We start from the raw sequence: 42,223 nt of genomic DNA, 5'->3' as shown, positions 1-42,223 counted from the left end.
CGTCAACTTTCGAAGACTTTCTTCACCGCCAACAATCAACGCCCCAGAGAAGCACCAACTGCATCGAACACCAGAGGCATTCATCAGCGAAGCCCACGAGTATATGACAGTTTCGGGCCTCCACAAGGCCGACCAAAAGAAACTTGAAAAGAGCCTCTTCGAGCTCCTTCCATACAGAGTCCATCCCCCTGCCGAAAGGCCCCGTCATTGGCTCCTCCGATAATCCGCGCCACATGGCACTCATCACACTCCTCGACGCTCAACTGGCGTTCGGTCACGTCCCGCTGCTGGATCATGCGGACTTTTCTCTTCTTGAATCAGAGCGCATTGGCCTGATCGGCCGCAACGGTGCTGGCAAGTCTTCCCTGCTCAAGATACTGGGCGGCCTAGAAAAGACCGACGATGGCACTCTCCAGTTGCAGCAGAACCTCCGCGTGGCCTACGTCGCCCAGGAACCCCTGCTGGACATGGACGCGGACGTATTCACCGCAGCCAGCCAGGGCCTGGCCCCCGTCATTGCCATCCGCGATCTCTATCTCTCCGGTGCGGACGGCCTCGACCTCGACGCCCTCCAGTCCCAGATCGAAGCCTTCGACGCCTGGAACTGGGAGCAGCGCGTGGAAGAAACGCTGCACCGCCTGCACCTCGATCGCGACGCTCGCGTCGGCTCTCTCTCCGGCGGCACCCGCAAGCGCGTCGCTCTGGCACAGGCTCTGGTGGCCGCGCCAGACGTCCTCCTGCTCGACGAGCCCACCAACCACCTGGACCTCGACTCCATCGAATGGCTCGAACAGCTGCTGATCGACTTCAAGGGCAGCGTCGTTACCGTCACCCATGACCGCAGCTTCCTGAACCGCGTCGCCACCCGCATCGTTGAGTTGGACCGCGGCAAGCTGGGTTCCTACCCCGGCAACTTCGAGCAATACCTGCTGCAGAAGGAAGAGCAGCTCGCCCAGGAGGCTGTGATCAGCGCCAAGGCCGACAAGCTTCTGGCCCAGGAAGAAATCTGGATCCGCAAGGGCGTGGAAGCCCGCCGCACCCGCAGCCAGAGCCGCATCACCCGCCTGCAGGAACTGCGCGCCAGCCGCGTCGCCCGCCGGGAGGTGCAAGGCAGCGTCAACATGGACGTGGCCTCCGGCCAGTCCAGCGGCAAGATCGTCGCCGAGCTCACCGAGGCCACCAAGTCCTTCGGTGAAAAAACCGTCATCCGCAAGTTCAGCGGCACCATCCTGCGCGGCGACAAGGTCGGCCTGCTCGGCCCCAACGGCGCGGGCAAGACGACCCTGCTGAAGCTGATCCTGGGCGAGCTCGAACCCGACAGCGGCAAGATCCGCCGCGGCACCAACCTGCAGGTGGCGTATTTCGACCAGATGCGCGACAAGCTCGACCTCGACGCCACGCTGGAAGACTTCATCAGCCCCGGCAGCGAGTGGATCGAGATCGGCTCCCAGAAGAAGCACGTCAAGAGCTACCTCTCGGACTTCCTCTTCTCCCCCGCGCGCGCCAACTCCCCCGTGCGCTCGCTCAGCGGCGGCGAGCGCAACCGCCTGCTGCTGGCCCGCCTGTTCGCGCGCCCGGCCAACGTGCTGGTGCTCGACGAGCCGACCAATGACCTCGACATCGACACCCTGGAACTGCTCGAGAACCTGCTGCAGGATTACGACGGCACCGTGTTCCTCGTGAGCCACGACCGGACCTTCCTCGACAACGTGGTCACCAGCACCATTGCCTACGAAGGCGACGGCAGCTGGCGCGAGTACGAAGGCAGCGTGCAGGACTGGCTGATCCAGTCCAAGCGCGCCCGCGAGATCGCCGAGCAGCGCGCGGCCACGGCCCCCGCCCCGACGCCAGCACCCGCATCCGCTCCGACCGCGGAAGCCCCCGCCCCCAAGGCAGCAGGCGCCCGCAAGAAGCTCTCCTATAAAGAGCAGCGCGAGCTCGACACCCTCCCCACCCAGATCGAAGCCCTCGAAGCCGAGCAGACGCGCATCACCGAAATGCTCGAACTCGACGGCGGCGCCATCTACGCCACCGACGCGTCGCGCGCCACCGAACTGGCCGAGCGCCACGCCAGGATCGACGACGAACTGCTCGCCGCCCTGGAGCGCCAGGAAGAACTCACCACCGGACGCTGACACCCACCGGCTCCGGTCGTCCGCCCGTCCGACGCCGGGCGGGCGCCGACTAGGCTATATATGCGGCTCACCCCTCCAAGCCCCGGGAAAGCCGCATGCCTTCTTCCTTCCAGACGTTCTTGCGCCGATCCACCGCGCTCCTGGCGCTGCTGATCCTCGGAGCCTGCGCACAGCTGCCTCAGAACGTCGACCGGCCCGTCTCCAACGCGCTCGCTTCGCCAGCCACCGGCACTGCTCTCGCCGACCTGGTGCAGCAGCGCCGGCAGGCCGACAAGGCCCGCTACGAATCCGGCTTCCTGCTCCTGGGCGGTCCGCAGGCCGCCTACGGCAGCCGGCTCGCGCTGATCGAGGGCGCCCAGAAGACGCTGGACCTGCAGTACTACGCCATTCACGCCGATGCCAGCACCGGCCGCCTGTTGCGCGGCCTGCGCTCGGCCGCCGAGCGCGGCGTGCGGGTGCGCGTGCTGCTCGACGACTTCCACACCACCGGCCGCGACGCGCTGGTGCTGGGCCTGGCCTTCATCCCGAACATCGAGATGCGCCTGTTCAACCCGCTGGCCGGCTCGCGCAACTCCACCTTCAGCCGCCTGCTCAATTCGATCGACGACGCCTCGCGCATCCAGCAGCGCATGCACAACAAGCTGTTCCTGGCCGACAACGTGGTCGGCGTCACGGGCGGGCGCAACCTCGGCGATGCGTATTTCGGCAACGCGACCAACGGCAACTTCGTCGATGTCGACGTGCTGGCGGCCGGCCCGATCGTGCAAGACCTCTCGCGCAGCTTCGACAGCTACTGGAACAACGAGCGCGCCTACCCGGTGCAGTCGCTGGTCACGCGCGAGGAACTGCAGGCCATGCGCGACCGCGCCCGAAAAGCCGACCAAGAGTTGACCGAAGAGTCGGCCCGCGAACAGAAAGATGCGGACAACGCGCCTCCCACCGCCGCCCAGCGCGCCCGCGCGTGGGACGAGAAGCCGCTGGATCTGCGCACCGCCACCTTCGTCTGGGCGCCGGCCGCGATGCTGGCCGACAAGCCCGGCAAGATCCCCGCCGACTCGGGCCCCGAAAGCGCGAAGGCGCCAGGCCTCGTGGTCAGCCAGCCCAACGACAAGGCCGGCACCTCGCCCGGTGCGGCCTCGCTGACAGCCGCGTCCGACCTGGCCGCCGGCGGCGACACCGTGGTCGAAGGCCTTCTGCAGCTGATCGGCCAGGCGCGCGCCGACCTGGTCGTCATCTCGCCCTACTTCGTGCCCGGAAAGGACATGCTGCAGGCCTTTTCCACAGCCCGCACCCGAGGCGTGCGCATCCGCGTGCTGACCAACTCGCTGGCCTCGAACGACGCGCCGGTGGCGCACGTGGGCTATGCGCGCCACCGCAAGGAGCTGCTCAGGATGGGCATCGAGCTCTACGAGCTGCGCAGCGAGCAGACGAGCTTCGGCAATGTCTTCGGCTCCTCGGGCGGCAGCAGCGCCACCGGAGAATCGCGCGCCATGCTGCACTCCAAGGTGCTGGTGATGGACGGCCGGCTGCTGGTGGTCGGCTCGATGAACCTCGACCTGCGCTCGCAACTGCAGAACACCGAAATCGCACTGCTGATCCGCAGCAACGAGCTCTCGCGCGCCGCTTCCGAGCAGATCGAGCGCGGCATGCGCGAGCGCTCGTGGCATGTCGAGCTGGTCGACGGCTCGCTGGTATGGCGCGCGCCCGAAGGCAGCGGCCTGAAAGACGCCACCACGGAGCCCGATACCAGCGCCACGCTGCGGCTGCTGCTCAAGCTCTTCGGGCCGCTGGCGCCCGACCAGCTTCTGTAGACGCCGTCAGTGCTTGTGCTGGTGCGCCGCTCCGGCAGCATCGGCACCTTCGGGCGCACCCACCGGCAGCGTCACGTCCAGCGCGGTCTTCACGCCCTTGGCGTCCTCGAACTTCAGCGTCATCGGCACAGTCGCGCCTTTGGCCAGCGCGCCCTTCAGGTCCATCATCATCACGTGGTAGCCGCCGGGCTTGAGCTCGACGGTCTGGCCCGCGGGCAGGTCGAGGCCGCCGGCCAGTTCGCGCATCTTCATGGTGTCGCCTTCCATCTTCATCTCGTGCACTTCGGCAATGCCGGCAGCCGGGGTGGAGATGCTCACCAGCTTCGTGCCGGTGGGCGCGGTGAGCTTCATGAAGGCGCCGGTGCCGCTCTGGCCCGGCACCGACTGGCGCACCCAGCCGTCGCGCACGTCGACCGTGGCCACGCCCTGCGCCACCACGTTGAGCTTCGCGGCCGGGCTCTTCAGGCCGGCGGTCGAGCTGCCCGAGGCCGGCACCTCGGCCCAGTCGGCCACACCGGTGTCGCAGGTCTGCAGCACCTTGAACCACAGCGTGCCGGGCGTGGCAGGCACCTTGCCGCGCAGCACGAACTCGGCGCGCTCGCTGCCGGGCAGCGCGTTCTCGGGCTTCTCTGCCGTCCAGCGCACTTCGCCATCACCGCCCTTTGCGCTCTTCTGCACGTCGAGCTTCCAGCCCTTGCGCTCCTGCGCGTCGCTCAGCACGAAGCCCTTGGGCAGGCGCACGGCGAGGCCAGTGGTGGCCTTGGCGCCTTCGCAGGCATGGCCCACACGGAAGGCGGCGTTGTAGTCGCTGCCCACGGTGGCGCCGCCCGGCGGCAGGGTGACGTGCGCCACGGCGGCGCCCGCGCCCGCCAGCATGGCGCAGGCAGCCGCAGTCTTGAGGGTGGCCATCGAAGTCTTGTTCATGTCGTGTCCTTGCAGTTGGAGTGAAAGAGTCAAAGGTCGAACTTGAGTTCGGCCACGTAGGTGCGTTGCGGGTATGGGTGGAAGGCCCAGTACTTGTTGTTGTTCAGGTTGTCGATGCCGAAGGAGGCGCTCCATTGCTTGTCGATCCGGTAGCGAATGCGCGCGTCGACCACGAAGAACTTCGAGAAGCCCATGTACGCGGCGCCGTTGGGGTCGCTGTTGTCGAGCGTGCCGTACTGCTTGCCGCTGTAGCGCGCGCCGACGGTGTAGCTCCAGTTGGCATCCGGCCGGTAGGTGGCGAGCAGCGTGGCGCGCACCTTCGGCACGCGCGGCTGGTCGTGGCCCACGCTGGCGGGAAAGCCGCTGTTGGCGGTGATCTTCGAGCGGGTCAGCGTGAGGCTGCCGCCGAGATCGAGCCCCCGCACACCCACGTCGACCGCGTTCATCGCCACTTCAAGCCCGCGCGTACGGATGGCATCGACGTTCTGCACCGTGCTCACGAGATTGGTGAGGGCCTGCGTGTAGAGCGCGTCCTTCGTGTTCTCGAAGAACAGCGTGGTGCGCAGCACGCCGTCGAGCCCCCAGCCCTTCAGGTCGCGCTCAGCGCTGAGCTCGGTGGTCCACGAGCGCTCGGGGCGCAGGTTCGGGTTGGTGTTGATGATCTGGTTGCCGCTGATCGAGCCCTGGTAGAGCTCGCTTACCGTCGGCATGCGCACCGCGCGGCCGGTCGAGGCCTTGAGGAGCCAGTCGGACGTGGCCTGCCAGGCGATGGCGGCCTTGGGCGAGTCGTAGCTGTTCTTGCGCGGCGCAAAGTTCAGCAGCGTGGCCGCGTTGCCGAGCTGGCCGCCATAGGCTTCCCAGCGTTCGTGGCGCAGGCCGAGCGTCGTCTTCCAGTCTTTTGCAAAGCGCCAGGTGTCCTGCACGTAGAGCGACTGCAGCCGGGTGTTGCCGTTGAAGGCCGAGAACGGCGTGACGGGCGATCCGTTGATCCAGTCGAGCGTGTTGCCGACGCTGGTGCGCAGGCGCGCCGTGTCCTGCTGGAAGCCGAAGTCGACCACGTGCGCGCCCACCCCTTCGGCCGAGCCGGTGGGCCGCCAGGTGCCTGCCGCCTTGAATGTGTTCCAGCCGGAGCCGCCCATGTCGGTGGTGCGACCCGGGCCGCCGCTGAAGGCGCCAGGCAGCGGCGTGGTGGGCGTGCGCGAGGTATCGCTCGAATAGTCGAACAGGCTCGCCGCCACCTCCCAGTCGAACACGCCGCCGGTGTGGCTCTTCACCGAGAGGCCGTGCATGTAGTGCGTGAGCGCGGTCTCGGTCGGTGCGAGCGCGGCGCTCGGCGAATCGAGGTTGTAGGTGCGTCCGCCGATGTTCACGCGCCCGCCGTACACCGGCCGCCCAAGGGCATCGCGCAAGTAGGTGTCGACGCTGCCGTGCGTGGTGTTGTTCCACGCGCCCAGCGTGTAGGTGGCGCGCACAGTGGGCGAGAAGTCGTACGCCACCTTGAGCTTGGCCTGCTCCTGCGTGGTGTCGTAGATGGTGGAGCCGCCCACCAACCACCAGGGCTGGTTCGACGGGTTCAGCCCCGGCACCGCGCCAGTCACGGGCGTGCCAGCGCTGCCGACCGTGCCCGCGCTCACCAGCCGGTTGCCGAACACCAGCGCCTGTCCCTTGCTGTGGGTGCGCGAGGCGCTGAGCCACCACGACCAGTCGCCGCTGCGGCTACCCAGCGACAGGTCGAGCTGCTGGCCGGCCGGGGAGGAATGGCTGTTGTAAAGATCGAAATTCGACACGAAGCCGCTGAGCTTGACGTGCGCCTCCAGCTGCGTGGGCATGCGCGTCACGTAATCGACCACCGCGCCCACCGAGTTGCCCGGGTACGCAGCCGAAAACGGCCCGTAGAGCACGTCGACCCGCTCGATTTCTTCCGGCGACACCATGCCCCAGCGCGGCGCGTAGGTGGCGCCGTTGCCCAGCGGGTTCGACAGCATGATGCCGTCGGCATAGACCATCGAGCGCGCGCTGTTGCCCGTGCCCGAGGCGCGGGTGGCGAGCACGGCATGGTTGAAGTCGCCGATGTAGCGCTTGCGCACGACCAGGCTGGGCAGGTACTTGAGCGCGTCTTCGCTGTCGGTGGCGTTGACGGTTTCGACGATCTGGTCGTGCGTCACGCCTTCGATGGTGGTGGGGATCTGCGCCGGCAGCGAGGTCGGCCGGCCGCCGCTCACGGTGACGGTGCTGAGCGAACGGCCGCTGGTGCCGCTTTCAGGCGCATCGGCGGGCTGCTGCTGCGCCAGCGCAGGCGCACCAAGGGGGAATGCCATGGCGATCGCCAGGGCGCGGGAATGCTTTTTCAAGAGGAACCTTCTCCACGAAACTTCAAGCCAGACAGGCCGAAACGCACGTCGGTCGTGCGTATGCGGCTATGGTTTTGAGAGCGTCAGGAGAAAGTCGGGGGCCCTCGCGCCGGTAGCGGCGCCGCGGTGGCCGCGGCCAGGCGCGCGGCGGGAATGGACTGGACCACGCGGCCCAGCGGCAAGGGAAGATCGAAAACCGGAACAGCCATGGCCGGCGGCGGCGCGCCGGTCAGCACGCACAGCGGGCAGTCCATGTGCGAGGCGCCCATTTCCTGCGCGCCGTCTTCGGTGTGCACCACCACCTTGATCGAGCCGGCGCTGGAGCACACCAGCTCCATCGGCTGTGGGTTCACCAGCGGCGACGCCACCGCCACGCCCAGCGACATCACGAACCACAGCAACACCCAGCGGCCGACGAGGCCGATGAAGCGGGTGTGGGTTCGCAGCGCGTGCATGGCGGGCGATTATCTGCGCACTTTGCCCTTGGCGGCAGGGGCCGCGGCCTTGGCTGGCGCTTTGGCGGGGGCCTTGGCGCCCCTGGCGGCGGGTGCCGCCTTCGTCGATTTACCGCCCTTCTGCACCGCCTGCCCGCGTTGGCCCTTCACGGCCTTGCCGCCGCGCACGGCCCTCGGCGCCGGCGAAGGCGCCGCGAGCGCGGGCATCGGCTGTGCCGTCTGCGCCTGCGCGTTGGTCAGCACCGGCGTCACGGTGAAGCCGCGCGCCGCCATCAGCGTGGGCAGCCCCTGCGGGCCGATCATGTGCAGCGCGCCCACCGCCGCGAACACGCCCTTGCCGCCGGCATGCAGGCGCTCGATGCCGTCGGCCAGGTTCGGGTTGCGGTCGTCGAGCAGGCGCTTCATCAGTCGCTGCTCGGCGGGCGTCTTGAGGCAGTCGCACCACTCGGGATAGCGGGCGAGCCGGGCCGCGTCGCTGCGCGCCCAGACGTCGGCCAGTTCCTTGAGTTGGCCGCGCAGCTTGCCGGACTCCAGCTCGTCGAGCGCTGCATCGACCTGCTCGGTCTCTTCGGCTTCGGATTCGCCAGTCAACACCTTCAGCTGGTCAGCCGCGTTTTCGAGCGCGACGATCGGCTTGCTGCTGTTGCGGGCGGAGACCGCCAGCGTTTCGTCCACGCCGAATTCCGGGTACAGCCCGTCGGCTCGCCCCGCCAGCCCGGCCAGCGCCGTGACCTGCAGGATCGGCTGCAGCTTCGACAGCGAACCCGGCGGCACGCAGGCTTCAGAGTTCTGGCGCTCCAGCCGGCGGGCGCGCTCGCCGCTGAGCATTCGCGCCAGCAGCTCCGGGTCGGCCGGCCGGGCCATGGCGCGGGCGGTGGCCTCGTCGCGCAGGTCGAGCTCCAGCGCGAGGGTGTCGCTCTGCGTCAGCGCCTTCTGGATGGTCGGGCCGGGCCGCACCCAGTCGCCGCGGCCGACGTGGATGGTGCCGTAGAGCCACGAGGTGCGCCCGTCGCGCTCGATGCGCCAGAGCACTCCGCGGTCGACGCCGTTGCGCAGGCCGATGCCGGGCTTTTCGAGGCTGGCGATGGCCGATGGCGGGCAGGCGGCATGCGCCGCAGCGAAGCTGAACGCACAGCACGCGCCAACCAGGATGCGGCGCGGCATGCGCCGGAAATCCGGCGCGGAAGGAAGAACAGAGAGGATGTCGCGCATCCGCGCAACGAGACTCCGGAGTATCCGCAAGGCTTGCTCCACGATGAAAGAAAGTCCGGCATTCTCACAGCACCGCTGCCCATAATCCGAAACCATGCAGAGCATCTTCCACCTTGCCTTCAATGTTCGCGACCTCGACGGCGCCCGCCGCTTCTATGGCGACGTGCTCGGCTGCGCCGAAGGCCGCAGCACCGACACCTGGGTCGACTTCGACTTCTTCGGCCACCAGATTTCCCTCCACCTCGGCGAACCCTTCGCCACTGCCCGCACCGGCCGCGTCGGCGACGTGATGGTGCCAATGCCGCACTTCGGCCTCGCGCTGGCCCTGCCCGACTGGCAGGCAATGGCCGCGCGGCTCGAAGCCGCCGGCACCGAGTTCGTGCTGAAGCCGCAGGTGCGCTTCGAGGGCCAGCCGGGCGAGCAATGGACGATGTTCTTCTTCGACCCGTTCGGCAACCCGATCGAGATCAAGGGCTTCCGCTCCCTCGAAACGCTGTACGACAAGTGAAATGACCCCGCGCCGGATCGCCCCTCGCGGCGCCGCCGCACTCTTCGCACTCCTCTGTGCCACGGCGGCGCATGCCCAGCTCGACTGCGAGCTCAACGGCCGCAGCGTGAACCCCGCCAACGGCAGCAGCACCGCCGGCAAGACCGGCCTGCTGCGCTGCAAGGACCACGCAACCGGCGAGTTGCAGCGCGAAGAGCAGATCCAGAACGGCGTGTCGATGGGCCTGGTGCGCATCTACGAGAAGGGCAAGCTCGCCAAGGAGCACAGCCTCAACGCCAAGGGCAACCTGCACGGCCGCGCCCGCGAGTTCTCGCCCACGGGCCGCGTGCTGCGCGACGCCACCTACGACGACGGCCAGGAGCGCGGGCTGGTGCGCAACTTCTACCCCGACGGCAAGCTGCGGCGCGCCATCTTCTATCCCGACACCGGCAGTGGCAGCGAACGCGCGTCGGTCGAATTCACCGAGAGCGGCCAGCTCTCGGCCCTGCGCTGCGCCGACGCCCCCACGCTGGCGCCGGTGGTGGACGACGCCAAGCTCTGCGGCTTCACGGGCACCGGCCCGTCGCAGGTCGAGCTGTTCGACGCGCGCGGCAACCTGCGCTCGCGGCTTTCGTTCGTGTCCGGCAAGCGGGTGCGTTCGCAGAGCTTCTACGATAACGGCAAGACCTCCGCGCTCGACGAAACCGTGGGCAACCAGCGCACCGAGCAAAGCTACTCATCGGAAGGCGTCAAGCGCCGCGAGACGGTGTTCCTGCTGGTGGAGCGCGCGAGCGTGCGCATACGCGAGCAGGCCTTCTCCGAAAAAGGCACGCTGGTGCGCGACCAGCGCTGGAACAGCGCGGGCGAGCCGATCGTCGACGACAGCTACTACCTCAACGGCCAGCCGCGCAGCAAGTCGACCTACAGCGGCAGCGGCGACGCACGCGCGGTCGAGATCACAGAGTTCTACGACAGCGGCCAGCGCGCCGCGCTGGGTCGCTACGAGATCGCGGGCCGCAACCGGCAGATTCCGGTCGGCACCCACCAGCGCTTCAGCGAGAAGGGCACGCTGCTGGCCGAGTCGAGCTTCGACGCCAAGGGCCGCGTGACGCGCGAGCGCACCTGGGACGAAAACGGCGAACTGCAGCGCGACGACGAAGTCTTCGAAGACGGCTCCCGGAAAGCGTTTACCCGCTAGGGCAAACGCCCGCTGCGGGCATCAGTCCAGCTTGATGCCAGCCTGCTTGATGATGGGGCCCCAGCGCTTCGACTCCGCGCGCGAAAGCGCCGCGAACTGCGCCGGCGAGCCCGGCATCGCTTCCATGCCGAAGTCTTCGAAGCGCTTCTGCACGGCCGGCGTGCCGAAGGCCTTGTTCAGGTCGCCGTTGAGCCTGTTCACCACCGCGGGCGGCAGGCCGGCCGGGCCAAGGATGCCCTGGAACGCGAACACCTCCGTGTTGGGCACGCCCACTTCGGCCAGCGTCGGCACGTTGGGCAGCAGCTTGCTGCGCGCGCCCGAGCCGATGGCCAGCACGCGCACCTTGTTGCTCTGCATGATCGACAGGCCCGAGGCTAGGTCGAGGAACATGCAGGGCACCTGCCCGCCCATCACGTCGGCCATGGCCGGTGCCGCGCCGCGGTAGGGAATGTGGGTGATGAAGGTGCCGGTGCGCACCTTGAACATTTCCATCGCCAGGTGGTGCGGCGAGCCGTTGCCGGGCGAGGCGTAGTTGACCTTGCCGGGGTTGGCCTTCACGTAGGCCAGGAACTCCTTGAAGTTCTTCGCCGGGAAGTCCGGGTGCACCACCAGCGCGAGCGGAAACTTGCCGATGGCGCCGATGTAGGTGAAGTCTTTTTCGGGGTTGAACGGCAGCTTGCTGAACAGGTGCTCGTTGAAGGCCAGCACTGCGTTGTCGGCCGAGAGGATCGTGTAGCCGTCGGGCTTGCTCTTGGCGACGAGGTCAGCGCCGATGTTGGTCGAGGCGCCCGGACGGTTGTCGACCACGATCTGCTGGCCCAGCGTCTGGCGCATCGATTCGGCCAGCACGCGCGCGATCACGTCGGTGCCGCCGCCCGCCGGATAGGGCACGACCCACTTGATGAGCTGCGCGGGGTACTCCTGCGCATGGGCGAAAGGCGTGGCAGCCACGGCGGCGCCGGAAGCGAACGTGGCGAGAAGGGTGCGGCGATCCATGGATCAGTCTCCAGTCGTTTGTAGTTGGTTCGGAAATCAGGAAGCGGACAGCGATGGTACGGGCAGCGCGTGCAACGCATCGGCCAGCGCGGCGCGGCAGCGCGCCTCGTCGCCGACCTGCTCGAACAGCAGCAGCGCGAGCCGCGCCAGGAACAGCGATTCGCGCTCGGCGCCCGCCTCGGTGATGGCGCGCGCGCACTCGGCATAGAGGCGGTCGCGGGCGTCGGGGTTCAGCGGTGTCGTGGTCATGCGGGGAACTCCTGGGCCGCGCGGGCCAGTGCAGGTTGCAGGGCGCCGGGCGGCACGCGATGCCAGCGCGCGGCCACGTGCCCGTCGGGGCGCAGCAGGTAGACCGCGCCGTCCTGTGCGCCGAGCGCTTCGAAGACAGCGGGCGATGCATGCGCGTCTGCGCCGTCGATGCCCGGGCTCGCGATGCTGCGCACGACGAAGGGCAACGCGCCCTGCCGTGCCTGCGCGATGTCGGCTGCAGGCAGCGGGGCCACGTCGGGCCGCAGCACCAGCAGCGTGAAGGTCGGCGTGATCCAGTCGGTGAGGTGGCCTTGCGCGAGTTGATGCTCGGGCATCACCTCGCCCGGCAGCGGGCCGGCCGGCAGCGCATCGCCTTCGCTCGACAGCGGCGAATCGGCATAGCGCACGGCCTGCGTCTGGCGTGGATTGATGAGCTGCGCAATGCCGCGATGCGCTTCCGACAGCGACAGCGCCGCCTCGCGCAGCAGGTCGAAGCCGCGCGACGGCGGCGACATGAACTCGGTGCTGCGCATCGCGTTCTCGGCGTTCACGTGGAAGGCCGCAATGCGCTCCTGCGAGTACGAGTCGAGCAGCGCCGCATCTGAAAAACCCTTGGCGACGAACGCCAGCTTCCACGCGAGGTTGTCCGCATCGTCGAAGCCCGAGTTGAGCCCGCGCACGCCAAAGATCGGCATCGCATGCGCCGCGTTGCCCGCGAACACGACGCGGCCGTGGCGGTAGCTGTCGAGCGTCATCGCGCCGGCGCGGTAGACCGAGGTCCACACCGTCTTCCACGGCAGGTGGCCTTCGCCGATGGCGTCGAGGTGGCGCTGCACGAACTCGGCCACGGCCGGCGGCTGCAGCGCTTCTTCGGTGCTCTGGCCGGGGCGCAGTTGGTAGTCGATGCGCCAGATGTCGTCGGGCTGGCGGTGCATCAGCACGGTCGAGCCGGGGTTCCACGGCGGGTCGAACCAGGCGCGGCGTTCGGTCGGGTGGCCGCTGTGCAGCTCGATGTCGATGATCACGTAGCGGCCTTCGTAGCCCGTGCCTTCGAGCGCGAGCCCCATCGCCTTGCGCACGAAGCTCTGGCCGCCGTCGCAGGCCGCGAGCCACTGGCCGTGCAGCCGGTAGCTGCCTTCGGCGTTGCGCACGTCGAGCGTCACGCCCTCATCGCCTTGCGCAAGGCCGGTGAGCTCGGTGCCCCAGCGGATGTCGATGAGCCCCGGCGTCTGCTCGTTGCGGCGGAAGATTTCTTCCAGCAGGTAGTGCTCGGCGTAGTACTGCTCGAGGTTGATCATCGGCGGCAGTTTTTGCTGCGCGTCGTGCGGCATCTCGAAGCGGAACACCTCGGCCGTCTTGTAGAAGCTGCGCCCGCCGGTCCACGGCAGGCCCTTGGCCATGAAACCGGGCAGCACGCCAAGCCGCTCCATGATTTCAAGGCTGCGCCGCGAGATGCAGGCCGCGCGGCTGCCCACGCACACCGTGTCGTCGGCTTCGAGGATCACGCAGCGCACGCCGTGGTTCGCGAGCCCCAGCGCGAGCGCCATGCCGACCGGGCCGCCGCCTGCGATCACCACCGGATGGCGGCCGGGCTCGATGCCGCCTTCTTCGAGCGGCGGCGTCCAGGGCTTGTAGCGCGTGTAGTGGAAGGCGCCGACCGACGGCGGCAGTTCGGTGGCGCTGGCCGGTGGAGGCACGGGGCCGCTGGCGGCATCGGGAGAGTTCGTCATTCGACGGGATTGTCCCGATGCGCGCGGCGCGGCAATGTCATAACTTCGTACGAGGTACTTACCCGAACCGCTCTTCTTTTTCCTCACGCATGAGACGCTGGCGCATCCACCCCACCGACACCGCGCTGGCCGCAGCCGTCGTCGGCGACGTGCTCTCCGGCGTGGGCACGCCGCATCTGGCGACCAGCTATCTCAAGGCGATGCAACGCGTGATGCCGGTGACTTTCTGCACCGTGTTCGTGGTCGACGCCACCGGCCGCATCGAGGCGGTGTCGGCGGCCAGCAGCTACGGCAGCACGGCCGAGCGCACCACCGAACGCTATGTGGCGCAGCGCTTCGACCTGCTCGACCCGAACATGGCCTGGCTCGCGGCGCGCAAGCTGCCCAAGCGCGCGCAGCTATGGCTGGGCCACCAGCACGCCGACGAAGTGGCCGACCCGGCCTACCGCGCCGCCTGCTATGGCGATGTCGGCATCCGCGAGCGCGCGTCGGTGCTGTTGCTGCTGCCCACGGGGCAGCGCGTGGCGGTGAGCTTCTACCGCAGCCTCGCGCAGCCGGAGTTCGGTGTGGAGGACTTCGCGCGCATCGAGGCGCACGCCACGCTGCTGGCCGAAGCCACCGCCGCGCACGGCCGCAGCGCCGTGGCCGTGCGGGAAGCGGTGGAGCCTGCGCTGGCCTCGCGGCTGCTGAGGCTGAGCCTGCGCGAGCGCGAGGTCATCGGGCACCTGATGGCTGGGAAGACGGCGAAGGAGGCGGCACGCGAGATCGGCGTGGAGCTGACGACGGTGCGCACGCATCAGTACCGGGCGTTCCGGCGGCTGGGGATACGGTCGCAGAAAGAACTGCTGCGGGGCGCCGGTCCGGGCTGAAACGCGGCTTCAGTCTTCCGCGGTCTCTTCTTGTGCCTCAGCAGGCTTCACCAGCGACACCGGCGCCTCCTTCGGCCGCCCGGCCGTCGACACGATTTCCTGGTCGATCGCGCCGAACAGCGAGCGCCCGTCCAGCCCCTTCATCTCGATGCGGATGGTGTCGCCGAACTTCATGAAATCGGTATACGGCTGGCCGGTCTGGATGGTTTCGATGCAGCGCTTCTCGGCGATGCACGAGTAGCCCTTGGGCCAGTCCATGTGGCCGTTCTTCTCCACGCCCTTGTTGCTCACGGTGCCGCTGCCCACGATGCTGCCGGCGCGCACGTTGCGCGTCTTGGCGATGTGGGCGATGAGCTGGCCGAAGTGGAAGGTCATCTCCGGGCCGGCATCGCACATGCCGACCTTGCGGCCGTTCCAGCTGCTTTGCAGCGCGAGGTGCACGCGGCCGTCCTGCCAGGCCTCGCCGATCTCGTCGAGCGTCACGGCCACGGGGCTGAAGGCGGTGGCGGGCTTGCTCTGGAAGAAGCCGAAGCCCTTGGCCAGCTCGGCCGGGATCAGGTTGCGCAAGCTCACGTCGTTGGCCAGCATCACGAGGCGGATGCCGTCGAGTGCCTGGTCGGGCGTGGCGCCCATGCGCACGTCGCCGGTGATGACGACGATCTCGGCCTCGAAGTCGATGCCCATGGCTTCGCTGGGCACGATCACGTCGTCGGTCGGGCCGAGGAAGTCGTCGCTGCCGCCCTGGTACATCAGCGGGTCGGTGTAGAAGCTCTCGGGCACTTCGGCGTTGCGCGCCTTGCGCACCAGCTCGACGTGGTTGATGTAGGCCGAGCCGTCGGCCCACTGGTAGGCGCGCGGCAGCGGGGCCATGCACATCGACGGATCGAAGGGAAAGGCGTGGCGCGCGCGGCCGGTGTTGAGGGTGTCGTACAGGTCCTGCAGCTGCGGGCTCATGAAGCCCCAGTCGTCCAGCACCTGCTGCAGCCGGCTCGCGATGCCGGTGGCGTAGTGGGCGAGCGTGAGGTCGCGCGAGACAACGACGAGCTGGCCGTCGCGCGAGCCGTCCTTCAGGGTGGCGAGTTTCATGATGCGGTGCGTGCGTGATGACGCGGGAGACGGCGCGTGCACGAGGCCGGGCGCCGCTCCCACTTAAACTGGTTGAACGGGCGGCAGTGTACCGAGGTGGTCTTGGTGAACCTCTGGGCCGGCGCCTCACTCCACACACTGATGTCGACGCTCGTCGCCCCCTCTTCTTCTCTGCTGCCTCCCGGCCTGCCCGGGCGTCCGTCGTGGCGGGTGCTGATCGGGCTGACGCTGCTGGTGGCGCTGATCCACCTGCTGGTGCTCGGGCTGGCGCCGGCGGCCATCGGGCCGGAACCCTCGCCGCTGGCGAGCAAGTTCAGCACGCGGACGATCGTGATTGCGCCACCGGCTTCTGAAAAGCCCGCGGCGCCGGCTGCCGCCCCGGCGGAAGCCAAGCCAGCGCCACCGCCCAAGCCGCGACGCCCCCGCGAGCCGTCGGTGCCCCGGCCGAAGCTGGCTCCTGCGGCCGTTACGCCAGCGCCGGAGCCAGACGCTTCCGCGCCCCCTGCTCCGGAAACACCCGATCTGACGGCCCAGGCTGCTCCCGATTCAGGAGCAGCACCGCCCGAGGCAGCCGCCAGCGCCCCGGCCGGTGCGTCTTCCCCTGCCGGCGGCACGGGCAGCGGCACCAAGGCGGCCGGCGGCAGCGAAGCCTCGGGCACCATCGCCGGCACGCAGGCGCTGAGGATCCCCGGTTCGGTCACGCTCGATTTCGAAGCCACCGGCCAAGTGGGAGCCTCCCCGCAGCGGGGCGTGTTCGGTGAACTGGTCTGGCTGCAGGATGGCAGCCGCTACGACGGGCGGCTGACGCTCAAGGCGGTGTTCTTCACCCTGCTCAACTGGCACAGCACCGGCCGCATCGGTCCCTCCGGCCTCGAGCCCGAGCGGTACTCCGAAAGCCGCAAGGCCGAGGTGGCGTCGCATTTCGTGCGCGATCAGGGGCAGATCGTGTTCAGCAACAACACGCCTCCCGTGCCCCTGCTGGCCGGCGCGCAGGACCGCATGAGCGTCATGATGCAGCTCGGCGGCCTGCTGGCGGCCAGCCCGGACCGCTATCCGGCAGGCACCCGGATTTCGGTCCAGACCGTGGGGCCGCGCGATGCCGACGTCTGGGTCTTCGTGGTCGGCGACGAGGAAAAGATTGCCCTCCCGGCCGGCGAATTCACCGCGCGCAAGCTCACCCGCAACCCGCGCCGGGATTTCGATAGAAAACTGGAACTCTGGCTTGCGCCAGCGTACGGCTATCTGCCCGTGCGCATCAGGCAGACGGAGGCAAACGGCGACTTCGCTGACGCCCAATTGCGCAAACCCCTACCCGCGGGACCCTCAAATTGAGGAGAAAGTCACACTATCGAAGCAAAAGGTCCTGGAGATATGCCGATTAGCCTGTTGGTTTTACAAATAGACAACCTATCTTGAAACTGGCGCGTTGATTGCTATCTAAACCTCATGAACGCCATCGACATACTCACAGGGCCCGCCATGAACATGCTTTATGACTCGGAGTCTTTCGTCGTAGTCCACGTGCAGCCCAATGAAGGCGACGAGCCCGCGCAGCCGAATGTGCCGGTTCTGGAGCGCCACGGCTTCGAGATCGTGGACAAGCGTTCGGGCAAGGAGGTGTACCTCGACGGCTCCTGGGCCGAACTGTTCCAGCAGCAGATTGCCGCCTGGCAACTCAACACCCCCACCCAGGAAGAAGTCGAAGACACGCTCGAAGGCTACGCCGAGCTGGCCCACACGCCCGTGTTGGTGCACTGAGCCGAAAACCCCGGAAACAACAACTAGTAGGTCACGGTCACCGTGATGGTGTCGGTATAGCTGCCTGGCGCAGCCGTGTATTGGCCGGCAGGCAGGCGGCCGTAGACCGTGTGGGTGGTGGTTACCGTCTTGCTTGAAAACGTGATCGCGGCAGACGCGCTGCCCGACACCGTGTTGGTCGCCCAGACCGTCCCGTAGGTTGAACTGGTGTAGAGGTTGTAGTTCAACGTATAGCTGCCATAGCTCATGTAGCGACTTGTGGTCGTTCCCGAATTCCCCGCACTCAGGCTGACCGTATAGCCCAAGGTGTCGGTTCCGAAGACGCCCCCCGAAAGCGTGGACGTCACCGTGATGGTGCCGGTCGTCGTGGTGGCACTCGTCGTGGCAGCGCTGTAGCTTCCGAAGCTCAGGGCCGTCGCGCTGACGGTGGCCGAGCAGGTCGGCGTCCCGAACCCCGTTCCCGTGCATGACGCATGTGCCGACATGGTCGCCAGCGCGCCGATCATCAGTCCGGCAGCCCAGATCAGCGCGCTGTGGGTGGAAGCATCGTTTCGCATGTGTAGGGCCCGATTTGTGGCAGCGTGCCGGTGGTCGGAATGGGGCCGACCGTGAAACTGCAATGGCCAGTGCGCCAATTCGCCTCGAAGCGTTCGCCCGCACGGGGGCGATCGAGTTGCAGCGTGCCGCCGTAGCCTGTGATCAACGGAGACGGACGGCTCTCGCCTGTGACGTCGATGCCAGCCGGCAGCGGCGAGCCGTCGGGCAGCAATATCTGCATGGTGGCGCTCATGTCGCGCGAAATGTCGAAGGTGGCCGCCGCAACGCCCTTGTACGACGGCACGACCTGCAGCACATCGGAGCGCACCTGCGCCGAGATCGGCAGATCGCCGTTGTCCACGCTGATCTTGTTCAGCTCATAGGCACGCAGGCCGGTCACGAGGGCATGCCCCTCGCCGTCGGTCGTCGTCGCCAGGTTGTTCTCCCGGTAGATCTTGATGCCGGCCGCGCCAGGCACCGTCACCAGCGCGAACCCGTCGCTGGACGATTGCGCCGCGAAGAACATGCCCGACGTATAGCCCAGGGAGCCCTCGGCAAGCACTCTGGCGCTGGTTTCCTTGTTGAGGTCGACGACCTGCGCGTTGAAGCTCGCATAGGGGGTCCGCCAGGTTGCCTCGGCCTGGGCGCGTTTTGTCTCGCCATTCGAGGCAACGACGCGCCAGCCCAGCCCCTCATCGCTCGGAGTCGCCTGGCTGACATCGACCGTGGTGGTGCTCTTTCCGTTCTGCCGGCTGGTCGTGGCCGATGCGGTCTGCCGGTCGCCCAGCGGAAGGGTCAGCATCAAGCCGACCGAAGCAACGCGCTGGCGATTCGCCGTGGTGCCCGAATCAGTACGCGCCACATAGGTGTTCAGGAACACGGCCCCGAGCTGAATGGAATGGTTGAGCGACAGCACTTTGGCCTCGTCGCCACCGCTGTAGCGCAATGCCGTGTAGGCCAGGCCCAGGCTGCCATAGCTGCGGCCAAGGGATCGCCCCAGGAACAGCTGCGTCTGCCCGGTCGTGTGCGTCTGGCTGTCCAGCCAGGCGACCTGCATGAAGCCTGCGCTGGCGGATTGCCGGCTTGCCGAGAAGCTCCACTCGGGAGCGATGTGTGCGAACGAAACACGCCCGAGCCTTCCGCTGCCCGCGTCCTGCGAGCGACTGGCCGCGCCGTGCAGCCCAAACTCTCCCAGCGGCGCCCACACCCAGGTCAGGCCGGCGCCGGCGACCTGAACCTGCGCGCCGGCCTCGCCATGCAGTTCCAGGGTGGCTGTCTCGCTGAGTCCGCGGCGCCAGTTGCCGGCTGCAAACGGGCTGCCATAGTCGTTGCTCTGAAGGCCATAGTTGAGGCGGCTCCACCCCACATTGACCGAGTAGTCCGACAAGCCCGCGCGCAGCAGATTCGTGCTCACGTAGTAAGGCGTCGTGACGGTGCGCCGCACGCCCAATGCATCGGACACCGCGAAGCTCATCTCGCCGGCCCCCGTAAGCACCGGCACGTTGCTCAGCGAGAACGGGCCCGAATCAACCTGCCCCTGATAGTGCAGCGTGTTGTTCACATAGGCTTCGAGCGTCGACGCGACGGCCGATCCGCCCGTGAGCGACGGCACCGGATAGCTGATGTACCCGGGGCTCAGGCCGAACTGGGTGCCGAACTGCACCCCAGCGAAGCGCGACGGCGTGGACCACGCGGCGTTCTGCGTGATGGCGTCGCCGACCGTCAGCCGTGTCAGACGATCCGGATCGTCGTAGCGGTAGTAGCTGTCGAGCCGGACCATCTTGCTCAGCGACGAAAGGCCCGTCGCGTTCTGATAGGCCGATTGCCCAACGAGCACGCTGTTCGCCAGCAACCCCCAATTGCCGGAAACCGTGCTGTCGAGCAGCCCCGATGCAGCAGTGCCGTTGCTGTCGTGCTGCAGCGCCATGCTGTAGTTGACGAAAGCGGCATTGACGGAAGGCGTCGGTGACGGCCGGTTCGCGGCCTTGCCGGTGAGCGCGTTGGCCACGAATGCCGTCACGGGCAAGCGCACTTGCGCCGTCTGCGTGCTTTCTTCCAGCGCCACGCTGCCATTGGGCAACGCAGCGGGGTCGTAGTAATCGGCCCCCTCGACCACGGCCGTCGCCTGGGCGGGAACGATGACGCGCCACGCCTGCAAGTCGGCGCGGCTGAAAAGCAGCTTGCCCCCGTGCCGGAGCGCAGAGCGTGCAGGCCCCTCTGCCGTGCCATTGACTTCGACGTCGATGATCACCGGGGTGAACGCCCGGTCGTCTGCGATCACTTGGGCTTGCGCCATGTGTGCCACCGGCAGCCAGCAAGCGAAAGTGACCAGGCTACTGAGCTGCTGCAGCCGTCGCACCGGGGACTTGCAGGAAGACGGGGGGCAGCGGCACTTCGGAGTCCGCCTGCGCCTCGAACTGGAGTTTGGCGCCCGTCGGCAGCGAAGGCAGCACGACCGGCAGCCGGGCGCTTTGCTGCGGCAGCACGTAAACCGACATCCGCTGGCGCAAGAGCTCCCTGCCATCCGCATGGCGCACGGTGACTTGCGTGATCTGAATGTGCTCGCGCCCCAGGTTGTCGATAGTCAGCGCCGACGCGCTCAGATGCCACGCGACCGAAGGCGCTCCCGCAGGGGACGAAGGAGGCACGAAGATCGGCAAGACCAGTTGCAGCAGCGTCTGCAATTCGGCGCCTGCCCCATCGGTCCCTGTCGGCAGCGCCTTGTCGCGCGGCAGCTGCCTTAGAAAGATGCGGTAGCTGCGCTCGTCGGCCAGCGCAGGCACCTGCAGGCCGAGGCGCACGATCTGCCGGCCATTGGCTGGAATCCGGAAGATCGCCGGATTGACCAGCACCTCGCGTGTAGGCGCATAGACATCCTGCTGATCCTTCTGCGCCCAGCTCATGACTTCGGCCTGCATCGAGATTTCGCTGGCGCCGTCGTTGGTCACGACCAGCGAAGCGACCGGCCGGCCGGGCTGCAGCACAACGCGGACCGGAGCGATCTGGATGCTCGCGGCCCGAACGTCGACAGGAACGGCCGAGACGGCCATCGCCGCCGCCGAACCGAGGATGATCGCCGCGCGCGCCAGGAGCTGGCGCATAGCCCAATCGACGGACATGGACCGCGAACGCTCAGTAGGTGAGCGTCAGGGTGATCGTGTCGGTGTAGTCCGTCGCGGGCGCCACTGCGTACTGGGCGGCCGGGACCTTGCCGTAGACCGTATGGGTCACGGCCGAACCTGTGCCGGTGTAGTCCGACCCCGTCGTGCTGTTGCTCCAGTTGGTCGCATACGAGGAGTCTTTGTAGAGACCGTACGACAGGCTGTTGTAGCCGCTCGTCGCCGTGGCGCTCGTCATGGTCCGGGCCGTCACCGAGCCGCTGGTGCCTGCGCTCATGCCCAGCGAGTAGGTGGTGCCGTAGGTGCACTGCACGGTGAACGAAGTCGAGCCGGTGATGGCGGTGCCCGGCGTGAAGCTTCCGAACGCGAGCGTGTCGGGCGTGGCCATGGCGCAAGAACTCAGCACCGTGGCCGTCACCTTGAAGGTCGTGGTGGCCGTCGTGGCGTGTGCGGACTGGAGCGGCAGCACGGCAAGCGCCACCAGGGCTGTGGCAATGGCGCCACCGAGTCTCAAGTTATTCATATCTACCCCGTAAGTGTCGGAAATTGAACTCCCGGATAGATGGATATCCGGCCCGTATCGCGAGTCACATGTGGTCTTTGGTATGACTTGTTCGCGACGGGCCGAGTAAACCCAAAGAACTAGTAAAAAATTAGCAGACTGTCAGTTAAAAGTTTCAGAGGTGTTCAGCGGTAAATCCACCGGAACTTCGGCGGAAAGCGGGAGAGCACGGACGACAGGGACAGAGGCAAATGGACGGCACTGCGCGCGCATGCCGAGGGCATAGGATGGCGTGATGCCTCCTCCAAACTGGCCCGCCCGGGCCTCCCGATTCCTGTTGTTCCCCCTGCTCGCCGCCACCGCGTTCACGGGCTGTTCGTCGGCGCTGTCTTCTTCCAAAGCCGATGCGCCCGACGCGCCCATTGCGCGCCGCGTCGCGGCGCTGCAGCCGATCGATGCCCTGCTGCTCGGCGAGCAGCACGATGCGCCCGAGCACCACGTCATCGAGCGCGAAACCGTCGAGGCGCTGGTCGCGCGCGGCAATCTCGCCGCGCTGGCGCTGGAGATGGCCGAGGAAGGCCGCAGCACCGCGCGCGTCGCCCCCACCGCCAGCGAAGCACAGGTGCAGGCCGCCCTCGACTGGAGCGACAAGGCTTGGCCCTGGGCCAGCTACGGCCCCGCCGTGATGGCCGCCGTGCGCGCGGGCGTGCCCGTGGTCGGCGCCAACCTGCCGCGCGCCCGCATGAAAGACGCCATGGCCGACGTCTCTCTCGACGTGCAGCTCAACGGCGAGGCCTACACCGCGCAGCAGGACGCCGTGCGCGATGGCCACTGCAGGATGCTCCCCGAGTCGCAGATCGTCCCGATGACGCGCATCCAGGTCGGCCGCGACCGCGCGATGGCGCAGGCCATCGTCAAGGCGAAGAAGCCGGGCCAGACGGTGCTGCTGATCGCCGGTGCCGGCCACGTCGTGCGCACGCTCGGCGTGCCGCAGCACCTGCCCGACGACATCAAGGTCGCCACGGTGCGGCTGATGGCCGCGCCGGCGGCTCCCTCGCCTGAGACGGTGGCGGGCGACTACGACCGCACATGGCAGACGCCACCTCTGCCCGAAAAAGACTACTGCGCAGAGTTCAAGCGGCAGGCAAGACCGCAACCGAAAGCCTGAGCGCCCCATCGACAAAAGAAAAGCCGCGAGCCCGAAGGCCCGCGGCTTTTTCTTTCAGTACGCAGCAGCTCAGCGCGAGGTAATCGCCGACACCGCCGAGTTGCCCGTCGCCGATGCCGTGATCTGGTTGCCCGTGGTGCGCAGCGTGCTGTTGCCCACCGCGCCCGACACGCCGACCCCGAAGTTCACGCTCGTCACCGTGGCCGTCACCGCGCCGGTGTTGACCTGGTAGTTGCCGATGGCCGCGCTCGGCGCGCCGGTGTTCAGCGCCGTCTGCGTCAAGCGGTTGGTCGCGCTGTTGCCGACGGCCTGCGCCGCCAGTGCGTTGCCCGTGACACCGACCGTGCCGTTCGACACGCCAGCGCCGGTGCTGTTGAGCGCCACCTGGTAGCTCGTGCCCACACTCGTGGCCAACACCGGACCCGAATTGCTCTGGCTGTTGAGGATGGCTGCGCTCGCACCGACGTTGAGCGCCAGCGGCGTGCCGACCAGGCTCGACGAACCCGCCGTGGCCGCGCCGCCGTAGCTGCTGCCGCCGCTGGACTCGAGCACGTTGGTCGCCGCATTGCCGCGCGCCAGGGCGGCGGTGGTGTTGCCGTCCAGCGAGATGCTGCTGCCGTTGAGCGGCACCACGCCCGTCAACGTCGCATTCGCCACCGTGCTGGCCGTCGCCGTCACGCCGGCCGTGCTGCCCTGCACGTTCACGATGCCAACGCTGGCCCCCTGCGCCGCGCTGCTCGCCACCGTGGCGGTGTTGGTCGCGCGGTTGGCCGAAGCCTCTGCCAAGGTGCTGTTGCCCGAGATGGTGAGCGCGCCGTTGATCAGCCCCGGCGTGGGTGCGGCGTTGTCGTCGTTGTGGATCGACGTGCTGGCCGTGCTGCCGACCGTCGAGGCAGCCAACTGGCGGTTCGACAGCACGTGGTCGCCGGTGGCCACCACATTGTCGGCGCCGCCGGTCTCGTTCAGCGTGGCCGAACCCGTCGCGCCCGGCGGCAGGGTGTTGACCGCGCTCACGCTCAGCGTGTTGGTCGCGTCGTTCATCACGCCCAGCGCCGTGTTGCTGTTGCCCGAGAGGCGCACCGTCGATGCGGTGGATGCGGCCGGCGCGAACAGCTCCTGCGTGGACGTTGCCGTCACCGCGGCGGTGCCCGACTGCGTCGACTGCAGCGCCGAGCGCGCTCCCACGTTCGAGCCCGCGAGCGTCACGCTGTTGAGCGCCGTGTTGGCCACGGCCTTCGCGCTCTGGCTGTTGTTCGTCACGCCCAGCGTCGAGGTGCCGACGATGGATGCCGGTGCCGTGTCGATGCCCACGATGCCCGTCGCGGTGGCCGACACGGGCCCGGTACCCATCTGCACGTTGGCCAGTGCGTGATCGGCCGTCACGGCCACCAACAGTGCCGGGCCGGCCGCGGCCACGGCCGGCAGCGGCGTGCTGCCGGCGATGGTGCTGCTCTTCACCTCGATGCTGTTGGTCGCGGCGCTGCCGGTGGCGGTCGCGCTGGTGCTGTTGCCGTCCAGCGTGGCGCTGCTGCCGGTAAGTGCGTTGGGGCCGGTCAGCGTGAGCTTGGTCACGTTGTTGGCGCTGGCGGCCACGGTCGCGTTGCTGTCCTGCGCATTCAGCACTGCGGTCTTGGCCGACTGCGATGCGCCACCGGTCAGCGAGGCCGCGTTGGTCGCGCGGTTGGCCGCCGCTTCCGAATACGTCGTGTTGCCCGAGGCGGTGAAGCTGCTGTTGGTCAGGCCCGCGTTGGCGAGCGCCGCGCGGTCTTCGTTGTAGATCGCGGTATCGGCGGTGCTGGTGGCCGAGGTTCCGGCCGACTGGCGGTTCACCAGCACCTGGTCGCCCAGCGCCGCGGTGTTGCCGGGCAGCGCGCCCTGGAGAATGATCGCGGGAACGATGAACGCACCGGACGTACCGCCCGCAACGGCGACCTTGTTGTCCACATCGTTGATCACGCTCAGCGCCGAGTTGCTGTTGTTCGAGAGCTTCACCGACGAGCCCGTCACCGAGGCCGGCGCAAAGGCCTGCATGAACGAGCGCGACTCCACCGCCGCCGTGCTGCCCTGTGCAGACAGCAGCGCGGAGCGGGCCGACACATCGGTGGCCGCGAGCGCGATGGCGTTGCTGCCCGTGTTGGCCACGGCCTTCGCGCTCTGCGTGTTGCCCGAAGCGCTCAGCGTCGAGCCGGAGATCACCGCGCCGACCGCCGTGTCGATACCGAATGCGGCCGCCACCTTGGAAGAGATCGTCGGGCTCGTTACCAGCTGGATGTTCGACAGCGCATGGTCCCCGACCGCGCCCGCCAGGCCCGCGAGGCTGGTCGCGCCGGCAACCGGCAGGCCGTCGCCCACGGCGATGGTGTTGCCCTTCACGTCGATGCGATTGACGGCAGCGTTGCCCGTGGCCGAGCCGCCGGCGGCGTTGCCGTCCACGGTGACTTGCGAGTTCTGGATGCTCGCGCCGCCCAGCACCACCTGCACGCCGTCCTTGTTGTTGAGCAGCGCGCCCTCCTGCCCGGTCAGCGAACTGACCGCTGCGCTGGTGAGCTGAAGGTTCTGCACCGCCGTGGTGGTCGAGACGCCGACCGCATCCACGCTCACGCCGTTGACGGCGCTGTTGCTGGTTGCACCTGCCAGCGTGGTGTTGCCGCTGGCGTTCACCTTCGAGTTGCTGATGGCGCCGGTGACGGTGGTCTGCACTTCAGGCCCGCCGCTGCGCTGTGCCGACACCGTGCCCTGGCCCGACTGCGCGTTCTGCACGCTGAAGGCGGCGGTGGTGGCGAGCACGTTGCCCGTCAGCGTCGCACCCCCCAGCGAGAGGCCCGAGGTGTCGATGTTGTTGCCCGTCACCTTCACCGTGTTGCCGCTGGCGCGGCTGCCGTAGGCCAGCGCCTGCGCCGCGTTGCCCGAGCTGGACACCGAGCCGTCGGTCAATGTGCCCGTGACCGTGGTGCGCGCCACGATGCCGCCTGCCGCCGTGGCGTCGATGACCGTGCCTGCGCCCGCCACCGCCTGCGTGTTGGTGACGTTGGCGATCGAGGCGTTCGAGCCGCTCACGTTGTTCAGGCCCAGCGTCACGCCGCTGGCCGCGTCGTTGCCGTAGGTGGCTGCAACGAAGGCGTTGTCGCTGTTCGCCACGCTGGCGGCCAAGACATTGCCGTTGACGTTCGCCGCAAAGGTGTTGGGTCCGGTCGCCGAGCTGCCGATGTTCCCCTGCACCGACTGGTCGTTCAGCACGCCGTAGGCCGCGCGCACCGTGGGCAGGGCACCGGCCGAGTTGCTGAATGGCAGCCCGCTGAGCACATCGACCGTGACGGTCGAGGCCGGCGTGCCCAGGAACGGACCCGCCGCCGCGGCCAGGTTGCCCGCGCTCACGCCCAGCGTGTTCGTCGCCGAGTTGCCGTAGGCAATGGCGCGCTGCAGGTTGTCGGTGAGCGCGACCGAGCCGCCCGCGAGGTTGCCGTTTACCGTGATGCGCGCTTCGGGATTGAACAGCGTCGCACCGGCGCCGGAAGTCGCATCCGACATCTGCACGCTCGCGATGCCCGCGCCCGTGCCGACCGAGTTGCCGGTGAGCGTGAGCGTGTTGGTGGCCCCGCTGCCGAGCGCCACGGCTTCCTGCCGGTTGTCGGTCAGCGCCAGCGTGTTGTTCGCGACCGGTGCGCCGCCGCCGCCGGCGGTCAGCAGGATCTGCGAGCCGAAGTTGAGCGCAGCGGGGCCGCTGCCGTTGTAGTTGCCCTGCAGGTTGGTGAGCGTCACCGCGCCGCTGGCGGACACGCGCCCGTCGGAGTTGGTGCCGCCCGTGAGCACGGCGTTGCCGTTGCCCAGTGCCACCGTGGCCGCCTGGATTGCCAGGCTCTGCGTGATCTGGTTGCCCTGCGCGGTGGCCGCCGATGTGTTGTCCGAAACGGTGACCGAGCTGCCGCTGGTCTGGCCGGTGCCGGGCGACTCGCCCGTCTGCGCCGAGATGACCGATGGGAACAGGAACGCCGTCACCGCCCCCGCGGAATTGGCCTGCTGGTTCGACACCGCGGCGGTGCCGGTGAACGAGGCCGCGTTCTTGCCACTGGCGATCGCGCTCGACGCCGTGTTGCCGGTGGCGTCCGCCGTGATGCTGTTGTCCGCCAGCGTGACCTGACTGTTCTTGCTCGACTGCACGCCGGCGCGGATCTCCGCGCCCGAGGTCTGGGCGTATGTGGTCACGCCGATGTTGCCCTGGCTGTTGACGATGGCCAGGTCGCTGTTGACGTTGCTGGTCACGCCCACGCCGTTGTGGATACTGTTGTTGGCGGCCGTGAGGGCCGTGCCGCTGCCCGCGATGGTCACGTCGTCGATCAGGATGCGGTTGCCCGCCACGCCTGCCGTGGCGCCCAGCGCTTCGTTGCCCGTGGCCGCGCTGGAGATCGCATTGCCCTGCACCGACAGCGAGCCCTGCAGCACGTTTGAGCCGCCCGCGGGCACGCCGCTCACGAGGCCCGTGATCACCGAGTTCGTATTCATTGCGCTGTGCGTGGCGGCGAGGATGCCGTTGCCGTTCGCCTGCAGGTTCGCGACCACCGCCGAGCCCGCGAAGGCCGGCGCGCCGCCCGACTGGATCTCGGCCGTGCTGGTGGCGCTGTTGGCCTTGAGCACCGCCGAGATCGAGTTGCGTTCGAGCACCGCCGCCGTCGTCAGCGTGATGCCCGGGCTCGCCGTCAGCATCAGGTCGACCGTGTTGCCCAGCACCTGCGCGCTGGAGCTCGCGCCCGTGGCCGATTGCAGCGACGTCACCACGATGTTGCCCTTGGCATCGAACAGCGGTGCGCCGGCCGGATAGGTGAGCACCGAGGTGCCGGACTGCGGCAGCGCGCCGACCGCGGCGGCGCCCGACACCACCGAGCTGCCGCTGTTGAGCGTGGTGGTGGCCGAGATCGTGTTGTCGGCATTGACCACGCTGCCTGTCTGCAGCGTGCTCGATTCCACAGCCAGCTTGCTGCTGGACACCGCGCTGTTGATCACGCCAGTGTTGGTCGCCACGCCCAGCGTCGCGGCGTTGTTCACCGGCGTGCCGGGCGCCGGCTGGATGCTGTTGGCAAAGCTGTTGCCGGTGGCGGTTGCGCCGACCAGGTTGCCGCTGGTACTCATCGCCACCGGGTTCGGGTTCAACGGCGTGCCGGTGGAGGTCGTGCCCACGGTGGCGCCGGTGATGGTGGCGTTGACGTTGCCGGTGTTGTTGATGTCCGAGTTCACCGTCGGCGTGCCGGTGGCGGTGCCGTTGTAGGCAGCGTCGACCGAGGTCTCCGCGGCTTGTGCGCCGGAGGCTGCTGCAATCAGCGCCATCGCGACGGCCGTGCCGATGCTGCTGCGGCTGAACATGGGCGCCCGTGCGGCCCGGCTCTGGATCTTGCGTGCTTTCATGGCGTGACTCCTCGGATATTGTGGAAGCGGTCTGGGTCGGAAAGTGGATGCGCGGTGTGCGCGGAACAGCAGGTCAGTCGCCCTTGACTGCGCCGTCGGAAGAAGAGGCTGGCGCCGCGCCGCCGACCACCGCGCTGCCGATGCGCAGCTTGGCGATCTCCTGCAGGCCCGGGCCATCGCGGTGGATCGATGTGTCGGCGGCATCGGGCCGCCATGTGAGGCTGATGGCGCCCGGCGCCACGCCGCGGTTGGCGAGTGCCGAGGTAACGGCGGCGATGCGCTGGTCGGTGAGCTCGTCGCGCTTGCGGGCGTCCCAGTTCTCGGTGTCGCGCGCCACCAGCACGATGTCGGTCGCGCCCTTCTTGGCCAGGCCCGCGATCTGGTCGATCAGCGCAAGCGAGCTGCCACCGAGCGTGGTCGCACCGAAGTCGAAGGACACCTGCGTTGCCGTGCCAGTGAGGCGCGCGCCGCCCTGCCCTGCGGCGTTGACGGCCACGCCGCCCTGCACCACGGGCGAGGTCACGGCCGCGCCACCCACGGCGGCGGCGCCCGGGTTGTCGACCTTGCGCAGGTCGGCGGCAGGCACGAGCGGAATCTGCTCGCCGCCACCCGGGCGCATCGTCATGCAGGGCCGGTGGTCGACCTGCGTGACGGCCGCCATGAGCCGCACCACGCCCTCTTCGAGCGCGGCGCGAACGCCCATCTGCACCGGCTCCTGGCCCTTGGCGCCGATGTCCACGTCGTACAGCTTGCTGCCGAAGAAGCGGAACACATTCAGGCCCACTTCGTAGCCATTGAACTGCTTGGTGAGACTCACCGTGCGCACCACCATCAGCGACTTGGTGTCGACGATGCGCAGGTCCACGCTCACCGACTGGCTGAAGGTGCGCGCCTTCACGCCCACCTGGTTCACCGCGAACTCCGCGCCGCCCGAGTTGATGTTGTAGTTGAGCTCGGTGATGCCGCCGACGATGAAGTAGTCAGACTTGTTGATCGTGCCGCCGAAGTACGGCAGCCACGGCACCGCCTGCCCGCCGTTGGGTCCGCCGACCTGGTGCGTGCGGCCGTCGCCAAGCTGGCGGCGGTCGGCGTACGCGAGCTCGCGCTCAGCGATCACCGGGTCGAAGCGCTCGGCGATGCTCACCGCGCCGCCGAGCTTGCCGAGTGCCGAATACACCATCAGCGCGCCGCCCTGCGTGATGGCGTTGCCTTCGTTGATGCTGTACTTGCCGGTGTAGTCCTTCACGTCGCCCACGCCGATGACGATGGGCGGGCGCCGCGTGGCTGCGATGTGGTCGGCGTAGCAGGCGAGCACCGCCTCCATCGGCGTGATGTTGTCGCGCACCGAGGGGCCGAGCACCACGGGCGCCTCGTTGGGCGCAAAGCGTTGCTGGGGAGCGGAGACACAACCGGCGAGCGCCACCGTGGCGATGGCTGCGAGCGCGAAGGTGCGGGTGATGGGGTATTGCATGTCGCGTGCCCCGTTCAATTGAGCACGCCGAACGCGCACGCCGAGCTGCCGCCGACGCTCGCGGTCTGCGCACCCGAGTTGCTCTGATTCGAGTTCAGCGCCTGGTTGGCCGCGCCCTGCACCTGCGTGCTGGTGCCGCCGACGATGGCCGAGCCGACCGCGCCGGAGTTCGCTTGCGTAGTGCCCACCGTCGCGCCGCCGAGCGTGCCCACCGAAGTGCTGCTGTCATTGCCCGAAGCATTCGAAGTCGCGCCCGAAGTAGACGGCGAATTCGCGACCGTGCTGTTGTTGCCGTCGTTGCCCGTCGAGGTCGCGGAGACATTGCAGTTGTACTGGCGACCGATGTTGTTGGTCGTGTTGTAGACCGGCGCCGAGTAGTAGCCGCTCTTCTGCTTGCGGATCATGTCCTGGATGGCCGCCTGGTTCACCTTGTCGGTGCTGGTCTGGAACTGCCATGCGGCGTTCTCGCCGACGTTGTTGGCGAGTGCAGCCAAAGGCGCACACACCAATGCCATAAGAAATACGCGTTGCATGACGGTCCTCTCTGGAAGATGCACTCGTTGAATTCACAAGTGCTACGTTTCGCGAGAGGGATGCTAGGGATCGGCTGCAACGGTCGGTATCCCGGGAACCGGTAGTAGGTATCCCGGGAACCGGTAGAAATGAAAAGGGCCGACCCGGGCCCTGGGTCGATCCCGACGGCGCGCGGCGCCGTGGCTCAGAACGCGAGTTGCATCGTCTCGGGCACCACGGTTTCGCCTCGGGGCTTCGCGTCGGAAGCTGGCAGCGCGCCTTCGTGCTGCAGCAGATGCTGCTTGCGAAAGACACCGCCAGCGTAGCCCTTGAGGTCACCGTTCTTGCCGATCACACGGTGGCATGGCACGACGATGCTGATGGGGTTCGAGCCATTGGCGGCACCCACATCGATGGCCGCGCGCGGATCGTCGAAACCGAGTTGCCGCGCCAGCTCGCCATAGGTGGTCGTGCGGCCTGCGGGAATGCGGCGAAGCGCCTGCCAGACCTTCTGCTGCAGTGCGTCGCCCAGGCTTGCGACTTGCAGTGCCTCGATGGCTTTGAGATCGCCGTTGAAGTAGCGACCGATGGCTTCGGCCACCGTTTGCGGCGCAGCGCCTTCGGTCAACTCCACCTCGTCGTGAAGTTCCCGCAGAAGGCGATGCAGGCGCGCGCGATGGTCCGCGAAATCCAGCGCATGAATCGCGCCGGTGGCGTCAGTCACCAGGAGAAGTTCGCCCATCGGCGAAGCCAGATGGCTCAGTTGCAGCTTCATGATCGTGTCCTCACAAGAGAGAAGGCGGCGGGAGCCGCGCACATTCACATGCTGCGCGTTCCCCGCCGCCTTCACTCGCCGTATTCGGACATCGATCTCCGGCTCACGCCGGCGCTGCCTTCCCGCTCAGGCGTGTGCCTTGATCGAATCCGCCAGCGTGTTCACCAGCGTGTCGATGTGCGACTTCTCCACGATGTACGGCGGCGCGATCACCAGCACGTCGCCCGCGGGCCGCACCAGCGCGCCCTTGTGGAAGCAGTCCAGGAAGACGTCATAGGCGCGCTTGCCGGGCGTGCCCGCGATGGGCGCAAGCTCCACCGCCGCGGCAAGACCGAGGCTGCGGATGCTGATGACGTTGGGCAGGCCCTTGAAGGTGCTGTGGAAGGCATCGCCCAGCACCTTGCCCATTTCGCCGGCGCGAGCGAACAGGTTCTCTTCCTTGAAGAGATCGAGCGTGGCGATGGCCGCGGCGCAGGCCACCGGGTGGCCCGAGTAGGTGTAGCCGTGGAAGAACTCGACCACGTGCTCGGGCGCGTCGGTCTTCATCATCGCGTCGTAGAGCTTGTCGCGGCAGATCACGCCGCCCAGCGGAATGACGCCGTTCGTCACGCACTTGGCGAAGTTCAGCATGTCGGGCACCACGCCGAAATAGTCGGACGCGAAGTTGGTTCCCATGCGGCCGAAGCCCGTGATGACCTCGTCGAAGATCAGCAGGATGCCGTGCTTGTCGCAGATCTCGCGCAGGCGCTTCAGGTAGCCCTTGGGCGGCAGGTACCAGCCGGCCGAACCGGCCACCGGCTCCACGATGATCGCGGCGATGTTGCTCGGGTCGTGCAGCGGCAGGATGCGGGTTTCAAGCTCGACCAGCGGGTCTTCAGCCCACACCGGCTCCTCGTTGTGGATGTAGGCGTGGTTCACCGGGTCATGGATGAAACGCATGTGGTCCACGCGCGGCAAAAAGGCCGAGCCGAACACCTTGCGGTTGCCCGGAATGCCGCCCACCGACATGCCGCCGAAGCCCACGCCGTGGTAGCCCTTCTCGCGGCCGATGAACACGTTGCGGTGGCCTTCGCCGCGCGCGCGGTGATAGGCCAGCGCCACCTTCATCGAGGTATCGGCAGCCTCGGAACCCGAGTTGCAGAACAGCACCTTGTTGAGGTCGCCGGGCGCAAGCGAGGCGATCATCTCGGCCGCCTTGAACGCCTTGTCGTTGCTGACCTGGAAGGCGGTGGCGTAGTCGAGCGTATCGAGCTGCTTCTTGATCGCCTCGTTGATGGGCTTGCGGTTGTGGCCCGCGCCCACGCACCATAGCGACGAGATGCCGTCGATCACCTTCTTGCCGTCGTGCGTGGTGAACTCCATGCCGTCGGCCGCGACGAACACGCGCGGGTCTTTCTTGAAGTGACGGTTGGGGGTGAAGGGCAACCACTGGTTGTCCATGTTGAAGTCCTGGTAGGCCATGCGTGTCTCCTGCGGTTATCTGCGGTAATAGGGCGGGGGAAAATCGCGATTCTGGCACCCCTGCCACAATTACGCCCCTGATGACGACCTCTACGCCTACCTCGCCCGCCTACATCCTGAACCTCTCCTGCCCCGACCGGACGGGCATCGTGCACGCCGTGTCGGGCTTCCTGCTCGAACGCGGCGCCAACATCGAAGAGGCCGCCCAGTACAACGACCACGACACGGGTCTTTTCTTCATGCGGGTGCGCTTCGCCTGCGGCGACCACAGCGAGGCCGCGCTGCGCGAAGAGCTGAAGACCTTCGCCGCCGGTTTCGGCATGACGCTGCAGCTGCACGCCGCCGCCGAGCCGATGAAAACCGTGATCCTGGTCAGCAAGGAAGGCCACTGCCTCAACGACCTGCTGTTCCGCTGGAAGAGCGGCCTGCTTGCCATCGACGTGCGCGCCATCATCTCGAACCACCGCGACTTCTACCAGCTGGCCGCCAGCTACAACGTGCCCTTCCACCACATCCCGATGACGGCCGCGACCAAGGCGCAGGCCGAGGCGAAGCAGCTGGAAATCATCGAGGCCGAAGGCGCCGAACTCGTGGTGCTCGCGCGCTACATGCAGATCCTGAGCGACAACCTGTGCCGCAACCTGGCCGGCCGCGCAATCAACATCCACCACTCGTTCCTGCCCAGCTTCAAGGGCGCCAAGCCCTACTACCAGGCCCACGACCGCGGCGTGAAGCTGATTGGCGCCACCGCCCACTACGTGACGGCCGACCTCGACGAAGGCCCGATCATCGAGCAGGACGTGGCCCGCGCCGACCACACCGACACCGTGGAAGACCTCACAGCCCGCGGCCGCGACACCGAGAGCCAAGTGCTGGCGCGCGCGGTGAAGTGGCACAGCGAGCACCGGGTGCTGCTGAACGGGCACCGCACGGTGGTGTTCCGCTAGTCCTTTGAAAGAGCATGCCTCCGCTTGGGAGGCATGCATCCCCGCTCAGCGTCAGTTGCGATTCGGGTTGTTCGGCCGGCGGTCATAGCGGTTCGGCACGCCATCGCCGTCACGGTCCCAGCGGCCCGAGCTGTACTGCCAGCGTCCGCCTTCCTGGCGCCACTCCGGCGCGCGGTAGGCATAGCCCGGACGGGCGCGCACCCAGACGCCGCGGGTCCATACATGGCGCCCACCGCGCCACTCATAGTGCCCCGGCGCCCACACATAGCCGCGGCGCGGCGGGGGCACGCGTTCGGAGCGCGGAGGGGGCGGCGCCACCTGTATGACCACGGGTTGCGCCTGCGCGGCCGTGGGAACGGTCAAAGCACCCACCGACAGAAGCGATGCAGCGCCGACGGAAAGAGCCAATGCGAGTTTTTTCATGAAGGACTCCTCATGAGTTGTTGGAGGAGCCTTCATGCTGCCCAGTCCATGTGAACCGCCTGTAAGCAATGCACGAAGTCTTGTGTAAAGCTGTGACTCGCCTTTGAGCACCTTCAAGCGCCCCGGCGAGCGCTCACTCCTGCAATTCGCGCAGATCGATGGCCGTGGCCATGGCAGCATGGCCGGCCTTGTTGGGGTGCAGGTGGTCGCCCGAATCGAACAGCGGATTCAGCGCCTTCGGGTCCGCGGGATCGCGCAATGCCGCATCGAAATCGACGACGCCGTCGATGTCCTGCTGGCCGCGGATCCAGCGGTTGACGCCTTCGCGCATGGCCTCGTTGGAATCGCTCCAGTAAGGCGTGTTCCTGAACGGCGGCACGGTGCCGAGCAGCACCTTCACGCCCTTGGCGCGAGCCTGCTTGACCAGCTGCTGCAGCCCATCGGTGATGCGATCGACCGTCGGCATGTCGCGCGGCTTCAGCTCGGCGCCCGGCACCTTGGCGAACAGGGTGCGGCCGATGTCGTTGGTGCCCATCAGGATGATCGCGTGCGTCACGCTGCTCTGCCGCAGTGCATCGAGCTCGAACCGGGAGAGGCCGCTGGGCCCCAAGCCGTTGGTCAGCAGGCGATTGCCGCCAATGCCGGCATTGAGCACCGCAACGTCTTGCCCGTCGCGCGGCGTATCACGCAAGCGAGTGGCCAGCATGTCGGGGTAGGCCCCGAAGTTGCCCTCCGCGGTGCCCATCGTGATCGAGTCGCCGAAGGCCACGACGGTGCGCACGGACTTGGTGGTGAGCACGTCGAGCCCGGTCACGATCTGGTTCAGCACCAGTGGCGTGGGGCTCTTCAGCTTCGGCGCCATCACCGCGTTGCCGGGCGCCACCCAAGTCGTACCAGGCTCCAGCATGGAGACCGTGGCAAAAGGCGTAGCGCGGTCGAAGAAGGCGCTCACAACCACCGTTTGCCCCGCTTGCACTGGCAGGTCGACGCCGTCGCTCCAGACGTCCGCGCCGGGCGCAACGGTGATGGTGGCGCGACCGCCGAAACGCAGCACGTGCAGCGTGGTCGGCGAGAACGCATCGGCCCCGGTGCCGTGTGCCGCGCTCGCGGCGGCAATGCGTAGCGGCGTCTTGCCGAAGCGGTTCGAGAAGCGGATGCGGATGCGCTCGCCATCCAGCGACAGTTCAACCTTCTGGCGCAGTGTCTGCCCGCGCAGGTCATTGCCGGCGGGCGACGAATAGTTCGCACCGCCGGGGGCTGCGGCCATCTCCGTGAAATCGACCGGCGCCACGGCCCAGCTCGCGACCCAATGCGCCTCGGCAGGCTGCCGTGGGTGGTCGTCGGGCGTCACTGCCTGCACGCCGACGGCCAGCACTGCGAGGCAAAGGGCTGCCACCCAGTGCGCGACGGTCACGTCGCGCAGGCGCTCTGCCCAAATGGAAACCAGTTTCATGCGCGCAAAGCGTCGCAGTGTACGGAGCCACTGTTCCCCCGCGCGTGACGAGGTCTAAGGCCGGGTTACCAAGTGTCTACGTAGGCAGAGACAGCCTCTGGTGTTTTCGTCGCGGACGAAAGGCCACGCACCAACCAGGTGCGCGTGTCGGTCGGATCGATCACCGCGTCGATCTCCAGCGTCTGCGCCATGTGGATCGCTTCGCCGTTCGCATACTGCTGCGCGACGAGCTTCTTGAAGAGCGCATCGCGCTCCGCACCCTCGGGTGCAGCGGCCAGTTCCTTGCGAAAACCCAACCGCACAGCACCTTCCAGCCCCATCGCGCCGAATTCGCCGGTGGGCCAGGCCACGGTGAACACCGGCGCGTCGAAGCCCCCCGCCGTCATCGCCTGCGCGCCCAATCCATAGCCCTTGCGAAGCACCACGGCAAAGAATGGCACGCGCAGATGCGAGGCCACCATGAACATGCGGCATACGTGGCGCACCTGCGCCTGTGCCTCGATTTCGGGCCCGACCATGAAGCCGGGCGTGTCGCACAACGAAACAATTGGAAGGCCGTGCGCATTGCACAGCTGCATGAATCGCGCGGACTTGTCGGCCGCTTCCACATCGATCGCACCGCCGAGGTGATGCGGGTTGTTGGCCATCAGGCCGACCGGCCTGCCCTCGATGCGCGCGAGCGCAGTGACGATGCCCGCGCCGAACCCCGCACGCAGTTCGAGCAGCGAGCCGGTGTCAGCCACGCCGCGCATCGCGGCGCGCACGTCGTACACGCGCAGGCGGTTCTCGGGCACCACGTGACGCAGGGTGCGCGGGTCGGCGCATTGCCAGTCGGTGGTCGCGCCCTGGAAGTACGACAGGTATTGCTTGGCGGCAGCGACGGCAGCAGCCTCGTCTTCCACCAGGATGTCGATCACCCCGTTGCGCGACTGCACGCTGCTCGGCCCGATCTGCTCGGGCGCGAAGGTGCCGAGCCCACCGCCCTCGATCATCGCGGGGCCGCTCATGCCGATGTTGCTGCCCTTGGTGGCGATGATCACGTCGGCACACCCCAGCAGCGCCGCATTGCCCGCGAAACAGCGGCCATGCACGATGCCGACCACCGGCACCTTGCCCGACAGCGCCGCGAACTGGCTGAAGGTGTGGTTGTTCAGGCCCGCGACGATCGGCATGTCCGTATCGCCAGGCCGCCCACCGCCACCCTCCGCGAACAGCACCACTGGCAGCTTCAGCTGATGCGCTACCGCCAGCAGGCGGTCGGTCTTGTGGTGGTTGCGCATGCCCTGCGTGCCGGCCAGCACGGTGTAGTCGTAGGCCAGCACGGCGCAGCGCGACACTTCGGGGCCGAACTGCTTCGCGTTGATGCTTCCAAGGCCCGTGACCATGCCGTCAGCGGGCGTGTTGGCGATCAGGTCTTCGAGCGTGCGGCGGCGCGTCTGCGCGGCGATGGCGAGCGCGCCGTATTCGATGAAGTTGCCGGGGTCGGACTCGGTGTCGCACAAATCGGCGATGTTCTCGCGCGCGGTGCGGCCGCCTTGCGCATGGCGCTTGTCGACGGCGGCCTTGCGGTTGGCGTCGAGCGTGGGCGCATGGCGGTCGATGACCTTCTTCAGATCGGGGCGGATGATGTCGAAGTCGTGCTCTGCGCGCGCCTCGGCTTGCACGGCTTGCGCATCGACGGCTTCCAGCTGCAGCAGCGACTGGCCTTCGACGAGATAGTCGCCAGGCTCGGCCAGCAGCGTGATCACGCGGCCGGCCACCGGTGCATGCAGCAGGTGCTCCATCTTCATGGCTTCGAGCACGCCGAGTTGCGCGCCAGCGGGCAACACGTCGCCGATGGCGACTTCGAACTGCACGAGACGGGCTGGCATCGGGGCCTTGACGGTCAGCTCGTCCGATCCGTCATCGGCGACGACAGCTTGGGCCGAGGGCGCCGCTACCGTCTTCTTCGCGTGCTTTTCGAGCGCCGCCGCAGCCGCAGCCGCGAGCAGATCGCCCAGATGCGCCTCCACAAAGCGCGTGTGCACCGCCTGCGTCGCGAACTCGGGCCGCGCCGCGATGGCGCGCAGCAGCGACAGGTTCGTGGCGATGCCGTCGATGTGGCATTCGTCCAGCGCGCGCAGTGAACGGCGCAGTGCGTCTTCGAAACGCGGCGACGGCGAATGCACGATGAGCTTGGCGAGCAGCGTGTCGTAGTGCGGCGAAGGCGCGAGGCCCGTGTAGCCGTGCGTGTCCACGCGCACGCCGGGGCCTGTCGGCAGATCGAAGCGCGCGAGCGTACCGCCCGAAGGCCGCGCGTTGCCCTGTGCGTCGAGCGTTTCCGCGTTGATGCGCCACTGCACCGCGAAGCCGCGCTGCGGTGCGGTGCGATCGGGCTCAACACCAAGTTCGCCCAGCGACTTCCCCGCTGCCACGGCGATCTGCAGCTGCACGAGGTCCAGCCCCGTCACCGCTTCCGTCACCGTGTGCTCGACCTGCAGGCGCGGGTTGGCTTCGATGAAGACGAAGGGCAGCGTCGTCGATGCCGCATCGACCAGAAATTCGAAGGTGCCGAGGCCGCGATAGCCCACCGTCTTCGCCATGCGCAGCGCAGCCTGCGTGAGCTGCACGCGCAAGGGCTCGGGCAGCGAAGGACTCGGCGCGATCTCCACCAGCTTCTGGAAGCGCCGCTGCAGCGTGCATTCGCGCTCGCCGAGGCTGGCCACGGCGTGGCCATCGCCCAGCACCTGCACCTCGATGTGCCGTGCGTTGCGCATCAGTCGCTCGACGTAAACACCCTCAATGCCGAAGGCCGCCTTCGCTTCGGACATGCAGCGCGCATGCGCCTCGGGCAGTTCTTCAGCGTTCAGCACCCCGCGCATGCCGCGCCCACCGCCGCCGCCGATGGCCTTGACCATCACGCCCGCGCCCTGCGCATGCTGCTCGGCGAAGAAGGCCTGCGCCTGTGCGAGCGTCACTGCGCCGGCGCTGCCCGGCATCACAGGCACGTCGCATTGCGTGGCCAGTGCGCGTGCGCGGGCCTTGTCGCCGAACAGGCCAAGCTGCTCCGGCGTGGGGCCGATGAAGACAAGACCGGCGTCCGCACAGGCCTGTGCGAAATCGGCACGCTCGCTGAGAAAGCCGTAGCCAGGATGCACCGCATCACAGCCTTGGGCCTTCGCCACGGCGATCAGCGCCGCGACGTCGAGGTACGCCGAAGGCCCTGTCGCATCGAGCGCGACTGCCGTGTCGGCCAGCTGCACGTGCAGCGCCGCCGTGTCGTCGCGCGCATGCACCGCCACGCTGGCAATGCCCAGGTCGCGCAGCGCGCGCACCAGACGCACGGCGATCTCGCCGCGGTTGGCAATCAGAACTTTGGAGAACAGCAAACGGGACCTCTCAGCTTTTGTCTTTGAGCAAGCGGCGCAGCACCTTGCCCGCGCCGGTCGTCGGCAATGCATCGATGAAACTCACGGCGCGCGGCGCCTTGTAGCTCGCCATGTTGTCGCGCGCCCAGGCAATGAGCGCATCGGCATCGAGCGCGGCGCCGGGCTTGCGCACGATGAAGGCCTTCACGACTTCGCCCCTCTCTGCATCGGGCAGCGCAATGACGGCCGCCTGCGCCACCGCCGGGTGCTTGATGAGAATGGTCTCGACTTCTTCGGGGAACACGCTGTAGCCCGAGACCTTGATCATTTCCTTGAAGCGGCCGATGAAGGTGAGATACCCGTCTGCATCGAGCTTGCCCATGTCGCCGGTGTGCACCCAGCCGTTGCGCAGCGTGGCAGCGGTGGCTTCGGGCTTGTTCCAGTAGCCCTTGAAGGTGCCCGGGCTGGTGAGCACGATCTCGCCGACTTCGCCCGTGGGCATGTCGGCGTGCGTGTCAGTGTCGACTATGCGGATGGTCACGCCTGGCACCGGAATTCCCTGCGTGCCCCAGCGCGGCGCGTGGTGCGGCGTGTAGGTGTCGCAGGTGTGGGTTTCGCTCAGGCCGTAGGCCGCCTCGAACGAAGTGCAGTTCGGCGCATGCGAGCGCCATTGCTGCGCCAGCGGCTCGGTGAAGGTAATGCCGAAGCTCGTGACCGGGTTCATCTTCAGGCTGCGCAAGTCGAAGCCATCGATGTCGCTCACCTGCATGCAGGCCACATTCATCGGCGCAATGCTGTACCACCAACTCACCTTGTAGGTGGCAATGGCCTGCAGCACGGCGCGCGGGTCGAAGCGATGCAACAGCACCGATGTCGCACCGGTCAGCACCGGCACGTTGACGCCCATCAGCATGCCAGCGATGTGATACAGCGGCGCGATGGACAGCAGCACGTCGCCCGGCCCCACACCGTTGCAGTCGGCCGCGGCGCGCGTCTTGAAGAGCGCGTTGCCGTAGCTCAGCATCGCGCCCTTGGGCAGGCCCGTGGTGCCCGATGTGTAGGTCATGAGCGCCACGTCGTCCATGTCGATGGCCACGTGCTGCGGCTTCGCATCGCTGCGCATCACGGCCAGGAAGTCTTCGCAGCCTTCGGGCACGCTGCGTTCGGTGTTGCGCTCCGCGGCCAGTTCAGCCGGCAGGTCGAGCGATGACGGTTCGGGCAGCAGGTCGGCGTAGTGCATCACGAACACGTGCTCGAGCGCGCTCTCCGGCTGCACCTTGCGTACCACCGGCAGCAGCGGCGCGGCCGCGACGATCACGCGCGCCTTCAGGTCGTTGACCTGGTAGGCCAGCTCGTGCTCCTTGTTGAGCGGACCGCTCGGGCAGACGATGGCGCCGATCTTCTGGATGCCGAAATGCGCGACCAGGTACTGCGGGCAGTTGTTGAGAAAGAGCACCACGGGCTCGCCCTTCTTCACGCCCAGCGCCTGCAGGCGCGCAGCGAAGGCGTCGCTCGCGCGGTCGAGTTCGGCCCAGCTCATCGCATGGCCGTACCAGAGGCAGGCGGTGCTGCCGCCACGCTCGCGTGCGTGGGTGCGCAGGTACTCGTGCAGCGGCTGCTGCGGGCGGTCGGGCAATGTCTCCATGGCGTCACTTCCTCAGGGTTATCGATAGCCGCCTGCACCGGGCAGGCGCTTGCCAATGGTGCATGGTGCACGAACAATCCTACCCATGGGTATAACTTCCGCGACACGGCACAAACCCTCTGGAGACCAGAGCGACACGACGGCGCAGCCGCACCTGCCCCAGGGCACGGGCCGCCAGCGCGCGGCCACGCAGGGCACCGACCTGCAGCGCGAGCGCATCCTGCAGGCGGCCGCGCAGCTCTTTGCGGCGCAGGGCTACGCCAACACCACCATGGCGCAGATCGTGCGCGCGCTGGGCGTGACCAAGCCCTTCGTGTACTACTACTTCCGCGACAAGCAGGAGATCTTCGAGACCCTGTCGTGGCGCCCCGCGGTCGACTGTTTCACCGCACTCGACTTCGCGGCCACCGATCCGCGCCGCGCAAGCGAGAAGGTGCTCGAAGGCATCGAGCGGTTGATTCGCGCGACCATCACGCACCACCCTGTTGCCTTCTTCCCCTACCGCGAGCCGCAGGTGTACCGGCCCGAGTACATCGCGGCGCAGAAGAAGCTCGCGCACCACTTCTACGACCTGCTGTGCCCGCTGCTCGAAGAAGCACGGCGTGATGGCGATCTCGACTTTGCGGAAACCAAGATCACTGCGCTCGCGGCCTGCAGCCTGCCGGGCTTTCTGTACAGCTGGTACCGCCCAGGCGGACGCCTGTCGCCCGACGAGGTGGTGGCCGAACTCACGAAGCTGGCCAGCCGAGTGATCGGGCTGCAAGCGAAGAACTGACAAGACAACCACCCCGGAGACAAACCATGAAGTTCAAGAAGGCGCCATTGGCGCGGATCGCCCTTGCCTGTCTGCTGGCCACCGCCGGTGCCGCTCACGCGCAGCAGCAGACCTACAAGATCGCCTACATCGATCCGCTCTCCGGCCCCTTCGCCAACGTCGGCGAGCTGATGCTGATGCACACGCAGTACGCCATCGAAGACATCAACGCCAAGGGCGGCGTGCTGGGCGGCACGAAGCTGCAGCTGCTGCAGTTCGACAGCAAGCTCTCGGCGCAGGAAAGCCAGAGCGCGTTGCAGGCGGCGATCGACCAGGGTGCGAAGGCGATCGTCACCGGTGGCTCGGGCTCGTCGGTGGTCACGGCGCTGGTGCAGTCGGTGGCGCGCTGGAACCAGCGCAACCCGGGTAAGGAACTGATCGTGCTGAACCACTCTTCCATCGACCCGGAGATGACAGGCAAGGGCTGCAGCTTCTGGCACTTCCAGACCGAGGCGAACACGGCGATGAAGATGAAGGCGCTGGCCAACTACATCAAGAAGACGCCCGATGTGAAGAAGGTCTACCTGCTGAACCAAGACTACGCGCACGGCAAGCAGTGGGCCAGCTACGGCCGCCAGCTGGTGGGACTGGCGCGGCCCGACATCCAGTTCGTGGGCGAGGCGCTGCACCCCATCGGCCGCGTGAAGGACTTCGCGCCCTACATCGCCAACGTGAAGCAGAGCGGTGCCGACTCGGTCATCACCGGCAACTGGGGCCAGGACATGACACTGCTGCTGAAGGCCGCGGGCGACGCGGGCTACAACCTGCGCTACTTCAATCACAGCGCAGGCTCGGTGCCGGGCACGGTCACTGCGGTGTCGCAGGCGAAGCTGGGGCAGTTGACCTGGGTGGCTGAGTGGCACCCGGGCGAGGCCGACACACCGAAGGTCGATGCGCTGGCCAAGGCCTACAAGGCCAAGACGGGCAAGGACTTTCTCGCGCCGCGCATCGACATGACGCCGCGCCTGCTGGCCGCGGCCATCAACAAGGCCGGTTCGACCGACACGGTGAAGGTCGCGCATGCCCTCGAAGACCTGACGTTCGACTCTGTTGTGGGGTCGGTGCGTATGCGTGCCGAAGACCACCAGTTGCTGTTGCCGCAGGTGGTCAACACCATCGTGCCGGTGGACGGCAAGACCGTGAAGACGGGCTGGGAAGGTACGAACTACGGCTTTCGTACTGACGCGGTCTATACCGGGAACGAACTGGCGCAAGGCACTGAGTGCAAGATGGTTCGGCCCTGACTCCCTGACTTTCAGGGGGCGTGCGAAGAACACCGGGTACTCCCCTCCGCGAATGTCCCCCGGCCTTCGGCCTCCTCCTTTATTTCGCTGCGGGGAGCACCCGATGCCATTCGCACATGGGCGCTGCCGTTGTGCCGGCCGATCAA

Annotated in this window: 32 protein-coding genes; 11 read left to right on the top strand and 21 right to left on the bottom strand. The window is 67.6% G+C overall.

Annotation, left to right across the window (positions count from 1 at the left end):
• Window positions 1-233: 233 nt before the first annotated feature.
• Complete coding sequence (locus ACSFBF_RS34930) at window positions 234-2,135, top strand: ATP-binding cassette domain-containing protein (RefSeq protein WP_435474955.1); 1,902 nt, start codon at window positions 234-236, stop codon at window positions 2,133-2,135.
• Window positions 2,136-2,230: 95 nt separating this feature from the next.
• Complete coding sequence (locus ACSFBF_RS34925; protein WP_435474953.1) at window positions 2,231-3,946, top strand: phospholipase D family protein; 1,716 nt, start codon at window positions 2,231-2,233, stop codon at window positions 3,944-3,946.
• 6 nt (window positions 3,947-3,952) lie between these two features.
• On the opposite strand, the gene ACSFBF_RS34920 is transcribed toward ACSFBF_RS34925, so the two are convergent.
• From ACSFBF_RS34920 to ACSFBF_RS34905, 4 genes are all read right to left on the bottom strand, one after another.
• Window positions 3,953-4,870, bottom strand: coding sequence for a copper chaperone PCu(A)C domain-containing protein (locus ACSFBF_RS34920; RefSeq protein WP_435474951.1), 918 nt, complete (start codon window positions 4,868-4,870; stop codon window positions 3,953-3,955).
• 29 nt (window positions 4,871-4,899) lie between these two features.
• Window positions 4,900-7,188: a TonB-dependent receptor gene (locus ACSFBF_RS34915; RefSeq protein ID WP_435474949.1), complete on the bottom strand. Its 2,289-nt coding sequence runs from the start codon at window positions 7,186-7,188 to the stop codon at window positions 4,900-4,902.
• Between the two features lie 116 nt (window positions 7,189-7,304).
• On the bottom strand, window positions 7,305-7,676 hold the full coding sequence (locus tag ACSFBF_RS34910) for a DUF2946 family protein (RefSeq protein WP_435474947.1): 372 nt from the start codon (window positions 7,674-7,676) through the stop codon (window positions 7,305-7,307).
• Window positions 7,677-7,685: 9 nt separating this feature from the next.
• A complete protein-coding gene (locus tag ACSFBF_RS34905) occupies window positions 7,686-8,840 on the bottom strand; it encodes a TraB/GumN family protein (RefSeq protein WP_435474945.1) in 1,155 nt (384 codons plus the stop codon).
• A 142-nt stretch (window positions 8,841-8,982) separates the two neighbouring features.
• Here ACSFBF_RS34905 and ACSFBF_RS34900 point away from each other — a divergent pair, with 142 nt between their 5' ends.
• Window positions 8,983-9,396 carry a VOC family protein gene (locus ACSFBF_RS34900; RefSeq protein WP_435474943.1) on the top strand — a complete coding sequence of 138 codons (414 nt, stop codon included), beginning with the start codon at window positions 8,983-8,985 and terminating at the stop codon, window positions 9,394-9,396.
• Window position 9,397: 1 nt separating this feature from the next.
• Window positions 9,398-10,573, top strand: coding sequence for a toxin-antitoxin system YwqK family antitoxin (locus tag ACSFBF_RS34895; RefSeq protein ID WP_435474941.1), 1,176 nt, complete (start codon window positions 9,398-9,400; stop codon window positions 10,571-10,573).
• A gap of 21 nt (window positions 10,574-10,594) precedes the next feature.
• Here ACSFBF_RS34895 and ACSFBF_RS34890 read toward each other — a convergent pair whose 3' ends face one another.
• From ACSFBF_RS34890 to ACSFBF_RS34880, 3 genes are read right to left on the bottom strand one after another with little or no spacing between them, the layout of a single operon-like run.
• Window positions 10,595-11,569, bottom strand: a complete 975-nt coding sequence (locus ACSFBF_RS34890) for a Bug family tripartite tricarboxylate transporter substrate binding protein (RefSeq protein WP_435474939.1) — start codon at window positions 11,567-11,569, stop codon at window positions 10,595-10,597.
• Window positions 11,570-11,605: 36 nt separating this feature from the next.
• The gene (locus ACSFBF_RS34885) at window positions 11,606-11,818 is read right to left on the bottom strand and encodes a DUF2783 domain-containing protein (protein ID WP_093078924.1); all 213 of its coding nucleotides are present in this window, start codon (window positions 11,816-11,818) and stop codon (window positions 11,606-11,608) included.
• Window positions 11,815-13,548, bottom strand: a complete 1,734-nt coding sequence (locus ACSFBF_RS34880; protein ID WP_435474937.1) for an FAD-dependent monooxygenase — start codon at window positions 13,546-13,548, stop codon at window positions 11,815-11,817. The genes ACSFBF_RS34885 and ACSFBF_RS34880 overlap by 4 nt, the downstream gene beginning before the upstream one ends.
• Before the next feature lie 89 nt (window positions 13,549-13,637).
• On the opposite strand from ACSFBF_RS34880, the gene ACSFBF_RS34875 reads away from it, so the two are divergent.
• Window positions 13,638-14,417 carry a helix-turn-helix transcriptional regulator gene (locus ACSFBF_RS34875; RefSeq protein WP_435474935.1) on the top strand — a complete coding sequence of 260 codons (780 nt, stop codon included), beginning with the start codon at window positions 13,638-13,640 and terminating at the stop codon, window positions 14,415-14,417.
• Between the two features lie 9 nt (window positions 14,418-14,426).
• On the opposite strand, the gene ACSFBF_RS34870 is transcribed toward ACSFBF_RS34875, so the two are convergent.
• Entirely contained in the window at window positions 14,427-15,503 is a 1,077-nt protein-coding gene (locus ACSFBF_RS34870) for a fumarylacetoacetate hydrolase family protein (RefSeq protein ID WP_435474933.1), read from the bottom strand.
• 141 nt (window positions 15,504-15,644) lie between these two features.
• Between ACSFBF_RS34870 and ACSFBF_RS34865 the strand changes: the two genes are divergently transcribed.
• Together ACSFBF_RS34865 and ACSFBF_RS34860 are read left to right on the top strand one after the other, a co-directional pair.
• A complete protein-coding gene (locus ACSFBF_RS34865; RefSeq protein ID WP_435474931.1) occupies window positions 15,645-16,835 on the top strand; it encodes a DUF3108 domain-containing protein in 1,191 nt (396 codons plus the stop codon).
• Between the two features lie 147 nt (window positions 16,836-16,982).
• Window positions 16,983-17,261 carry a BTH_I0359 family protein gene (locus ACSFBF_RS34860; RefSeq protein ID WP_042673834.1) on the top strand — a complete coding sequence of 93 codons (279 nt, stop codon included), beginning with the start codon at window positions 16,983-16,985 and terminating at the stop codon, window positions 17,259-17,261.
• A 23-nt stretch (window positions 17,262-17,284) separates the two neighbouring features.
• On the opposite strand, the gene ACSFBF_RS34855 is transcribed toward ACSFBF_RS34860, so the two are convergent.
• Genes ACSFBF_RS34855 through ACSFBF_RS34840 form a run of 4 tightly spaced genes read right to left on the bottom strand, consistent with a single transcriptional unit; the run spans window position 17,285 to window position 21,440 of the window.
• Window positions 17,285-17,818, bottom strand: coding sequence for a spore coat protein U domain-containing protein (locus ACSFBF_RS34855; RefSeq protein WP_435474929.1), 534 nt, complete (start codon window positions 17,816-17,818; stop codon window positions 17,285-17,287).
• Window positions 17,785-20,094 carry a fimbria/pilus outer membrane usher protein gene (locus tag ACSFBF_RS34850; protein WP_435474927.1) on the bottom strand — a complete coding sequence of 770 codons (2,310 nt, stop codon included), beginning with the start codon at window positions 20,092-20,094 and terminating at the stop codon, window positions 17,785-17,787. Before ACSFBF_RS34850 ends, ACSFBF_RS34855 begins: the two co-directional genes overlap by 34 nt.
• A 37-nt stretch (window positions 20,095-20,131) precedes the next feature.
• Complete coding sequence (locus tag ACSFBF_RS34845) at window positions 20,132-20,917, bottom strand: fimbrial biogenesis chaperone (RefSeq protein ID WP_435474925.1); 786 nt, start codon at window positions 20,915-20,917, stop codon at window positions 20,132-20,134.
• 13 nt (window positions 20,918-20,930) lie between these two features.
• The gene (locus ACSFBF_RS34840) at window positions 20,931-21,440 is read right to left on the bottom strand and encodes a Csu type fimbrial protein (protein WP_435474923.1); all 510 of its coding nucleotides are present in this window, start codon (window positions 21,438-21,440) and stop codon (window positions 20,931-20,933) included.
• 274 nt (window positions 21,441-21,714) lie between these two features.
• On the opposite strand from ACSFBF_RS34840, the gene ACSFBF_RS34835 reads away from it, so the two are divergent.
• Window positions 21,715-22,587, top strand: coding sequence for a ChaN family lipoprotein (locus ACSFBF_RS34835; RefSeq protein ID WP_435474921.1), 873 nt, complete (start codon window positions 21,715-21,717; stop codon window positions 22,585-22,587).
• Window positions 22,588-22,656: 69 nt separating this feature from the next.
• Here ACSFBF_RS34835 and ACSFBF_RS34830 read toward each other — a convergent pair whose 3' ends face one another.
• The 5 genes from ACSFBF_RS34830 to aptA form a co-directional block, all read right to left on the bottom strand.
• On the bottom strand, window positions 22,657-27,984 hold the full coding sequence (locus ACSFBF_RS34830; RefSeq protein WP_435474919.1) for a beta strand repeat-containing protein: 5,328 nt from the start codon (window positions 27,982-27,984) through the stop codon (window positions 22,657-22,659).
• A gap of 73 nt (window positions 27,985-28,057) precedes the next feature.
• Entirely contained in the window at window positions 28,058-29,455 is a 1,398-nt protein-coding gene (locus ACSFBF_RS34825) for a CsgG/HfaB family protein (RefSeq protein ID WP_435474917.1), read from the bottom strand.
• Window positions 29,456-29,469: 14 nt separating this feature from the next.
• On the bottom strand, window positions 29,470-29,988 hold the full coding sequence (locus tag ACSFBF_RS34820; protein ID WP_435474915.1) for a hypothetical protein: 519 nt from the start codon (window positions 29,986-29,988) through the stop codon (window positions 29,470-29,472).
• Between the two features lie 185 nt (window positions 29,989-30,173).
• Window positions 30,174-30,743: a methylated-DNA--[protein]-cysteine S-methyltransferase gene (locus tag ACSFBF_RS34815; protein ID WP_435474913.1), complete on the bottom strand. Its 570-nt coding sequence runs from the start codon at window positions 30,741-30,743 to the stop codon at window positions 30,174-30,176.
• 126 nt (window positions 30,744-30,869) lie between these two features.
• A complete protein-coding gene (gene aptA / locus ACSFBF_RS34810; RefSeq protein ID WP_435474911.1) occupies window positions 30,870-32,204 on the bottom strand; it encodes an omega-aminotransferase AptA in 1,335 nt (444 codons plus the stop codon).
• Between the two features lie 80 nt (window positions 32,205-32,284).
• Between aptA and purU the strand changes: the two genes are divergently transcribed.
• The gene (purU, locus tag ACSFBF_RS34805) at window positions 32,285-33,151 is read left to right on the top strand and encodes a formyltetrahydrofolate deformylase (protein ID WP_435474909.1); all 867 of its coding nucleotides are present in this window, start codon (window positions 32,285-32,287) and stop codon (window positions 33,149-33,151) included.
• Window positions 33,152-33,202: 51 nt separating this feature from the next.
• Here purU and ACSFBF_RS34800 read toward each other — a convergent pair whose 3' ends face one another.
• The 4 genes from ACSFBF_RS34800 to ACSFBF_RS34785 all read right to left on the bottom strand — a co-directional run bounded on the left by ACSFBF_RS34800 (window position 33,203) and on the right by ACSFBF_RS34785 (window position 40,019).
• Entirely contained in the window at window positions 33,203-33,574 is a 372-nt protein-coding gene (locus ACSFBF_RS34800; protein ID WP_435474907.1) for a YXWGXW repeat-containing protein, read from the bottom strand.
• 133 nt (window positions 33,575-33,707) lie between these two features.
• Complete coding sequence (locus ACSFBF_RS34795) at window positions 33,708-35,027, bottom strand: SGNH/GDSL hydrolase family protein (protein WP_435474905.1); 1,320 nt, start codon at window positions 35,025-35,027, stop codon at window positions 33,708-33,710.
• A gap of 65 nt (window positions 35,028-35,092) precedes the next feature.
• Entirely contained in the window at window positions 35,093-38,392 is a 3,300-nt protein-coding gene (locus ACSFBF_RS34790; protein ID WP_435474957.1) for a carboxyl transferase domain-containing protein, read from the bottom strand.
• A 13-nt stretch (window positions 38,393-38,405) separates the two neighbouring features.
• Window positions 38,406-40,019, bottom strand: coding sequence for an AMP-binding protein (locus tag ACSFBF_RS34785; protein ID WP_435474903.1), 1,614 nt, complete (start codon window positions 40,017-40,019; stop codon window positions 38,406-38,408).
• Between the two features lie 85 nt (window positions 40,020-40,104).
• Here ACSFBF_RS34785 and ACSFBF_RS34780 point away from each other — a divergent pair, with 85 nt between their 5' ends.
• Both ACSFBF_RS34780 and ACSFBF_RS34775 read left to right on the top strand, forming a co-directional pair.
• The gene (locus ACSFBF_RS34780; RefSeq protein WP_093078947.1) at window positions 40,105-40,794 is read left to right on the top strand and encodes a TetR/AcrR family transcriptional regulator; all 690 of its coding nucleotides are present in this window, start codon (window positions 40,105-40,107) and stop codon (window positions 40,792-40,794) included.
• Between the two features lie 26 nt (window positions 40,795-40,820).
• Window positions 40,821-42,077 carry a branched-chain amino acid ABC transporter substrate-binding protein gene (locus ACSFBF_RS34775; RefSeq protein ID WP_435474901.1) on the top strand — a complete coding sequence of 419 codons (1,257 nt, stop codon included), beginning with the start codon at window positions 40,821-40,823 and terminating at the stop codon, window positions 42,075-42,077.
• The last annotated feature ends 146 nt before the right edge of the window (window positions 42,078-42,223 follow it).

Source organism: Variovorax nivicola (genome assembly GCF_051216475.1).
Classification (GTDB): Bacteria; Pseudomonadota; Gammaproteobacteria; order Burkholderiales; family Burkholderiaceae_C; genus Variovorax.
This window is presented reverse-complemented; position numbering and strand designations above follow the sequence as displayed.

Coding starts and splice junctions, on each gene's coding strand:
- ACSFBF_RS34930 (WP_435474955.1), top strand. CDS start 234: ATGGCACTCATCACACTCCTCGACGCTCAACTGGCGTTCGGTCACGTC.
- ACSFBF_RS34925 (WP_435474953.1), top strand. CDS start 2,231: ATGCCTTCTTCCTTCCAGACGTTCTTGCGCCGATCCACCGCGCTCCTG.
- ACSFBF_RS34920 (WP_435474951.1), bottom strand. CDS start 4,870: ATGAACAAGACTTCGATGGCCACCCTCAAGACTGCGGCTGCCTGCGCC.
- ACSFBF_RS34915 (WP_435474949.1), bottom strand. CDS start 7,188: ATGGCATTCCCCCTTGGTGCGCCTGCGCTGGCGCAGCAGCAGCCCGCC.
- ACSFBF_RS34910 (WP_435474947.1), bottom strand. CDS start 7,676: ATGCACGCGCTGCGAACCCACACCCGCTTCATCGGCCTCGTCGGCCGC.
- ACSFBF_RS34905 (WP_435474945.1), bottom strand. CDS start 8,840: ATGCCGCGCCGCATCCTGGTTGGCGCGTGCTGTGCGTTCAGCTTCGCT.
- ACSFBF_RS34900 (WP_435474943.1), top strand. CDS start 8,983: ATGCAGAGCATCTTCCACCTTGCCTTCAATGTTCGCGACCTCGACGGC.
- ACSFBF_RS34895 (WP_435474941.1), top strand. CDS start 9,398: ATGACCCCGCGCCGGATCGCCCCTCGCGGCGCCGCCGCACTCTTCGCA.
- ACSFBF_RS34890 (WP_435474939.1), bottom strand. CDS start 11,569: ATGGATCGCCGCACCCTTCTCGCCACGTTCGCTTCCGGCGCCGCCGTG.
- ACSFBF_RS34885 (WP_093078924.1), bottom strand. CDS start 11,818: ATGACCACGACACCGCTGAACCCCGACGCCCGCGACCGCCTCTATGCC.
- ACSFBF_RS34880 (WP_435474937.1), bottom strand. CDS start 13,548: ATGACGAACTCTCCCGATGCCGCCAGCGGCCCCGTGCCTCCACCGGCC.
- ACSFBF_RS34875 (WP_435474935.1), top strand. CDS start 13,638: ATGAGACGCTGGCGCATCCACCCCACCGACACCGCGCTGGCCGCAGCC.
- ACSFBF_RS34870 (WP_435474933.1), bottom strand. CDS start 15,503: ATGAAACTCGCCACCCTGAAGGACGGCTCGCGCGACGGCCAGCTCGTC.
- ACSFBF_RS34865 (WP_435474931.1), top strand. CDS start 15,645: ATGTCGACGCTCGTCGCCCCCTCTTCTTCTCTGCTGCCTCCCGGCCTG.
- ACSFBF_RS34860 (WP_042673834.1), top strand. CDS start 16,983: ATGAACATGCTTTATGACTCGGAGTCTTTCGTCGTAGTCCACGTGCAG.
- ACSFBF_RS34855 (WP_435474929.1), bottom strand. CDS start 17,818: ATGCGAAACGATGCTTCCACCCACAGCGCGCTGATCTGGGCTGCCGGA.
- ACSFBF_RS34850 (WP_435474927.1), bottom strand. CDS start 20,094: ATGGCGCAAGCCCAAGTGATCGCAGACGACCGGGCGTTCACCCCGGTG.
- ACSFBF_RS34845 (WP_435474925.1), bottom strand. CDS start 20,917: ATGTCCGTCGATTGGGCTATGCGCCAGCTCCTGGCGCGCGCGGCGATC.
- ACSFBF_RS34840 (WP_435474923.1), bottom strand. CDS start 21,440: ATGAATAACTTGAGACTCGGTGGCGCCATTGCCACAGCCCTGGTGGCG.
- ACSFBF_RS34835 (WP_435474921.1), top strand. CDS start 21,715: ATGCCTCCTCCAAACTGGCCCGCCCGGGCCTCCCGATTCCTGTTGTTC.
- ACSFBF_RS34830 (WP_435474919.1), bottom strand. CDS start 27,984: ATGAAAGCACGCAAGATCCAGAGCCGGGCCGCACGGGCGCCCATGTTC.
- ACSFBF_RS34825 (WP_435474917.1), bottom strand. CDS start 29,455: ATGCAATACCCCATCACCCGCACCTTCGCGCTCGCAGCCATCGCCACG.
- ACSFBF_RS34820 (WP_435474915.1), bottom strand. CDS start 29,988: ATGCAACGCGTATTTCTTATGGCATTGGTGTGTGCGCCTTTGGCTGCA.
- ACSFBF_RS34815 (WP_435474913.1), bottom strand. CDS start 30,743: ATGAAGCTGCAACTGAGCCATCTGGCTTCGCCGATGGGCGAACTTCTC.
- aptA (WP_435474911.1), bottom strand. CDS start 32,204: ATGGCCTACCAGGACTTCAACATGGACAACCAGTGGTTGCCCTTCACC.
- purU (WP_435474909.1), top strand. CDS start 32,285: ATGACGACCTCTACGCCTACCTCGCCCGCCTACATCCTGAACCTCTCC.
- ACSFBF_RS34800 (WP_435474907.1), bottom strand. CDS start 33,574: ATGAAAAAACTCGCATTGGCTCTTTCCGTCGGCGCTGCATCGCTTCTG.
- ACSFBF_RS34795 (WP_435474905.1), bottom strand. CDS start 35,027: ATGAAACTGGTTTCCATTTGGGCAGAGCGCCTGCGCGACGTGACCGTC.
- ACSFBF_RS34785 (WP_435474903.1), bottom strand. CDS start 40,019: ATGGAGACATTGCCCGACCGCCCGCAGCAGCCGCTGCACGAGTACCTG.
- ACSFBF_RS34780 (WP_093078947.1), top strand. CDS start 40,105: ATGGGTATAACTTCCGCGACACGGCACAAACCCTCTGGAGACCAGAGC.
- ACSFBF_RS34775 (WP_435474901.1), top strand. CDS start 40,821: ATGAAGTTCAAGAAGGCGCCATTGGCGCGGATCGCCCTTGCCTGTCTG.